We start from the raw sequence: 57,671 nt of genomic DNA, 5'->3' as shown, positions 1-57,671 counted from the left end.
GCGCCGACTTCTGGATGGCCGACAGCGCCCGACGCACGGCCGGCAGCCGCGCGCCCTCGCTCGCCACCACCTCGACGTTGCCGCCGGCGCTGCGGGCGTCCATCGCCTGGATGACGCGCGTCCAGGCCGCGACCTGCTGGGGCTGGCCCTGCAGTCGGACCTCGCCGGTGGCGGCGTTGGCCTGGAGGTTGACGCCGCCGGTGGCGCCCAGGCGGACCGGGAAGCTGAGCCACGTCCGCGACCCGTCCCACGTGGCGGGCAGCGGCTGATTCACGAGCTGCTGGATGCGGCTGTGCAGCTCGCCGGGGGTGAGCCCCGCGAGCTTGAGCGACGACGGAGCGTTCGCCTGGCCCGCTGCAAGCAGCTGCTTGACCTGGGCGTGTGTTTCGGGGCTGCCGAGCACAATCAGCTGCCCGGTGCGGGCGTCCCACGCCGCCCGCTCACCAGGGGCGCCCTGGAAAGCCGACTGCCAGCCGCTGGCCGTGTCGCGGAGGTGGCCCGGCACGTTGTACGTTTGGAGCTGCGGAGGCCCTCCCGCCGGCGCCCGATCGAGCTGCTGCAGCATCTGCTGCGCCAGCTGGAGCGACGCCTCGTCGCCGCGGACGACAATCGCCCGACCCTCGACCGGCGCCACGACCTCAACGCCCTCTCCCAGGATCAGCCTGAGCTGCGGCGCCAGCTCGCCCGCCTCGCGGTGTTGGAGCTGGAACTGGCGCTGCCCCATCGGGGCCGCGTAGGGCGTCTGTGCCGCCAGATCGGCCGGGGCCAACAGGCAAGCAGGGACCGACAGCGCCGACCCCAGCAGGGCACAATTGACGACTCGTCTTAGCGGAGATTTGTGAAGCATTCGTCTGGGCCTGAGCGTTTGGGTTCCGCCGGCGGCGCGCAAGCGCGGCGCCGGCCGTACAACCGTTGCTACCCAGATAATCGGCAGATCTTCACGCGCCGATGAGAAAAAGCCGCATCCCCACCCCCAACAGGGGCGGAAAACGCAAAGTTCCCCCCAGCGGGGGAGCCGTGCGAGGTCGGTTCTGCGGACGCCCGAGCGTGCGACCGACGCTACAGGAGGCTGTCGCCTTCAACCGGGACCCCGTCACGCAAGCTGGCGCCGAACGGCACCCGGTAGACCTGCCCCTCCGACTCGAGGTACAGCCGCCGCTCGTCCGGGTCGATCGACTTCACCCGCCCGTCGAACTGCCCGATCTTGATCGGGTCGCCCACGGCGACAAACAGCGTCTTGCCGGTGGTGCGGACATTGATCCACGCCTGCTGCTTGCCCCCGTTGCCGACGACCCCCGTAAAGTGGGCGTGCTTGGCGTCATCGAACTTGGGCTTGGGTGGCGGTTCGGGGCGCCGATCCACGACCTTGGGCGGGTCCTGGCGGGGTGGCGGGGGGGGAGTGTACTCGACGAACAGGTTCCGCCCGTCGATGCTCTCCAGGTAGTCGGACAGCTCGCCGAGCGCGAGGCGATTCGACTCGCCTTCGGCGAGGCCGTTCTCGCGGGTGGCGCCGTCGACGATCAAGGCTTCTACCGACAGGTCCATTGCGATCTTGCCGCCGTCGGGCAGCGGCGCCAGCTTCAGCCGCGTTAGCGTGTGCAGCTGGGGAGAATCGTAGAACGCGTGGAGGAACTTGGTCACCTCGACCAGTGTGCCTTCGGCGTGCGCGGTGTAGCTGATGCCGATGAAGGCGTCGCCCTCGGGGCGGGCGCCGACGCGGCGGACGTTGTTGAAGCTCAGCCCGGCCTCGTTGAGCCGGTCCATCAGCCAGGCGCGGTACTCGGTCTGCGCCACCTGGACGTCGGCGGGCAGGGAACGCTCCTGCCAGTCTTCCAGTCGTTCGACGTCCTCGGCCGTCTGCAGCATCTCGAGGTCGGCGTCGTTAATCTGGCGCTGCACATCGGAGAGCTCGCCGCGGAGGTCGGTGAACGCCTGCTGGCGCCACTGCAACGCCTTGGCGCCGCCCCACAGGGCGATCACGGCCACAACCCCGATCAGCAGGTATCGTTCACGTTGGGTCATGGCAGCTCCTCCTCGGTAGGCTTCTCGACTCGCAGCGAGGTCTGGGTCTCCCAGTCGTAGGCGCCGCCGCCGGCGGTCAGGGTGCCCTGCGTGGTTTCGACCTGGTGGCGGTCGTCCCGCAGGCGTTGCTCGATCTCGTCGTAGCTGTACCGCGAGCGGGACACGGCCCGCAGGTCGATCGTGCCGCCAGTCTGGTCGCGCTGGGTGGCGCGGGTCGCGGTAAACTGCGTGAGGTGGGCGTCGGTATCGGCCGGGAAATCCTCGGTCTTGAGCGGGGCGGGGCGGATCTGGCGGCCCAGGCGTTCCAACTCGTCGAGCCAGTTCACGTCGGTCTCCAGCCAGTTGTCGATGGCCGCCGCCTTCTCGCGGATCGGCGCCCACTCCTCGATGCCGTTCTTCTTGTCGCGGAGCTCGTCCTGCCTGGCGGAGATCTCCTGCTTCAGCTTCCAGGCCCGCGAGTAGTCGAACCCGAGACCCAGCACCACCACGGACGCGGCCGCGATCGCCAGCAGCACCTGCCGCCGCCGGCCGGAGTTGTCGACGACCGGACGGCGCGGGTGGAGGAAGTCGAACGTCGGCGATGATTCCTGCGCGGCGGAGATCGCCGCGGCCGCGACGCCCACCAGCTTGCTGGCGGCCACGCCTTCTTCGGCAGCCAGGCCGTGGTGCTGCTCGAGGTAGCCCACCGCGTCCAGCTCGGTCAGATCGGGTTTGCCCGGGGGCGCCTGGAAGCCAACGAGGTGGGTCGAGTCGACCCGGCGCCCGGTCTGCTGGGCGGCCATGGCCGCTGTCCGGCGTGCTTCGGAGACCACCGCCTGCGAGGCCGCATCGCCCGGCGCACGAGCCGAACGCAGCAGCGACGGGGCGCCGTTCTCGAGCAGCACCAGGTCGACCGACTCGGGCGCCGCGACCGCGATCAGGTGCGCCCCGCCGGCCAGCGATGGGTCCAGCTTGGTCATCAGCTCGGCCGCCGAGCTGCCGCGGGCAACCGCCCGGGCGAGGTTGGCGTCGAGCGCGCGGGCGGCCGCCTTGCACATCTCGAGGTCGTCCGACTCGACGGTCGCGGCCAGCACGCTGCGGGTCTCGGCCGCGTCGAAGGTGAGCGGCACGTAGTCGACCGCGTCGTGCTCGGTGAGCGCGAACTCGCGGACGGCCTGCATCCGCACCATGTCGGGCAGCTCGCCGTCGGGGCAGGGGGGCAGTTTCAGCAGCCGGCAACGCAGCTGCTCGCCCGCCAGCACCGCGACCAGCGTGGCCCGCTGCCAGCGGACATCGGGCAAAGCCGAGCGGAGCGCGTCGGCCAGCTGCTCGCCGGTCTCGATGTCGGCGCGGTCCACCTGCGCGATGCGCGACACGCGCGCGTCGGCCTCGTCGGCGACGGCGGCGCGGACGCCCTGGCGATCGAATTCAAACGCGACAACTTGCGACATGCGTCGGTGCGGCTCAGAGGGGTTGGGATACTTAGATTGTAAGCAGCCGCCGGGGCTAAGGCGACTCGCCGGTGGCGGATTGGGCCATAGCGCCCAGCTCCGCGGGGGTGTAGCCGGCCCCCAGCGGCGTCAGGTCCAGCCGCTGGAGCACTTTGGGGGTGGCGCCGGTGTCGTCGATGATGGCCTCGATCCGGGTGGCGGGGCCCTCCTCGTCGAAGAAGCCGACCGAGTGCGCCCGGTAGACGTCGCCCCCGCCGGTGAGCAGCGGCGCCAGCTGCCGCATCACCTCGAGGTCGACCAGCCCGTCCATCAGGATCCACTCGGCGTGCCGACGCTCGGGGCGGTCGGGCGTCACCTCAAAGGTGCGCGACGCGATGATCTGCTCCACCACCTCGGGCGGCATGTTGGGCACCGAGCTGAGCAGCGCGCGGGGCGCCTGGTTGACGTTGAGCCGGCCGACCATCGAAGCGGTCGAGCTCGTTGTGAGGTTGTCCAGCATGTCCGGCAGGTAAGACGAGTACGCGCCGGGCGTGTCCGTGAACGGCGTGCGGAGCACGGTGGGGGCGCCGTTGTCGGAGAACTCCACGTTGACCCCCACCAGCGAGAGCAGGCTGGTGATGGTCTCCGAACCCTCTTGGCTAAAGTCGATGGAGATCCCCGCCGCCGACACCGCGTTGCTGTTGGCGTTGTCGTCCGCGGCGCCCCCCTGGCGGTAGGCGACGATGAAGTTGGCCTGCTCGCGGCCGAGGGCGGTCTCGAGCAGCGAGTGCAGCTCCTCGAGGTCTTCCATGTTGACGTCGATCTTCGGCTCGCCGTCGGGGGTGAGCAGCGACTCGGCGCTGTACAGCGTGAAGTACGCCGACCAGCCGCGGTCCATCTGCCCGGTGGAGTTGTCGACCTCCACCGGCAGCGGCCGGGCGCGCTCCGCGGCGGACACGACGCCATTGCGGTCGGTGTCGAGGCCGTACAGCAGCTCCGGGGTGACGCCCTGCACGAGCAGCAGCTGCTCGATCGACTCCAGCGGGCCGTTCTGCGGCTCGTAGGGCGCGTCCAACGCGGTGTAGTACTGCGACTCGGCGCCGAAGTCGCGGATGTCTTCGTCCTCGTCGAGCCAGTCGAGGATCGCGTCGGCGATCGACTCGGTCATGCCGGGCAGGTACAGCAGCTGGTTGCGGGCGCCGTCTTCGGCGTAGTCGTCCGCCAGCAGGAGGGTGTTGAGGTTGAGCCGTGCGGACTCGTTCTCTAAACCGAAGCGGTAGCCGACGTACTCGCCGTAATCCATCAGCGGCGCAACGATGCTGACCCGCGCCCGCAGGGCAGCGGCGTCGGAATCGGAAATCAGCACGCCCTGGAACAACGCGGGGTTGTTGTACAGGCCGCCCTGCTGCTCGAGCACCGTCGGCTCTTCCAGCAGGAGCGTCTGCACCATCACCACCCCCGAGTCCGCCAACGCGCGGGACTGGACCTGCCGGGCGTAGGCCTCGGCGGCGCGGTGCTCGATGAACGACCAGTCGAAGTAGGCCATGCCGCCAACGGTCATCAGCGCGACGACCACCAGCATCACCAGCAGCACGCTGCCGCGGCGCCTCATACCTGGTTGCGTTCGGCTCATGGCATGGCCCCCATCATCGACGAGTCTTCGCCGCCGGCGGCCGCGGCCGCGTCTTCCAACGGCGGGGGCATCGGGATCGTCAGCGAGTAGTACGCGAGCGGCGCGTTGGCGGCCTCGTCCTCGGTGGTCTCGCCCGCGGCAGCCACGCGGAAGCCGAGCGTCACCTGCACGGCGACCGGCAGCGCGCCGGACTGCTCGTCGATGTCCCAGTAGTCGAGGATCTGTTCGCCGTCGTGGTAGCGGAACCGCAGGTCTTCGACCTCGGCCGCCAGCACCCGCCGCGTGGCGAGCCAGGCCTCGTCACGCCCCTGGTTCTCTTCGAAGATCCGTCGGTCACGCGGCAGCTGCTCACGCACCAAACCCTCCGGCTGCAGGTGGTACCGCACCGTGGTCAGGTAGGGCGAGTCGTAGGAGACTGTCAACGGCTGGTCCGGCGTGTCGGCCGAGATGAGGAACGCCGGGCGGATGCGGCGGACGTCGACCTGCAGGCTCTGCGCGTCGCCGCTGACGCCCGCGTACGGCCGGGCCAGCGCGTCGGTGGTCCCCGTATCGCCCATGCCGGAGCCCGAGTCGTCTCCACCGCCACCTCCGCTGCCGCCACCGGGCGGCGCGGCGTCTGCTTCATCGACGTCGAACAACGCTTGCGACTCGGCGGTCGCTTCGGCGCTGGAGATATCTTGCTCGTAGATCACCGCCACGCTGCGGATGTCGTCGGCAATGGCCCGCAGCACGCCGCGGGCGAGTTGGGCCTGCTCCACCGTGCCGCGGCTGCCGTCGACGCGCAGCAGGTACATGCTGATGCCATTGGCCAAGAGCGCGAGCAGCACGGTCGACAAGGCGATCGCTAGCAGCACTTCAAGCAGTGTGAAGCCACGTGGACGGGAAGGTCGCATCACACGGCCTCCTCGCTCTGACTCTCGAGCAGCTCGATATAGTCTGGGTCCTGGAACCAGCGGACCACCTGCAGCGACGTTGGCTGCTCGTCGCCCGGGTCGATCTCGGTCACGAGCACGCGGGCGAGCAGCATCCCCTGGACGTTGGTTTGATCGATCGCCACCTCGTACCGCCACACGGGGGTCGCGAGGTCGGTGGGGTTCCACTCGCTGGAGAACGCCACCAGCTGCGCCGCGCCGGACTCGAGTTCGCCGAGCACCGACTCGGCGACCAGCGCCGCCTCGGACTGCATGGCCGCCCGCCGTGAGTTCATCAGCGACAGCCGCGACACCTCGGACAGCACCCCCAGCGATACCGCCAGGATGGCCAACGCGATGATCACCTCGAGCAGGGTGAACGCCTGGTGACGCGGTGCGGGGGTAGGGCGGGTCATCGCGCGCCCCCGTCTGTGTTGTCGACCTCGACAACCCGGGTTGCGCCGGTCAGGCCGCGCAGCGTCACGCGGAGCTGCTTGCCGTCTTCGTGCTGCAGGGTCGCCTCGGCGTCGCTGGCGGCGCCGTCGGGGCGGAACACCACCACGCACTGGCCCGCCGCCGCGGACGCTTCGTACAGCAGCGGCTCGCTGCCGGGCGGCTCGGCCACCGAAATGCTCTGGATTGTCACGCCGTCGAGCGTGAGCTGCTGCGACGGGCCGGCGGATGCGACCGCCGCGGCCGCCTCGCTGTCGCCGGAGGCGGCGGCCAACAGGGCCTCGATCCCACCGACGCTGGCCTCGCTGCCGCCCGGCTGGCAGCGGAACAGCTGCACCTGGCCGGAGGTGATGGCGTCGAGCCGCGCGCGCGACCACATCACCGACAGCTTCTCCGCCGCGTCCTCCAGGTCGGCGCGGGCGCCGCCCTGCTGCACGGCGGGCGCCACCAGCGCCGCGGCCAGCACCAGCAGCGCCAGGACCAGCAGGGTCTCGACCAGGGTGTAGGCGGACGGGCGGTGGCGCATGCGCAGCAGCGGGCAAGGGAGCTAAGGGGGGCGCGTCCTTGCCGCTAACCCACGGCTCCGCCGCGGGGTCTGGTGTGGCCGGCGGGCCGCCGGCCGCCGGCGCTACTTCTCCGGCCAGTTGCCGATGTCGTCGTCGGTCTGGTCGTCGCCGTCGGGGCCCATCGACCACACGTCGAACTTGTCGGAGTTCTTCTTGCCGTCGGCGCTGTACTTGTAGGGGTTGTCCCACGGGTCGACCGGCAGGGCCGACTTGGTCAGGTACGGGCCCTCCCAGCGGTCGGCGAGGGTCTTGTCGCTCGGCTTCTCGAGCAGGTCCTCGAGCTTCTCCGGGAAGTGTTTGGTGTTGAACTTGTACAGGTTGATCGCGTTCTCAAACATGTCGACCTGCGACTTGGCGGCGTTCTTGTTCGCGCCCTCTTGTGCGCCCATGAAAGACGTCGCGGCGATCGAGCCGATGACCACCAGGATCACCAGCACCAGCAGGACCTCGATCAGGGTGAATGCGCCGGCTCGGCGGCGGCTGCGGGGACTGCGTTGCATCTTGGGAAACTCCTTGGGGTAGGTTTGGATTCTCTGGTTCGGTTGAGGCCGGCCGCCCGCTGGGCTAGACCGACGTGCTCATCTTGATAATTGGCAGCAGCAGCGCGATGACCACCACCAGCACCACGGCCGCCATCACGAGCAGCAGCAGCGGCTCCAGCAGCTTCACGAACAGCTCGATCCGCCGCCAGGTCGATTTCTCGAGCGAGTCGCTGATCTGCTCGAGCACTACTTCGAGGTTGTTGGACTGTTCGGCGACCGCGATCATCTCGCACACGTCGCGCGGGAAGTGGCCGCTCGCGGCCAGCGGCTCTGCCAGCGCCTCGCCCGACGTGATGTTGTCGGCGGCGTCGCGGACGACTTCCGAGAGCACCACGTTGCCGGTCGAGTCGGCGGCGATGTCAAGCGAGCGGACAATCGGCACGCCGCCCTTGAGCAGCGTGCCCAGCACGCGGCAGAACCTCGCCACCGCCAGGCTCAGGTAGATCGAGCCGGCCATCGGCAGCTTGATCCGCCAGCGGTCCAGCATGGCCCGTCCGTTCGGCGTGGCCGACCAACGTGCGAGCGCCACGCCGCCGGCGACCAGCGCCGCCAAGACGAGTAAACCCCAGTAGCTGGTCATCAGACCGCTGATCCACAGCAGCCATTCGGTAATCGCCGGCAGCTGGTTCTTTTCCTTCAGGCGGTCGAACAGCCCCTGCACCGACGGCACGACAAAAATGATCAGGCCGTTCACCACCAGCGTGCCCACCACCGCCAGGATAATCGGGTAGGCCATGGCGCCGACCACCTTGCTGCGGAGCTCGGCCTGCTGGTCGGTAAACACCGCCACGCGGTCCAGCGCGTCTTCGAGGAAGCCGCCCTCGCCGCCGGCCCGCACGATGCTGGTGGCCAGCTCGGGGAACGCGCGGGGGTGGCGGGCCATCGCCTCGGCGAGCGTGGCGCCGTCCTCGACGCGGTCGGTGATGTCGTTGATGACCTGCTTGAACTGCGGGTTGGAAGCCTGGTCGCCGATCACCTGCAGCGACCGCAGCAGCGGCACGCCGCTCCGCAGCAGCGACGCCAGCTGGCTATAGAACGGCGTGACGAACTTCGACTTGACCTTGATGTGCTCGCCAGCCGCCTGCTTGCTGGTCGCCTTGACCGTCAGCGGGAACAGCTCTTTGGACGAGAGGTTCGCCACCGCCTCGCGCTCGCTGCCAGCGGACATCGTCCCCTCGATGAGGGCGCCGGTGAGGTCGCGGGCGGTGTAGGCGAAGTCGGGCATGATAGAAAGGCGAAGGCGTAGGGTGGGAAGGCGGGGAGCGGCTCCTCGACGAGTGGAAACGGGGTCCCCACCATCGCCTTCCTCCTCTTGCTAGGCGACGTCCCCTTTCGTGACCCGCAGCACCTCGTCCACCGTGGTGATCCCCTTGAACACCTTGAGCCAGGCGTCACCACGGAGGGTCCGCATGCCATCGGCCAGGGCCGCCTTGCGGATGTCCCAGGTGCTGGACCGGTCGTGCGCGAGCTGGCGGACCGCGTCGGTGGTGCGGCACAGCTCGAAGATGCCCTGCCGGCCGGCGAAGCCGATCTCGCCGCACTCGCGGCAGCCCTTGGCGCGGTAGATCGGCTGCCCGCCCTCCTTGTAGGCCTCCCACGGGAAGTCCTTGGGCAGGTCGGAGGGGTCGGGCTCGTAGGGCTCGCGGCACGCGGGGCAGAGCCGCCGCACCAGCCGCTGGGCCATGACCGCCTCGATGGTGCTGGCCACCAGGAACGGCTCGACGCCCATGTCGATCAGACGCGTGTAGGCGCTGGGCGCGTCGTTGGTGTGCAGCGTGCTGAACACGAGGTGGCCGGTCAGCGACGCCTGGATGGCGTTTTCGGCGGTCTCGTGGTCGCGGATCTCGCCCACCAGCACCACGTCCGGGTCGTGACGCAGGATGGACCGCAGCGAGGCGGCGAACGTCAGCCCGATCTTGGGGTGCACCTGGATCTGGTTGATGCCCGCCAGCTGGTATTCCACCGGGTCCTCGGTGGTGATGATCTTGATCTCTTCGTCACAGATGTCGGTCAGCGCGCTGTACAGCGTGGTGGTCTTACCCGAGCCGGTGGGGCCGGTCACCAGCACGATGCCGTGCGGCAGGCGGATCAGCTCGTTGATCTGGGCGGCCAGGTCGGGCTCCATGTTGAGCCGTTCGAGCGAGAACTCGGCGCCCCCCTTGTCGAGGATACGCATCACGATGCCCTCGCCGTGCAGCATCGGGATGACCGACACACGCACGTCGACCTCGCGGCCGTGCACGCGGAGCTTGATGCGGCCGTCCTGCGGCAGGCGTTTCTCCGCGATGTTTAGCCGGGCCATGATCTTCAGGCGGCTGATGATGGCGGCCTGGAAGTGGCTGATCTCCTGCGGCACCGGCTGCGAGTGCAGGATGCCGTCGATGCGGTAGCGGATCCGCACGCCGTCGGCCTGGGCCTCGATGTGCACGTCGCTCGCGCGGGCCTCGATCGCCTCGAGCAGGATCTCGTTGACCAGGCGGACGACCGAGGCCTCTTGGGCCTCTTCGTCCAGCTCGGCGTCGTCGTCCAGGTCCTCAAGGAGCTGCACGTCGTCCTGGCGGGCGGCGAGCAGGCCGTCGACGGTCTCGCTGCCGACGCCCAGGTGCGCCTTGATGCGGGCGTTGATCTGCTTGCTGGGGGCGAGCACCGGCTCGACCGCCAACCCGGTCAGGCTGCTGAGCTCGTCGAGGGCGTACAGCTCAAACGGGTTGCTGGTCGCCACGACCAGCGAGCCGTTGTGGCGGGACACCGGGAACAGCGCGTGCCGGTGGATCATCCGCTGCGGGAAGCTGGAGAGCAGCGTCAGGTCGACGTCGGTCTTCTCCAGGTCGACGCACTGGAAGCCAAGGTGGTCGCCCAGGGCGCCAAGCGCCTGCTCCTCCGTCAGCCAGCCCCGCTTTACCGCGGCGGTGTCGAGCCGGTCGTCGTCGGCGCCGGCGCGCAGCTCTCGTAGCTGGTCGCTGGTCAACAGACCGTGGTCGAGAAGTACGTCTCCGGTATCCATAGGAGGGGACTGCCAGGCGGGGTTGGGAGCCAACGGGGGAGGGGCAACACGTCCGGCCGGTCACGAGGACGGCGGCCCGGCCGCTGGGGTAAAGCGGTTTCTATTATCTTCAAGTCGCGGTCCGGCCGCAAACCACGCGGACCGGCCCGCCTAGGCGGGGGGTCACTCCAGCTCTGGCTGGCGACCGTCGGACGTGTCGCCTCCGGGCTGGCCGCCGCCCCGCTGGCCGCGGCGATCACCGCCACGCTGGCCAAAATCGGGCTGGGGCATGTCGAATTTCTCGCCGGTCAGCTTCTTCAGCTGGGCCCGCTGGGCCTCGGTCAGCACCGACAGCACCCGTTCGCGGGATTCCTGCTGAAGCTGCTGGATCTGCTGCTGCAGCTTCACTTGTTCTTCCTGCGCCTTCTCTCGCATCTGCTCCTGCTGCTCGGGCGTGATGCCGAGTTTCTCGGCGATCGAGCCCCGGGTCAGCGCCTGGGCGCCGCCGCGTTGCATCTGCTGCTGCAGCTCAATTTGCTTCAGACGCTCCATCTGGCTGGGTTTGAGCACACCGCGGATCCGGCCCTCGACCTCGGCCTGCACCTCGTTCATTTCGGCCCGCATCTCTGCGATGGCGGCCTGCCGGTCTTCTTCGTTCAGGTCGCGGAAATCTCGGAATCGACCCCGCATCCGGTCCCGCATTTCGTCGCGGATGCTGTCGCCCACCGTCCGCAGCTCCTCCAGCTGCATGGCGTCCAGGCCGACCTCCTGCTGCACGGCTTCGGACATCAGCAGCGTTCCTACGCCGCCCATCCCGCGGTTGAGGCCGCCCGGGCCACCCCGGCCCCCTCGGCCACCCGGCTGGGCAAACGCCTCGCCGGCCAGTTGGCCCACCACCAGGCAGCACGCGACGATTCCGAGACGATTGATCGATAGCATTTTGAAACGCTCCGCCGACTCAGTATGGGGGTGGGGATGGATGGGGTTGGGCCTTCGAGAGATGTAACCCCAGCCCTCATCACGAGTAACGCCAACGCCGGACTACGCTTGCCAGTTTGGTCGCAGCGACCTAACTTATTGTAGCAAAGCAACTTAAGGACAAGTGCCCCGATCGGGAAGTCCCCTCAGGAACCGTTGGATGGTCACGAAACGCGACATCGCTCAAGATTGGCTGAGCCGCTATACGGGCATGCCGCTGGAAATGTTTGGGACGCACATCCTGCTGACCAACTTCGGGAACTATGTCCGCAGGTTCTCCGAGCGGTTCTCCTGCCAGATCTACGGCAACGACCGCCCCATGCAGGCGGCGACCAACACACACGGGCTGACGATCATCAACTTCGGCATCGGCTCGCCCAACGCGGCGACCGTCATGGACCTGCTGACGGCGATCGAGCCAAACGCGGTGCTGTTCTTAGGGAAGTGCGGTGGCCTTAAGGAATCGACCGAGATCGGCCACTTTATTCTGCCGATCGGGGCGATCCGCGGTGAGGGAACGAGCGACGACTACCTGCCGCCGCTGGTGCCGGCGTTGCCGTCGTTCAAGCTGCACAAGTTCGTGTCGGAGAAGCTCGTCACGCGGGGCCTGGAGTACCGGACCGGGGTCATCTACACCACCAACCGACGCGTCTGGGAGCACGACTCCGACTTCCGGGAGAACCTGAAGCAGTACACGCCGATCGCCATCGACATGGAGACAGCCACCATCTTCCTCGTTGGCCACGCCAACCAGATCGCCCGTGGCGCCCTGCTGCTGGTGTCCGACCTGCCGATGACGCCCGAGGGGATCAAATCCTCCGCCAGCGACGCCAAGGTCACCCGCGACTGGTCCGACGTGCACCTGGACGTGGGGATCGAGTCCCTGCACCAGATCGAGGAGCAGGGCGAAGAAATCAAGCACTTCCAGTACTAGGGCTGCCTCCGACCGGCGGGCGGTCCGGGCGCCGGTCGATTTCGGGAATGTGCAAAAAAGTTCTTGAGACCCAACCCGACGCCAACTAGGCTCGGGCCTGTGGCAGCGGTTGGCCGTATCGTGGCCCACCGCCTGCGGGACAGGACTCCCCACCACCCGCGGTTCGGCGTCCGGCCAATTGGTCGGGCGCTCAACGTCTTCTCTGGGGGAGCTGTCCGATGCGCGCCCGCGTCCAAACCGCCGCGCCCGCGGCCTTTACGCTGGTCGAGCTGCTGGTCGTGGTGGCGATCATCGGCATCCTGATCGCGCTGCTGCTGCCGGCCGTGCAAGCGGCCCGCGAGTCGGCCCGCCGGATGAACTGCCAGAGCAACCTTAAGAACCTTGCGCTGGCGGGGCTGAACTACGAGACGAGCTTCCGCACCCTCCCGCCCGCGGCGACCGACCGTGAAGAGAAGTGGACCAGCACCACCCAGCCGCCGCCGCTCGCGCGGCACAACGGGTTCTCGATGATCCTGCCCTACTTCGAGCAGGGGGCGACCTTCGCCAAGATCGACTACGCGTGGGACTGGAACAACACGAACCCCACCAACAACGAGACCCACACCAAGCAGCAGCTCGGCGGGATCCTGATCTGCCCGTCCGGGTCGGCGAGCCGTGAACGCTTCCACATCGCCGACTACCTGGCCATGGACCGCGTGGAGGTGGCGTCCAAGAGCCCCAACACCAAGTACGACCCGGCCGGCGGGTCGATCAAGCAGCTCATCGCCGCCGGGCTGGTCGACGCCCGTGGCGGCGCCGGCAACTACGACCGCCTGTGGGACGGCGCCATGCAGATCGACCTCTACGACCAAACGCCGCCGACCGACATGCAGGCCGCGGGGGTTAACCCGCGCCGCCGCGTGAAGGCCGCGCGGGTTAAGGACGGCATGTCCAAGACCATGATGTACGTGGAGTCGGTCGGCAAGCCGGAGATCCTGACCATCAATGGAAGCCTGGGCGAGAACTCGTCGGCCAACAACGAGTTCCGCTGGGCCAGCCAGTCCACGGTCGCCACGCTGCAGTTCTACTGCGGCGACCGCCAGATCATTAACTGCACCAACCGATACCGCCCGTTCAGCACGCACACGGCTGGGGTGAACATCGCGTTCTTGGACGGCTCGGTGCGGTTCCACACCGAGGGCATTGACCCCGACGCGTTCATCTCGCTGCTGACGATGGCGGGCGGCGAGTTGGCGGTCGGCCTCTAGCGCCGGGCCTGCAGTTGCCCGCAGTTTGCGCGGCGGCCGGGGGCGATGCTCCGCTGCTAGCAGGATTTGGGCTATCATGACGGGCTGTCCGCGACGGACCGCGCCCGCCCGACGTCTCCCGCGAAGCCCGCCTGCCATGACCCGACTTGTGCTGCTTGTCCTGCTATTGATCCCGGGCGTGTGCGCCGCTGATGAGGCAACCCCGCTGCGGATCATGACCTTCAACGTCGAGATCCTGACCGCCCCTGGCGTGCGTGCGGGGCAGCTGCAGAAGTACCGGTTCGACTACGCCCGCGGGCGGCACCTAGACCGCGCGGCGGACATCATCGAGGTGCTCAACCCGGACATCCTGAACCTGGTCGAGGCGACCTCCAAGGAGGTTGTCGACGAGATCGTCGCGCGGCTGCACGCCAAGGGCCTGACCGAGTACACCGGCTACCACATCGAGTCGAACGACACCTTCACCGGGATGGACGTGGCGGTCATCACCAAGTTCCCGCCCGACGAGGTCGACGGCGAGAAGATCCGCACCTACTTCTCCGGGGGCGATGACCCTACCTTCCGGCAGAGCTACCGGGCGCCGGACTACGATGGCAAGGAACGGTCGTTCACGGCCTCTTTGTCACGCAACTCGGGCTACTTCATCGAAGTCAGCGGCTACCGCCTTGGGTTCCTGGGGCTACACCTCAAGTCGAACCCGTCGGACGAGTACTCCAACGCGCAGCGGACCGCGCAGGCGAAGGTCGCACAGCGGGTGCTCAATGGCGAGGTGACCCGCCGCGGCTACCTGCCGGTGGTGCTGGGCGACCTGAACGACTACGACCCCGACGTCCCGGACCGCGACGACACCCGCGACACGGTGACCGAGGTGCTGCCGATGCTCAAGGACTTTGACCCCGACCACGACGGGCCGGAGCTGTTCAACGCGGCCGAGTTCATGCCCAACCAGGCGGACCGCTACACCTCGCACTGGGATTGGAACGAGAACGGCGCCGCCGACCCGCAGGACGTGTTCACGATGATCGACCACATCCTGCTGCCCGTCGAGCTCAAGCCGCACGTGAAGCGGGCGTTTATCGCGCACGTGGTGGGGCTGGAGACCTCCGACCACTACCCGGTGGTGGTTGACCTGCTGCTGCCCGCCAAGGAGTAGATGGCCCGCGGCGCCGGCAGGTTGTGAGGCGGGGCGTCGCCGGGTAGCATCGGTCGCTCGCCGGCGGTTCGTGCCGGCCGCTCGAGGGTCCGCACGGGATGCGCATGATGTCCAAGCCTATCGTTTCGTTGATCGACCACGCGGTGCTGCACCCCACGCAGACCGACGACGACGTGCGGGCCGCGTGCGAGCTGTGCGACCGCGTCGGCGTGGCCAGCATCTGCGTGAAGCCGTCGCACGTGCCGCTGGCCGCCGAGCTGCTCAAGGGCTCGGCCGTGAAGGTCAGCACGGTGATCGGCTTTCCCCACGGCGGGACCACCACCAAGGCCAAGGCGACCGAGACCCTCGAGGCCTGCCAGCAGGGCGCTGTCGAGGTCGACATGGTTGTGAACGTCGGCAAGGCGCTCGCGGGCGACTGGGATTACGTGCTGGCGGACATCAAGGCGGTGGTCGACGTGGCCCGCCAGGCCGGGACCATCACCAAGGTGATCTTCGAGACCGGCCTGCTGCCCGACGACGCCACCAAGCAGAAGCTGTGCGAGCTGTCGGAGCAGGCGGGCGCGGCGTTCGTCAAAACCTCCACCGGTTTCGGCTTCGTCAAGGACGACTCCGGCGCGCTCCAGTCGACCGGCGCCACCGAGTACGACATCCGCCTGATGCGGGCCGCCTGCTCCGACAAGGTGCAGGTCAAGGCCTCCGGCGGCATCCGCAGCTACGAGGACGCCGTCAAGCTGGTCGCGCTGGGCGCGACGCGGCTGGGCACCAGCGGCACCGAGGCGATCGCCGCCGGCGCAGAGAACAAGGCCGACTACTAATGGCACCTTAGCGCGGGGCGTTTGCCCCGACTTCTCCGGGGGCTTACGCCCTCCGGCTCCTAACTTACGAGAGCTTCTACCTAGCCACTTCCAATGCTCGAACTCTACGGACAGATTGAAGAAGCGGTCGCCGCGATCCGCGCCGCGTGGGACGCCACGCCGCACGCCGGCATCATCCTCGGCACCGGGCTGGGCAGCCTGGCCGAGCAGATCGAGGTCGAGGCCTCGATCGACTACCCGGACATCCCGCACTTCCCGACGTCCACCGCCATCAGCCACCGCGGCCGCCTGGTCTGCGGCAAGCTGGACGGCGTCCCGGTCATGGCCATGGAGGGCCGCTTCCACCAGTACGAGGGCTACCCGCTCAAGCAGATCACGCTGCCGGTCCGCGTGATGAAGGCCATGGGCGCCGAGCTGATGGTGGTCTCGCAGGCGGTTGGCGGCATGAACCCCAACTACGCCCTGGGCGACCTGATGATCATCGACGACCACATCAACCTGATGGGCGACAACCCGCTGGTGGGCGTGAACGACGACCGGCTCGGCCCGCGGTTCCCGGACATGTCGCGCCCCTACGACCCGGAGCTGATCGAGGTCGGCCTCGGCATCGCCCGCAGGGAGGACTTCGTCGCGCACAAGGGCGTGGTGGTGGCCGTGACCGGCCCCAACCTGGAGACCCGCGCCGAGTACCGCATGCTCCGCCAGATGGGCGCCGACGTGGTCGGCATGTCGACCGTGCCCGAGGTGATCGTCGCAGTGCACTGCGGGCTGCGGACGTTTGGCGTGTCGGTGATCACCGACCTCTGCCTGCCCGACGCGCTAGAAGAGGCCAACGTCGAGCAGATCATCGCCACCGCCAACGGCGCCGAGCCGAAGCTCCGCTCGCTGGTGCGGGGCATCATCAGCCACGACGCCGCGAAGCAATGACCCTGCCCGCCGACGCCGCCCAGACCGCCGCGGACGCCATCCGCCAGCGGTGCGACCTTGCGCCCGAGTGGGCCATCGTGCTCGGCTCCGGCCTCGGCCCGCTGGCCGACGAGGTGAAGGTCCGCGCGGAGTTCGCCTACGAGGAGCTGCCGCACTTCCCGCGATCGACCGCCGTGGGGCACGCCGGCCGGCTGCTGCTCGGCGAGCTGCAGGGGCGGCGCGTGGCGGTCATGCAGGGCCGCTTCCACCTGTACGAGGGCTGGTCGCCCCAACAGACGGCGCTGCCGATCCGCGTGATGCACGCGCTGGGCGCCCGGTCGCTGGCGGTCACCAACGCGGCGGGCGGGCTGCACCCGCTGATGCGGGTGGGCGACCCGATGGTCATCGAGGACCAGATCAACCTGATGTTCCGCAACCCGCTGGTCGGCCCGAACGACGACACGCTCGGCCCCCGCTTCCCGGACATGTCGCGGCCCTTCGACCCGCACTACGGCGAGACGGCGCTGGAGGCCGCGCGGCTGGGCAATTTCGCCTGCCACGTGGGCGTGTACGCCGGCATGCTCGGCCCCACCTACGAGACCCGCGCCGAGTACCGCATGCTCCGCGGGCTGGGCGCCAGCGCGGCCGGCATGTCGACCGTGCCGGAGGTGATCGCCGCGCGGCACCTAGGCATGCGGGTGCTGGGCATCTCGACGATCACCAACGTCTGCTCGCCCGACGCCCTCGGCGAGACCAGCGGCCAGGAGGTGGTCGACGCGGCGAACAGCGCGTCCGGCAAGCTGCTGGCGATGGTGACTGCGGTCATCCGGTCAGCCGGCTGAACCATTCTTAGCTGCAGTTGTCCGCGGATTGTCGTGGAAAACGGCCGGCCCGCGCGATCCAATAGAGGTGTGTACGTGCGTGCACATTCGGCCTGAGGCGGTGGTGGGAGCAGCACGCTGGCAGCAGGGCGTTCGAGGGAGAAGTCGTCCCCTCCGCGCGGTCAAAAACGGACAAAACCCGCGCGACCTCGTCCGTGGTCGATCGTGGTAACCGATTGTTTTTAAAGCACTTACGAGCAGACTGGGCGGCAGTACGCCCCGAGTTTTGTCCCCTTCGCTCGTGTTTTTGGACAAAACGAATCGGACAAAACCCTGCCGCTCATCGCGTTGGAACGTGGTTCACTGGGCCGCTCTCGCGGGCCCCTGGGCGAGAGCCTGGCCTGGAGAATCCCGCCCCTGACTCAAGATTACCGTGTCGGTCGCGGCGAGGCGCCTTCTTAGCAAACGCCCCCCTGCGGTGGTATACCTGGGAGCGCCTGGGCCGGCGTCGGCGGCTAACCTCGCCGCGTGATCGGGCCGATGGTTAGTTACTCCAGGCGGTAGGTTCCCGCAGCTCGTTTTGAAGGATTCAATGAACGCAGCCCGGCTGATCACCAAGAAACGCGACGGCGGCGAGCTGACCGATACTGAGATCGGCGAGCTGATCGCCGGCTACGTGTCGGGCGACGTGCCCGACTACCAGATGTCCGCCTGGGCGATGGCTGTTTTCCTGCGGGGCATGTCCACCGCGGAGATCGCCGCCCTGACCGAGGCGATGCTCAACTCCGGCGAGGTGCTGGAGCACACGCCCGGCCCGCCCCGGGTCGACAAGCATTCGTCCGGCGGCATCGGCGACAAGGTGTCGCTGCCGCTGGCCGCGGCGCTCGCCTGCTGCGGTGTGCGGGTGCCGATGATCTCTGGCCGCGGGCTGGGCGCCACCGGCGGCACGCTCGACAAGCTCGAGGCGATCCCCGGCTACCGCACCGACCTTTCGATCGAAGAGATGCAGCAGGCAGCCGACGAGGTCGGCTGCGTGATCAGCAGCGCGTCGGCCAAGCTGGTGCCCGCCGACCGCAAGCTGTACGCGCTGCGTGACGTGACCGCCACGGTGCCCTGCATCCCGCTGATCACCGCCAGCATCATGAGCAAGAAGCTGGCCGAGGGGCTGGACGCGCTGGTGCTGGACGTGAAGCACGGCAGCGGGGCGTTCATGAAGTCGCTGCCCGAAGCCCAGGCGTTGGCCCGGTCGCTGGTCGACACGGGCAAGCGGATGGGCGTGGCGACCTCGGCCTTGATTACGGACATGAACCAGCCGCTCGGCCGCCTGGCCGGCAACGCGGTAGAGGTGGACGAATCGGTCGCGTGCCTGGAAGGGGGCGGCCCCGCCGACCTCCGCGAGGTCACACTCGAGCTTGGCGCTCAGGCGCTGGTGCTAGCGGGCGTGGCGGCCGACACCCACGACGGGCTGGCCCAGATGACCAAAGCAATCGACAGCGGCGCTGCCCTGGAGAAGTTCGCCCAGATGGTGCGGGCCCAGGGAGGCGACCTCGACGCGGCGCGGCCGCTGGCGGACGCGTCCGAGGTGCCGGCCGGGCAGGCCGGCGTGGTCGGCGCGATCGACACCGAGCAGCTCGGCTGGGCGGTCATCGAGATGGGCGGGGGCCGCAAGCAGCTGGGCGACCCTATCGACCACGGCGTCGGCATCGGCATGCAGGTCCGCATCGGCGACCAGGTCGAGGTCGGCCAGCCGCTCGCGACGCTCTACGCCCGCGACCAGCACCGCGACGCCGCGGCGGCGATGGTCCGGCAGGCGATCGCCGTTGGCGACCAAACGGTCACGCCGCCGCCGCTGATCGCCGACCGCGTCAGCTAGCGTAGACCTCAGGCAAACTACTGATGGAAGAAGCCCTCGCATGTCCGATAAACCGCTGACCGACGATCTGCAGCTCCTGGTCGAGCAGGCCGCCGCGGCGCGGCAGAACGCCTACGCGCCGCACTCGGGGTACCTGGTCGGCGCCGCGGTGCGGCTGTCGGACGGGCGGGTGTTCACCGGGGTGAACGTCGAGAACGCGTCGTACGGACTCACCCTGTGCGCCGAGCGGACGGCCGTGGCGTCGGCGGTGGCGGCCGGCGCCAAGCCGGGCGACTTTGACGCGATCGCGGTCGCGACGCGCGACGGTGGGACCCCCTGCGGCGCTTGCCGGCAGTTCATGTTCGAGTTCGGGGACTTTCCGGTGGTGGTCGCCGCGACCGACAAGCAGGCCCCGCCACAGCAGCACACGGTCGCCGGCTTGCTGCCGGACGGGTTCCGGCTCGAGCAGTAAGGCACAGTCCTAGAACGCCGCCCGACGCACCGTCGGCCGCCACGACCGGTCGGCCAGCGACGCGAAGGCGTCTTCGGCGGCACGGGCGGCGGTGACAGATTCGGCGAGCGGGGACGCCTCCGGCTTGGCCGCCGGGGCAGGTTCGGCATCGACCAGGAGCAGCAACAGGGCGTCATCGTTGACGGCGGGGGCCGCGAGGGTCGCGGGCAGCAGTGTGCTCGCAGGTTGTGCCGCGAGGCGCTCCGTGTCGGGCCCGGTTAGCCCCTGCATGGGCCGACCGGTTGGGCTTGCGGAGGGCTCCTCGGCGGGCGATTGAGCGGCTACCGGCAGGTCCGCGGGCGCGGGAGCGGCGACGACCGCCGAGGCGCCCAGGTTGTCCCGCCAGAGGGTGTAGTCGGCCGCGTCGACCCGGCCGTCCTGGTTGCCGTCGGCGGGCGAAGCGGACTTGCCGTAGTCGGCGCGCCACACTGCGTAGTCCGCCTGGTCGACGACCGAGTCGTTGTTGTAGTCGCCTGGCAGCGCGATCGCCTCGAACGTGGCCTCGTTGAGGGCCGACCACGCGCCGTTGAGGTACGTCCGGCTCAGCATGGTCGTGCCGGGCGTGACCACCACCGGGCCGCAGTACTGGTTGCCGATTGGTTGGCCGTTCGTGCCACGCGGGTCGGCTCCGTTTAGCGTGTAGTAGATGACGCCCGTGGTGCTCGACATGCCGAGCTGGAAGCCGGTGGTCGGGATGGCGCCGCCGTGCTGGCTGTACACCGGCGCGTCGACCGACGGGTACAGGCCCACGGCCCGCAGCTGGTTGATGAACACGTCGGTGCGGCCGGCGAGGAACGTGTCGATGACAGACTGGCTCTCGGCTACCCAGTCGGCCTTGGTGAGCGGCGTCGAGCGGTGCATGTCGCCCCAGCGGGCGCTCTCGGCGACAATAGCTTGCTGCATCTCGGCGAGCACGCCCTCGTAGCGGGAGATGGCCTCCGCGGGGGTGAGGGCGCCGCCGTTGAACAGGGCCCGGTGGGCGCGGTCGGCGAACTCGAGTCGGAAGTCCTCGTTGTCGCGGAGGTAGTCGTACGCCTGGGCCGCCTCGACATCGGCGCCCAGTCGGTTGGTGTTGACGTTCGACCCGAACAGGTTGAGCGTGGACTCGGCGTCCCACATGTGGAACTTGAAGCCGGTGCTGTCGGGGCCGCGCTCGCGGCCGGCGTACCAGTTGCGGTGCGGCCAGTCGACGTTGCCCATGTAGAAGTTGACCAGGAGGTAGTCGATGTAGTTCTCGACGTCCAGGTAGTCCTCGTAGGACGGGTTGTTGGTCCCGTCCGGGTTGTTGCCCTGCAGCCGCTGGTAGTTGGCGGCCCGCTGCGTGGCGTTGGCGGCGGCGGGGCCCGCGGCGCGGGCCAGGCCGAGCATGGTGTTCCAGGCGTCGAGGTCGCCGTCGACGGGCGAGCCGTCGTTGATGGCGTCCCAGTCGTCCTTGTCGCCGCCGTAGTACATCGCGGCAAACGACGCGTCCGGCCGTTCGTTGGGGTTGTACACGCCCCAGTACACGCCGTTGATGTACAGGTGGACGCGGTTGCCGTGGGGCGCGACCTGCCCCAGGGCCGCCTGCGAGCGGCTGCCGAACGCGTCGCGGGCGTACTGCGGCTGGTCCCCGGCGCCGTCCCACGCGTAGCCGTCGTTGGACTCCATGCGGAGGGTGACGGTGTCGAAGCTGTCGACCGCGTCGGGGCCGAACAGCGGGTAGTCAAGTTTGGTCGGGCCGTATTCGTCCTTGAACAGCAGACGCAGCGAGTGCTTCTTGCTGAGGTCGTGCCGGCGGAAGGCGCCGCCCTGGATGCGGATGCCGGCGTCGACCTGGAAGCCGGTTTCGCCGTCGGGGTGGATCAGCTCGACCGACGTGGCCCGCTCGTAAGCGACGCCGCCGTTGGTGGAATTGGTGTAGATGCCGTTGGGCCCGAAGAGGTCGTCGACGTCCATGACGATCGACATCGTTGGGATGGCGAGCAGGTCGTCCTGGATCGTCGCGGCGTACCGGCCCCGGAACCGGTCGCCGCCGAGCGACTGCCCGCTGCTGTTGAACAACCCGATCACGTCGGGGTCCATGCCGTAGTCGGGCGACACGCCGCCCCAGTTGGTCGGGAAGCCTGCGGCCAGCGTCGACGAGTAGCTCTGGGACACCACGTCCTTCACGAAGATATAGGAGTGCGTCTGGATGCTCGAGTTGTAGTAGCCGTCGCGGAACGCGGCCGCCTTGATCACCGTGGTCCCATCGATGGGGATCGCGCCGACGTAGAGCGGCGCCGACTCGGGCGTGGGCGCGTCGCCGTTGGTGGTGTAGTAGATGGCCGTGTCCGGCCCCGAGTCGAGCTCGAGCGCGAAGGCGTCGGAGTAGAAGCCCCGCGAGGCGCTGAACGTCGGGGCGTCGACGAAGCCGAAGCGGCCCTCGCCATTGGGCGCGCCCGGCGTGGGGGTTTCGAAGTAGTACTCCTCGGCGGGGGCCATGGTCAGCGGCGCCGCGAACAGCCTAGGCGCCGACAGCAGCTCGGTGCTGAAGTCGTCGTTGTTCAGCGCATGGACCGACAGCACGTTCGCGCCCGCATTGAGCAGGTGGTGGAACGCGCTGATGTCGAACCGTTCCGGAGTGAACGCGTCGGCGTCGTCCCGCTCGCCGAGGGCTTGCGACTGCCAGGTGGGATTGGCGGGGCTGTTGGACGAAGCGACCAACACGCCGTTGAGGTACGCGACGAAGCCGTCGTTGTACTGCATCTCGAGAGTCAATGCGCCCAGCGCCGCCGGGTCACCGACATCGAACGCGACCCGCTGGTACAGGCTGCTGCGGTTGGCCTCCCAATCGGCCTGCACGTCGACGTCGATCAGCTGGTCGAAGTTGAACGCCTGGGAGCTGAGCAGCTCGATCTCCGCCATCTGGATCGCGACCGGCTGGTTGGCGCCGGTGACGCCGTACTCGGTCTGGAAGTCAAACCGGTAGTGCGAGTAGGCGGCGGTGTTGACGAACTCGTACTGCCGGGTCTCGAAGCGGTCGGCGAAGTCCTGCGCGTCGCGGCTGTCGATCTGGTGGTAGGTCACGCCGTCGTTCGAGCCGCTGAGCGTCCAGCTGTAGGGGTCGCGGTCGGGGGCGTCGTTGGCGGAGGTGATGGTGTACCCGTCGATGATCCGCGGCAGGCCATCGAGGAAATTGATCTCGTAGTAGGTCCCCTCGGGGGCGAACGCCAGCCACTTGGTCGAGCGGGTGTTGTCGAGCGCCCTGGCCGGTTCCTCGCCGGTCGGGGAGTTGCTCGACGCGCCGCCGATAAACTCCACGGCCAACACGCCGTCGTCCTCTGGGTCGGTGAGGTCCCCGCCCACCAAGTCCGCCAGCTCGACGCCGTTTGCCGGCCCGGCCGTGTGCCCCGAGCCGGAGTCGAACCCGGCGCCGGTTCCGCTAACGCTGTGTGACCAGGCGGAGTCATCGAAGCCAACCTGGGTCCACACCGGCGAGGCGCCCGTGTCGAGCACGCCGGACGAGGGGACCAGCACCGAGGTCGTGCTGCCGGCGGTCAGGTCGACGCGAGGGGTGTCGACCCCGTAGGACACGTCCGGCAGCTGCTGCGGGAAGGTCGGCGCGTAGGACGAGACGATATTCTCGGCCGGGTCGGTGAGACCGAGGAACTCGCCGCCCGCCGAGAGCGCGAAGTCGGTATGGAGGTAGCCGAGCGGGTCGATGTAGGTCTCGGTTTCTTGGCTGGACGCGAACACAATCAGGTACTCGCCCGGCCCTAGCACCGACTGGGGCGCATTGGGAAACGTCCACTTGTCGAGGTTGTCCGCCCGGTCGGTGAGGTGCCAGCCCGCCAGGTCGATCGCCTGGCTGGTGGGGTTGTAGATCTCGATCCAGTCGCTGCTGGCGCCGTCGCCGTCGAGCAGCGAGCCGTCGTTCGACGCGACAAATTCGCTTATCACCGGCGCGCCGGACAGGACCGTGCGGGCCTCGAGCTTTTCGAAACGCAGCTTTGTCGGAACGCGGCGGGGGGCGGAGCGGCGGGGCAGCGGGCGCATATAAACTCCCGCGTTGAGCCGCGAGCGAGCGGCTAACGCAATCGGCTGGGTAGTACTTCACCGGGCGGCGTGGGGGTCCGCCGGAGGCCAGGGAGGAGTCGCGTGCCGGGATTACCGGCCAAACTACTAAGGTAACCGGTACACTCCGCGGGCGCCAACATTTGTGCAGGGAGAAAGGCGCCAGGTGGGACGCTAGAAGTCGATGGAGTCCAGCTCCCACACGGTCCGATACTCGCCCTCCTGCTGGAAGTACTCGAGCAGGAGAGCGTAGAACGGGTTGCCGCCAAGCGTTGCGCTGTCGCCGATCACTCGCAACGCCCGCTTGGCGCGGGTGAGGGCTACGTTGGTGCGGCGTTCGTCGGCCAGGAAGCCAATCTCGCCCGTGCGGTTGCTGCGCACGAGGGTGATGATGACCACTTCCTTCTCGCGGCCTTGGAACCCGTCGACGGTGTCGATCTCCAGTCCGTCGATCGGCAAGCGGTTGCGCAGCAGCCGCACCTGCGCGGCGTAGGGGGCGATCACCGCGATCTGGTCCGGATGGACGCCGGCCGCCAGGAACTGCTCGACCTGGAGCTTGACCCAGTCGGCCTCGCGGGGGTTGCGTTTGCTCTCGCCGTCGGGCTCGAGCTCCTCGTCCCAGCTGGCGCCAGCGGTATCCCAGAATTCGATGATCGGATGCTGGTCGTCCGGCGCATCGACGCCCGGCATATCCGCGAGTCGACGACCGGCGGCTGAGACGTCGGCGGTCAGCTGGCCGTCGTAGAAGTAGTCGCTGGAGAACCGCATGAGCGCGCCGTTCATGCGATACTGCACAGTCAGGCGCCGGAACACGTCTCCGCCCAGGCGATTGACCAGCCGTTCCATCGGGCTGACGCCAAAGCCCTCGCGTTGGGCCTCCTTGGACAGCACGGTGGGGGGGAGCTGGCAGTGGTCGCCCCCCAGCACCACACGGTCGGCACGCAGCGCCGCCTGCCACAGGGCGGGCTCGGTGGACTGGCAGGCCTCGTCGATCACGACCAGGTCGAACCGCCGGTCGCCGAGCAGCTCTTCGTCGATCGTGAGTGTGGTGCAGATCACGTCGGCCGAGTCGAGGATCTGCTGGATGATGTGGCGTTCCATCAGCCGCGCCTGCTGGCGGAGCCGCTTGGCCTCGGCGTACAGGTCGCTGCGGTAGGCGTGGCCGCGGTGCGACCGCGACGGCTTGGAAGCCCCCCGCATCAGCTGCTCCGCCTCGCGGAGGATCTCTTGCACGATGGCGGTCCCCTCGTCGGCCTCAACCAGCTCGTCCAGCGTGTGGCTGCGGAGCTGCTCCAGCACCCGCGCCGGGTGGCCGACCCGCAGCACAGACGGGCTATGCGGGGCGATCCGCTCTAGCAGGTTGTCCACCGCGGTGTTGCTGGGGGCGCACGCCAGCACCTTGGCGCCGTCCTCGACCGCCTGCACGATCAGCTCGGTGAGCGTGGTGGTCTTGCCCGTGCCCGGCGGGCCGTGCACGATTGCCACATCGCGTGCGGAGAGGGCGAAACGCACGGCTTCCTGTTGGGACTCGTTCAGGCGGCTCACGAACTCGACCGGGCGCTCCTCGTGGAACCGCGGCTCGTGCAGGCCGAGCAACGCGTCGCGCAGCCGGGCCTGCGACCCGTTGACCGACCGCGCCCGGGCCATCGCCGCCGCCTGCCGCAGGCGGGTCTTCTCGTCCGGCGACAGGTCCAGCCGCAGGCGTTTGGCGTCGGGCCACTGTTCGACCGCCACCTGGATGTCGGTGGGCGTCCGCTTGCTGACCACGCCCGGCACGCCGGCCGCGTCGAGCCGATCCTCGTCCGAGATGACGATCGGCGAGCCGACCTTCAGGCGGTTCATCGGCAGCCGCTCTCCGGCGGGCTTGCCGAGGCTCAGCAGGTACCGCCCGGCGAGTCCGGTGCGGTGGTCGACCAGCCGCAGGTTGACGATCGTCTCGCCGGTGCGCTCCGGGTTGCCGCCGCGGCGCGTGCGCCGCTCGGCCATCCGCTGGCGTTCGGCCTCGCCCTCCATCTCGAGCCAGCGGTCCATCTGCTCGAAGTAGCTGTCCGGGGTAGCCCAGGCCATCCAGTGCTCGGAGGGTAGCGTCGTGGGAGGGGGAGTGCGGGGGCATGGATTCTAGCAGCTTGGCCGCGTGTGCGCTACCGCCAGGGGCCGCTAGCGAAGGAAGCAAAACGAAAGAGGGCCGGTCGCAGGCGACCGGCCCTCTCGGCACGAAGGGCGTCCTACGAGGACGCCGGAGTCAGTTGGTGGGCTCAGACCTCGCGGCGACGCCGACGCACGGCGCCCGCCGTGGCGAGCGTAGCGAAGCCGAGGGCCGCGGCGGCAGGCTCGGGCACGACGCTCTGGCCGACCGCCTCGATGGCGTTCACGTCCAGCACAAAGCGGCCGTTGGGGGTCTGCGTCCCGAAGGTGGTCAGGGCGTAGGCCTTGTCCCAGGCGTGCCCGCCGTGCTTCAGGAAGCTGACCGAGCCGGCGCCGTCCAGCACGAACAGCTCGCTGCCCGTGGCGTAGTAGCCGGTGGAGCTGGACGGGTCGAGGATCTGCCGGATGCTGAAGATGATCTCGTCGTGGTTGCCGCCGCCGGTCGGGTCGCGGCCGAAGTCGTCCATCTCACCGGCGACTTCACGGACCATCAGGGCGTCCAGGTTGATCGCGTCGATGCCGTCGATGGCGCCATTCACCGATGGCAGGTAGCCGCTGACCGGGCCGAGCAGCGAAACCACCGCGGCCGCGATCGTGGCGTGTGAGGCGTACGGTGTGCCGGAGCCGCCGTTCCAGACCGACACCGCGCCGCCGCCGGGGCCGGCGCCGGTGGTCAGCATGTCGATGTCGAGCGAGTACTTATCGGAGTCCGCCGTGAAGGCGGGCTCAGGGCCCCACAACTCGACGCCGTCGATGTCAACAAACTCGCCGGCGGTCGGCATCGCGTTGATCTCGGCCGCCTTGGCCCACACGCCCTGGGTCTCGGGGGCGTTGGCGCCTCCCCACAGGCCGAGTTCGTAGTTGAGCTCCGCGGCGCCGCCCACGGTGTTTCCGTTCGCCAGTGAGACCGGACCGGTTGGCGGCAGGACGCCGGGGGCGACGCCGCCACCGGGCAGGATGCTGTGGTAGGTGTCGTCGAAGGACCAAACCAGGTGGGCCCGCTCCGACTTGAGCTGGTTGAACAGGTAGTCGCCCCGGTTGGCGATGGCGTCGACTTCGCTCCGCGTCAGGTAGCTGGCGCGTTCACCGACAAAGTTCACACCGTTGGCGACCCCTCCTGACCCGTCCCAAGCGACTACCTGCTCGAAGAACGGAGCGGTCCCGACCGCGGTGATCGTGTGGTCGAGGTTGTGGCTGTACTCCTTGCCCGGCACGATCGACGGCGGGGCCAGTCCTGGGCCTACGCCGGGCAGCCCGCCGGCGAGCGAGCCGTAGGGCACGGTCGCCGACGCGGTCGACGCGATCGCGAGCGCTGCGCCGGCGGCGTACGCGGTGTGCTTGATCTGGGAGAGCAGGCGGGTGGGGCAGTATCGCATGAGTCGCTCCTGAGGTGGGGGCCGGCGGTCGGGCGACCGCTCGCGGGGCCCAGCTAAAGGGTTCTGTAACGCCTGCTGTGGGGGAGGAGGTCGTTCCCCGGCTGTAGGCCGCAGCGCCTTGCGGCCGAGTGGCTTTACCTAGAGCGAATCAACGTGCAGGCCGCCCGCCCGCCACCAAAAACAAAAAAAGCCCCGCGCCGCGTGGATCGCGGGCGGGGCTCTTGGTGGAATCTGCCGAGTCGCGCCGGTCGCTACTGCTGGCGGGCGACCGCCGAGTCGCGGTCCAGGAACTGGTAGTCCGGGTTCTCGCGGTCGAAGTCCTCGTCGGTGAGCCCGACGTTCAGCTTCACGTTGGTGTACATGTACTCCTCGACCAGCACCGGCTCGCCGCCGGCCTTCTCCGGCCACAGGTAGGAGCCGTACGCGAGCGGGAGCTTCCGCTCCTCGTCGATAAACACCATCGCGCGGTGGTAGCGGAAGTAGTCCCGCTGCTGGGGGTGCTCCACCACCACCCGCGTGCAGACGGAGTCGCCGACCTTGGCGTTCTTGTAGAACTGCACGGTGCACTCGTCGTGCTGCATGTCCTCTCGCATCACTTCCACCAGCCGCTCGATCAGGTTGAGGAAGCCCATCTCGGTCACCGGGTAGCGGTTCTCTTCCAGCGCGATCGCGCTGTCGGGGTCGAGGTAGGTCGTGACGTACGCCAGCCGCCGCCCGCCGCGGCGGACCAGCATCTTGCCCGAGTTCCGCCCGGCCAGGTAGAGCACCTCGCGGCCGGCGACATTCGCCGGCTTCTTGAAGTCCAGGTAGACGCTGAACGGCGTCTGGGCCTCGGCGTCCGGGTGCCGGACCTTGGCCTCGATGAACTGGTACGGCTTAAGCTTGCCGTTGCGACGCTCGCGCATCACCATGGTGCAGGTGTAGTCGCGCACCTCGTTCTTGAGTTTGGCCAGGCTCTCTTCCGCCAGCCTGAGCAGTGGCTGCAGCGGGTGGTCGACGCCGGCCGGCGTATCCGCGGCGTAGCATGCTAGCGGTGCAGCGAAGGTCAGCGCGAGAACGCAGGCGGAGATTCGTGTGGCGGTTGTCATCAGCGGTGCGCAGAGGGTGACGGGGATGGTGGCTGCAACCGGAACGAGCGTGGCACGACGCCTGGCGTCGCGTGGTCCTACGGCGCCGCGTGCGGAATGGTTTGTACACAACCCCCTTCGGTCAAGAGAAGACTAGCACCGTCTGCCGGGCGGCGCCCCCGCATAGCAGGGTCGCGGTTGTGACGGTTGCGCAGCCTAGGGCGACGCGCGGCGGTCGCTGGCGTCTATGGGCGTCAGCTCGCCCCACTCCGCGACAAACGCCGCGCTGCACTGCGGACACCTGACCCGCTTGCCGAGGAAGTCGAGCGGGATCCGCTTGGTCAGCCCGCACGGCTCGCACGTGATGCCGATCTGCAGGGCGGATTCATCAAGGTCCGAGAAGGCCGCGGCCGGGATGCTGCTGAACTCAATATCGGCGTCCTGCAGCGTAACCAGCTGCTCCTGGCTGATCGTCGATTCCTCGGCCAGCCGGTTCGCCATCCTGCGCACCGCGTGCTCGAACAGGTTGCGCGACTCACGGCCGTTGCCGAAGTTCCGGTCGCGGGCGTCGTACAGGTGTTTGAGGCCCACCATCACCTTCAGCCGCGCCGCCGGGGTCAGCTCGTAGTGGTTCTTCGCGCACATCAAGCCGAAAATCCGGGCCAGCTCGTAGGGGGTGTAGTCCACAAAGCCCAAGCGGCGGCTAAACCGTGACGAGAGCCCCGGATTGCTCAGCAGCAGATCGTCCATCTCGTCCGGGTAGCCCGCCAGGATAACCACCAGATCCTTCCGGTCGTCCTCGGCGCGTTTCAGCAGCGCCTGCGCGGCCTCGCGGCCGTAGGGGTCTTCCCCGCCGCCGGCGACCAGGCTGTAGGCCTCGTCGATGAACAGCATCCCGCCCAGCGCCTCGTCGATCTTGGAGTTGGTCTTGGGGCCGGTCTGCCCGGCGTACTCGGCCACCAGCCCCGACCGGTCGGTTTCGATCAGGTGGCCCTTCTCCAAGATGCCCAGTGCGCTGAAGATCTTGCCCACAATCCGTGCCACCGTGGTTTTGCCCGTGCCCGGGTTCCCGGTGAACACCATGTGGAGGCTGATCTCGGTGGCCGGCAGCCCGGCCTCTTCGCGGCGGCCCTGCAGCTTGAGGAAGTTGGTCAGCGACCGCACCTCGTGCTTGATGGCGTTGAGCCCAATCAGCCTGTCTAGCTCCGCGAGCGCTTCCTCGACGGTTGCCTGCGGCGTAGGGCGGGGGCGATCTTCTCGGGCGGGTTGCGACCTCTGGGTCGGCCGGCCGGTGGGCGGCGTCTCAAGCTCCTGGTAGAGCGATGCGTCTGGCTGGCGGGGCTCGGGACTGGTTTCCGGCGGGGGCGCCGATGCCGAATCCAGGGGCAGCACGCCACGCAGCTCATTCTCGATCTGCCGGAGCGCGGCCTGCTCGGCCGGGCAGAGGCTGCCGTCGCAGCGGGCGACGAGGTTCGCCAGCCGGGTGACCATGGTCTCGAGCTCGGCGCTCTTCTCCGCGAGTGGCGGCAGCTCACGAAAGGGCCGCACAAGCGTTGACCAGGCCAGCTTGGCCGACTCCGAGGACGCCTTCTTCATGGCGTCCCGCAGCTGGTCCCCCTCGATCCACTGGCCCCACAGGTGGTGGCAAAGCACCTCGGCCAGCAGCCGCTCCTGCTGGCTCCACTTCTGGTCGGCTTCGCAGACGGTGAGGTACACCTTCAGCACCAGCCCGCGGTGCAGGTCGTCCATCAGCCGCGGGTAGTTGGCCGGGTTCTCAACCAAACCGGGGTGCTTGCGCGAGACAACCTCGCCAGAGTTCACGTACAACTGGCGGCACTCTCGCAGCGTGCGGCTGAACAACGACGGCCGCGTTGGGAATCCAAAGCTGGTCATGGGCGGGGGCTAGGCGGGCCGGGCTCGATCGGAGGGCCTCGATTCTAACGTCCGCGGCCCCCGCTGCGGAGGTGTGCCGCAGGGAGCGTCGTGCCTCAGACCAGCCCCTTGCGGACCGCCCACACCGCCGCCTGGGTCCGGTCGTTCACGGCCAGCTTGCGGAGCACGTGCTGCACATGCTCCTTAACGGTGTCGTAGCGGAGCCCGAGCGTGTTGGCGATTTCCTTGTTCGTCAGCCCGAAGGCGAGCTGCTTGAGCACCTCCGACTCGCGCTTGGTGAGCGTAACCTCAAGGTTTTGCCTGAGCAGCTCGGTGGGGATGGGGCCTTTGTGGCGTTTGCGCTCCTGGGCGGTCCAGCATTCATCCCCAGAAGCTGCCGTCTGTATCGACTGGAGGAGTTCCTCGCGGGACGCCGACTTGAGCAGGTACCCGACAGCGCCGGCAGACATAGCACGGGCGACGTAGGTCGGGTTGTCGTGGCCGCTGAAGCAGAGCACGGGCGCCGCGTGGCCGTTCGCCCGCAGGCGAGAGATCAGCTCGATGCCGTCGACGCCGCCCAGCCGCACCGCGGTCAGGACAACGTTGGGGGCGGCGTCCGGGATGGCCGCCAGGGCCTGCTCGGCGGACTCGGCCTCGCCAGCGACCTCAACGCCGGAACCGTCCAGCAGGCTCCTAACCCCGGCGCGTACGACGGGATGATCGTCAACCACCAGCAGCCTTACCGACATAGCGGATTCCCCGGTAGGATTTCGACGCCTTAGCGTTCAATCTACCAGGACTGCGGCTGGTGGCAAGCAAACCAGCCCCGGCCCGACCCCGACCGGCAGGTTCAGGGGCTATCGGGCGGACTCGGCGCGGGGCGGCAGCTTCCCACGCGAAACTGCCGCCGAGCAAGACAGTTCGGGGTTTAGATGAACTCGTTAACGATGTTCTCCAGCAGCTCTTGCCGGCCGCTGGCGTTGGGCGCGGCCTCGCCCCGTTCGAGCATGTGCTGCTCGAGGGAGGCGAGCGTATGCCGGCCTTGCTCGATCTCTGCGCCCAGCCCGGAGTCCCAGCTCGCGTACCGCGACTTGAGCATCTCGTCGAGCCTCCCGTCGGCCCGGATCGCGGCGGCGATCTTCAATCCGCGGGCGAAGGCGTCCATCCCGCCGATGTGCGCGTAGAACAGGTCGATCGGCTCAAAGCTCTCGCGGCGGACCTTGGCGTCGAAATTGACGCCGCCGGTGGTCAGGCCGCCGTACTTGAGGATCGCCAGCATGCACTGCGTCGTGACGTAGATGTCGGTCGGGAACTGGTCGGTGTCCCATCCCAGGAGCAGGTCGCCCGTGTTGGCGTCGATCGAGCCCAGCGCATCGGCGGCGCCGGCCACCTCCAGCTCGTGCTGCATCGTGTGGCCAGCCAGCGTGGCGTGGTTGGTTTCGAGGTTGAGCTTCAGGTGCTTCTTGAGCCCGTGCTCCCGCAGGAAGTTGAGGCAGGCCGCGGCGTCGCTGTCGTACTGGTGCTTGGTCGGCTCCTTCGGCTTCGGCTCGATGTAGAACTGCCCCTGAAAGCCGATCTCCTTGGCGTAGTCGACCGCCATGTGAAGGAACTTGGCGAGGTGCGCCTGCTCGCGACGCATGTCGGTGTTCCACAGCGACTGGTAGCCCTCTCGGCCCCCCCAGAACACATATCCCTCGCCGCCGAGCTCGTGGGTGACCTCGATCGCCTTGCGCACCTGACCGGCGGCCATGGCGAACACTTCGGCGTTGCAGCTCGTGGCCGCGCCGTGCATGTAGCGGGGGTGGCTGAACAGGTTGGCGGTGCCCCACAGCAGCTTGACGCCCGAACGCTGCTGCTCTTCCTTAAGCACTTCGGCCACGGCCTGCAGGTTGTCGTGGCTCTCGGACAGGCTCCCGCCCTCGGGGGCCACGTCGCGGTCGTGGAACGCGTAGTAGGGCGCGCCCAGCTTCTCGATAAACTCGAACGCGACGCGGACGCGGTTCTTGGCGTTCTCTACGGAGTCGGTCCCATCGTCCCACGGGCGCTGCATGGTCCCGGCGCCGAAGGGGTCGGCGCCGGTTCCACGGAAGGTGTGCCAGTACACCACGCTGAAACGCAGGTGGTCCCGCATGCTGCGGCCTTCGACCATCTCGTCGGCGTTGTAGTGCTTGAAAGCGAGCGGGTTACGGCTCTCAGGGCCCTCGTAGTTGATCTTGCTGATTTCAGGGAATGCGGCCATGGAGATCGTGTTGGTATAGGGACGAGTGCGATGCGACGGGACAAGTCGCTCCACTGTAACGGGTGCCGCGCCCCCGAGAAAGCGGGGCAATCGCGCAAAAAAGCACTCCAGACGCGTCATGCTCTTCCCTGCAGCGGGCGCCGGTTGCTGGTACAATCGCCGCTTCCACTCGCCGCTCGGCGTCGTCTTCTCGTTGATTCTCTGCTGGAGATTTATGTATCCAATTGTCGTGCTCGCGATCGGCGTGGCCGTGGTGTTGGGCGGCATCCTCGTGCTCCGGCTCAACGCGTTCCTCGCGCTGATCACCGCGGCGGTGGTGGTCAGCTTCCTCGCGCCCGGTGAACCGGTTGAGAAGGTCTCGCGCGTGGCCGAGGCGTTTGGCGCCGCGGCGGGGAAGGTTGGGATACCAATCGCGATGGCGGCCGTGATCGGCAGTTGCCTCTTGGCGTCGGGCGCGGCCGAGAAGATCGTACGTGTGGTGCTGGGAATCGTGGGTGAGAAGCGGGCCGGCGCCGCGTTGGCTTCCAGCGGGTTCGTTCTCGCCGTGCCGGTGTTCTTCGACACGGTGTTCTTCTTGCTGGTTCCGCTCGCGCGTTCTCTGTACCAGAGCACGCGACGCAACTACCTGTTCTACCTCGTGTCGATCGGCACCGGCGCCGTCATGGCCCACACGCTGGTGCCCCCCACCCCGGGTCCGCTGATTGTGGCCGATCAACTGGGGGTGGACGTTGGTCTGCTGATGCTGATGGGCATCGTTGTTAGTGCGCCAGCCGTGGTAGTTGGGCTGTTCACGGCCCGCCTGATGGACCGGGTGGTGAAACTGGAGTCCCCGCCGGTGCTAGAGGAAACGACGCAAGACGCAGGGGCCGAGGCGAGCCCGCGAGAGCCCGGACTGCTGGCCGCCATCGCGCCGATTGTCGTGCCGGTGGTGCTAGTCGCATCCGGCACCATTGCCGCTCGACTGCTCGACGGGCTTACCCCGGGCACGTTGGAGCAGGGCGTGGCGCTGCTGTCGAGTATCGAGGCCGACCCCGAAGCGGACCGGCGGCTGACGATGATCGGCGGTGCGGCGTGGCTGGCCGAGGTGACCCGCGTGATCGGCGACCCCAATCTGGCTCTGCTGCTGGCCGCCGCCATCTCGATGGCGGTGTTCGCGTGGGTCCGCCGTCCGGGCCGGACGGAGTTCGGTCGCTTGGTCGAGGAGTCGCTGCTGGGCGGCGGGGTGATTATTCTCGTCACGGCCGCTGGTGGCGCCTTCGGCGCCATGCTCAAGGCGGCCGAGATCGGCCCGGCCATCGAGAGCGCGTTCGCCGGGCAGGCGGCCGCGGGGGTTACCCTGCTGTGGCTGGCCTTCGGGGTCACCAGCCTGCTGAAGGTGAGCCAGGGCTCGTCGACGGTCGCCATGATCACGGCCAGCGCGATGATCGGTGCAATGATCGAAGGCGAAGCGATCGGCTACAACCCGGTCTACCTAGCGATTGCGATCGGCTGCGGGTCGTCGCTCGGCGTCTGGATGAACGACAGCGGCTTCTGGATCTTCTGCCGCATGGGCGGGCTGACCGAGTCGGAGGGCCTGAGGACCTGGACCGTGCAGACCGCCCTGACCGGCTTGGTGGCGATGATCGCCGCCTGCGTGCTGGCGGTGATGCTGCCCCTGAGTGGCTAGACGCTGCCAAGCGGTTTGCAGGCGGGCGCCGCGTGGTGTCAACTGGAAGGCCCGCCCGCGCTGGATAATTTTTAGCCCCCAAGGCCCCGCCCGATGAAGGCACTGCTGCTCTCCGCCGAGAAAACACTCGAGCTGACCGATGTCCCGGAGCCGGAGTTGGCGCAGGACGCGGTATTGATACGCGTCGCCGCGTGCGGCATCTGCGGCTCGGACGTGCACGGCTACGACGGCAGCACCGGGCGGCGGATCCCCCCGCTGGTGATGGGGCACGAGGCGGCCGGCGTAGTTGAGCGGGTGGGCTCTGCGGTCGACGGCGTGAGCCCGGGAGACCGGGTCACCTTTGATTCCACGGTCTACTGCGGCGAGTGCGACTACTGCCGGTCCGGCCGGGTCAACCTGTGTGACAACCGCCAGGTGCTGGGCGTATCGTGCGGCGAGTACCGCCGGCACGGCGCGTTCGCGGAGTATGTGTCGGCCCCGGCTCGCATCCTCTACAAGCTGCCCGAGTCGTTTCCGTTTGAGCACGCGGCGCTCATCGAGGCGGTCAGCGTCGCGGTGCACGCGGTCGAGTTGGCGCCGCCGCAACCGGGCCAGACCGCCGTGGTGGTTGGGGCCGGGATGATCGGCTTGCTGATTGTGCAGGCGTTGCGGGCGGAGGGGTGCGACCAGGTCGTCGCGATCGACGTGGACGACGACCGGCTGAAGCTCGCCAAGCGGTTCGGCGCCACGCACGCGTTCAACGCCAAGACCGCCGACGCCGCCGCGGCAGTCCGAGAACTAACCGGCGGCGCCGGGGCAGACCTCGCCCTGGAAGCGGTCGGCATGACCGAGACCGTGCGCTCGGCGGTCGACTGCGTCCGCAAGGGCGCCACCGTTGTGCTGGTGGGGAACCTGTCGCCCGACATTGAGCTGCCGCTGCAGTCGGTCGTGACCCGCGAAATCCGCGTGCAGGGTTCGTGCGCGTCGGCCGGCGAGTACCCCAAGTCGATCGAGCTGATGGCCAGCGGCGCGATCGACGTCGCGCCGCTTATCAGCGCCGTCAGCCCGCTGGAGCGGGGACCGGAGTGGTTCGACCGGTTGTACCGCCGCGAGCCGGGCCTGATGAAGGTGGTGCTCACGCCCTGACCGCGCGGGCCAAACGGAATTGGGTCAAACGGCGCCGGGCCGGTACTCGGACAGGTCCTGCCCGCCGCCGGCCGCGACACGGTTCATCGCGTTGACGAACGCCAGTGTGCTCGCCTCGACCGTGTCCGTCGAGACGCCCCGGCCGCGGTAGATCTTGCCGTTGTGCTCAACCTCGATGGTCGACTCGCCCTGCGCATCTTTGCCTTGGCTGACGCTGTGGACCGCGTAGTCGCGCACCGTGACGGACTGGTCGGTGATCTTCTCGACCACCCGGAACAGCGCGTCGAGCGGCCCGTCGCCGCCGAAGAACGTGTCGGAGAAGGTCTCTTCGCCACGGGTCAGCGTGACGGTCGCCGAGGGGACCTGGTCCTTGGTCATCTTTACCTCGTACGAGGAGAGCGCCCACAGCTCATCGCCTGAAGTCGTGCGTTTCTCGATCAACGCGACGATGTCGGCGTCGTAGACCTCTTTCTTTTTGTCGGCCAGCTTCTTGAACGCGTCGAACACATCGTTCAGCTGATCGCCCTCCAGGTGGAAGCCCAACTCCTTCGCCCGGTCGGCCAGCGCGGCGCGGCCGCTGTGCTTGCCGAGCACGAGATCGGTCTTGGTGAAGCCGACCTCCTCGGGACGCATAATCTCGTAGGTGGTTGGCTCTTTCAGCATGCCGTCTTGGTGGATGCCGGACTCGTGGGCGAACGCGTTGCGCCCCACGATCGCCTTGTTGCGCTGCACCTCCATGCCGGTGATGCCCGAGACCAGGCGGCTGATCGGCACCAAACGGGGCGTGTGGATGCGGGTATTGGCGTCGAAGTAGTCGCTGCGGGTGCGGAGGGCCATGACGATTTCTTCCAGCGAGCAGTTGCCCGCCCGCTCGCCGATGCCGTTGATGGTGCACTCAACCTGGCCGGCGCCGTTCTCAACGGCCGCCAGGCTGTTTGCCACGGCCATGCCGAGGTCGTTGTGGCAGTGCACGCTGATGACCGCGTCGTCGATGTTGGGCACACGTTCGCGGAGCGTGCGGATCACCTGTCCGAACTGGGCCGGCATCGCGTAGCCGACCGTGTCCGGGATGTTGACCGTGGTGGCGCCGGCCGTGATCGCCGCCTCGACCACCTCGCACAGGAAGTCGATTTCCGTGCGGGCGGCGTCCTCGGGCGAGAACTCGATGTTGGAGCAGTAGCCCTTGGCCCGCGTTACTCCTTCTACCGCGCGGGAGATGATCTCCTCCTTGCCCATCTTCAGCTTGAACTCGCGGTGGATGGCGCTGGTAGCGAGGAACACGTGGATCCGCGGGTTCTCGGCGCCCTGCAGCGCCTCCCACGCCCGATCAATGTCCTTCGGGTTGCAGCGGGCCAAGCCGCAGACCTGAGCTCCGCGGACCATCTTGGCGACGGCTTGAACGGCCTCGAAATCGCCCGGCGAGGCGATTGGGAAGCCGGCCTCGATGACATCCACCTTCAGGTCGACCAGCGCCTGGGCGACCTCGAGCTTCTCGGCCAGGTTCATACTGGCACCTGGGGACTGCTCGCCATCGCGGAGGGTGGTGTCGAAGATCGTGATGTTTCGCATCGTTCGGGCTGCGGTAGATAGGAAGGGAGGTCCGGCCCCGGCTTGGTAAACTAGGGCGCCAACAAAAAAACCCCGAGGCCAGGGGCCTCAGGGTTTCGATATTCGTTTCTGGCCTGCGCCGACGCGTACGAACCCTAGGACCCCGAGGGGGCTAGCTCTAGTAGGAGCAGGGTTTGTAGGGTCTGGCTGGACATAGTGTTGCTCGTAGCGGTTGTTGTATCGGACCCACCACGGCCGGTCAAGGTTCACACCTTGCCGCGGGGGGCATACGAACAAACATAGCTCTTAGACTGGGCTTCCCGGGCGGCGGCGAATCCGGGAAAAAGCGACCGTCAGATGCGGATTCGGCCCCGGGGAACGGCGCGATGAACGGCAATCAGATCGATCTCTCCAGCGAGGCCCCCAAACCGCCTGAGCAGTCCGCCAAAGGCAGGTTCCTGGGGATCCAGTTTGACTGCTGCGGTGTCTACGCCAGGGTCTACCCGAACCGCGCCGGCGACGCCTACGAGGGCCGCTGTCCGCGGTGCCTGAAACCGATCCGGCTGGCGATCGGACCTGGCGGGTCCGATTCGAGGTTCTTCACGGCAAGCTGAGCGGCCGCGCACAAGGTCCGTGAGAAGCCCAAGCTGCTCAAGCTCATCGCGCGGGGTGTGTGCGCCGGCGAGCTGCTGGCGCGCGGTTCCGATCCGCCATGGCCAGATGCGTTGCTCGAAGCGCGGCGGCCGATCGGCAAGCTGGCGATGGAACGCTCGTTCGACAAGCGGCCGCAGGCGGCGCTTCTGGAGAGGGGCGATGGCGACCACCTTGAAGGTAAGCCAGGCGTGAGGGTTGGTTCTGCAAGCGAAGGCCAATGGTTTGCGTGGGACCAGACAACACCTCTAGATGATGGCTGCAGCTCGCCGGTCAAGTCCGAGGCCGCCAGTGCAGAGCGGCCGCAGACAGGCGGATGAGTTGTCGCGTTCCTAGACAGAGAAATCGACTCTGCGGAACGGGGAGGGTATCTTAGGTGGATCGCTGGCAGTTGCCGGTGCAGTGCTTGTCCGGTTGGTCCGGCGTCCTCTGTGACGCCTGGCTTTCTCATCTTCTTCGTAGAGTGTAGGCGTCCCGTTGCGAGTGAACGAACTTGACTATCAGAGCAGCGGTCGTCGCGTCAGGCGACTCCGCTGCGAGCAGCTTGAGCCGAGGCTCGCCCTAGCCGGTTTGGTGATCAGCGAGTTCCTGGCCGCGAATACTTCGGGGTTGCAGGACGAGGACGGCGATCGCTCCGACTGGATCGAGCTTCACAACGACACGCCCGACGCCGTGGACCTCGCCAATTGGCGGCTCACAGACGACGAGGCAACGCCCGCCAAGTGGACGCTCCCCTCGATCACCCTGCAGGCGGACGCGCGGCTGCTGGTGTTTGCGTCAGGCAAGGACCGTGCGGTTGCGGGGCAGGAGCTGCACGCCAACTTCGCGCTCGACCGCGACGGGGAGTATCTGGCGCTCGTCGACCCGTTTGGCGCGGTTGTTGACGCGTTCTCTCCCTTCCCAGAGCAAACGGATGACGTTTCGTATGGGCGGGGAGCGGTGGCGACGCTCGAAGAGCCGCTGGTGGATGAAGGCCACCCCGTGCGGGTGATAGTGCCGACCGCCGCGACCGACGTTGTCGGCCTGGAGTGGACACTGCCCGCGTACGACGACGCCGCTTGGACGGCTGGCGTGGCCGGCGTGGGGTATGAACGCTCGCCCTCCGACTCTCTCAACTACAGTCCGTACATTGGCACGGACGTTGACTTGCTGATGCCCGTCGGCCGGAACACGGCCTACGCCCGCTTTGAGTTCAACGTCGCGGCCACTGGCGAGCTGGCCGACCTGGAGTTGAGGCTCCGCTACGACGATGGCTTCGTCGCCTACCTCAACGGCCAGGAGATCGCCCGCACGAACAGCCCCGCCGCTGCTAGCTGGAACTCCACAGCAACCGGCCAGCGGAGCGACTCTCAGGTGGTTAACTACCAGACATTCGACGTGAGCGGCTACCTTGACGCGGTGGTCGAGGGCGCCAACGTGTTGGCGATCCACGGGCTCAACGTGAACGGCAGCTCCGACCTTCTGATCGACCCGCTGCTGCTGGCGAACCGATCGCTCGGCGCGGCGGACGTGTACATGATGACGCCTACACCGGGCGGGGCAAACGCTTCGGGCACGCTCGGGTTCGTCGAAGACACCACTTTCTCGGTCGACCGCGGGTTCTACGACGAACCCTTTGACGTGCTCATCACGACCGACAGCCAGGGCGCCCAGATCCGCTACACGCTGGACGGGAGCGAGCCGACCGCCACCAGCGGCCTGATCTACAACCCCGCTGCGCCGCCGCGGATCGCGTCCACCACCGTGCTCCGAGCCGCCGCGTTCAAGGCCGGCTTCACGCCGACGAACGTGGACACCCAGACCTACCTGTTCCTGGATAACGTTCTGCAGCAGGACGGCGCGGGCCTCCCCCCGCACGCCGACTGGGGCTACCAGGGACCCGATTGGGAGATGGACCCGGAGGTCGTGAACCACCCAGAGTACACCGGCACGCTGCGGGATGACCTGCAGGCCGTACCGACGGTGTCCCTAGTAATGCCGTGGGACGCCTGGTTCGGCGGGGGAGGGGAGGGCATCTACATTTCGGGGACCAATGTCGAGCGTCCCGGGTCCGTGGAGTTCTTCAACGCGCCGGGGGCCGACGAGTTCCAGATCAACGCCGCGCTCGAGACCCAGGGCGGCACGAGCGCGGACCGGTGGAAGCTGGACAAGCTCTCGGTCCGCGCCACCTTCAAGGCGCCCTTCGGCCCGACCGACCTGGACGCCGACCTGTTCACCGAAGGGCTGGTCGATGGCAACGCGGCGGACGAGTTCGACACGCTTATCTTCGACGCGCACAGCAATTACATCTGGGCCTACGGCGGCGGCGCCAACCCGACCGACCAACGCGGCCGCGCGAAGTACGTGCAGGACGCGTTTGTCGCGGACCTGCAGAACCAGCTAGGCGGCGCCGCCCCGCACGGCCGGTTCGTGCACCTGTACATCAACGGTCTGTACTGGGGTATGTACGAGATGCACGAACGCCCCGACGAGAGCTTCGCCGAGGCGTACCTGGGCGGTGACAAGGACGACTACGACGTCATCAAGCACACCGCCACGACCGTCGTCGCGGGCGACGCCACCGCGGCGGCCAATTATGCGTCGATGCTCGGCCTCGTGCGGCAGAACATGACGGTCCCGGCCAACTACCAGGCGGCCGCCGCCGTGGTCGACGTGCCCGACCTGATCCGCTACATGCTGGTGAACTACTACGCCGGCAACACCGACTGGGCCCACCACAACTGGTACGCGTCGTTCAACAGGGAGTCGCCCGACGGCCGCTGGCGGTTCCACAGCTGGGACGCCGAGCACGTCCTCAAGGGGCTGGGCGACAACGTCACGCTGGCGGGCAACTACGTCGGCAGCCCCGAGGAGGTCCACAGCCGGCTCATCGCGAACCCCGAGTACCGCCTGCTGTTCTCCGACATGGTGCAGGAGCACCTGACCAACGGCGGCGCGCTGACCCCCGCCGCAGCGGCCGCTACCTACCAGGCCCGCGTTGACGAGATCGATCGCGCTATCGTCGGCGAGAGCGCCCGCTGGGGCGATAGCCACACCACCGGCCAGGAGGCGCCAGGCGACGGCGGCGCCTACACTCGTGAGCACTGGCTTGCGACCCAGCTGGACCTCGCCGACAACTACTTCCCGAATCGCACCGGGGTGGTGCTGTCGCAGTTCGAGTCTCGTGGTTGGCTGGTCAACACCCAGGCGCCAATCATGAACCAGTACGGCGGCGCGGCGCCGGTTGGGTTTGAGCTGTCGCTCGCCAACCCCAACTCTGGCGGGCAGCTCTACTACACGCTGGACGGCAGCGACCCGCGTCAGCCGGGCGGGGCTGTGAGCCGGGGCGCGATCGCCTACGGCGGCCCCATCGAGTTGACCGCCAGCACGCGGCTGCGGGCGCGGGTGCTCAGTGGCGGCGAATGGAGCGCCGAGGTCGACGAGTCGTTCACGGTGGGCGAACCGCTCCCGCTGCGGATCGTGGAGTTGAATTACCACCCGGCCGAGGCAGAAGACCACGAGTTCATTGAGCTGCTCAACACGGGTAGCGAGCCGATCAGCCTCGATGGCGCCGCCATCGGCGGGTTCTCGGAAACTCCCTATGCGTTTCCTGTCGGCTTGAGTCTGACTGCTGGCGAACGGATCGTCGTCGCGCGAAACCCAGCTGAGTTCACTAGCCGCTATGGCGCCAGTGTAAACCTGGCCGCAACCGGCTACGCCAATGCGAACCTCAGCAACAGCGGCGAACTAGTGACTCTCACCGACCAGTTCGGCCAGGTCTTGCAGGCTTTCACATACAGCGATGACGATCCATGGCCCGCCGCGGCCGATGGTGGCGGCTACACGCTGGTCTACAGCGGTCCGCTCGACGCCGACGCGGCGGACCCGGTAGCTACCGAGGGCGATCCCTACGACGATCCAGCCAACTGGCGCGCCAGCTACGCTCTCGGCGGGACGCCTGGCGCCGCCGAGTCCTCGCTGCCGGGCGACTACAATAGCGACTCGGTGGTCGACGCGCTGGACCACAGCCTGTGGCGGGCGACCTACGGTTCCACCTCCGACCTGCGGGCAGACGGCAACGGCGATGGAACGGTTAACGCGGCGGACTACACTATTTGGCGCGACAACCTAACACCCGCGCCCGTTCCGACGCCGACCAATGAGGGTGACGAGGCCCAAGTGGCCGAGGCAGGCGAGGTGGGGCACACCGAGCCTGTTGCGGCGCACGCCTTGCTGCCCGCGGGCCGGCCGCAACGATCCGCCCCAGCTCGCCCGATTGCGACAAATGGAGGAGGGGTGCAATCGTCTGATGACAGCCTGCTGCTCCTACTTGCATTGGATCGGGCGAACGCCCTTCATCGCGGCACGCCGGTCGAATCGGTGTCAAGCAGCCTCGCAGTCGACCATGGCGAGCCGCAGTCGTCGGACCTGATGGATCCCTTCGCGGGACCTCTATCGCCCGTTGTCGGCAGGCCGTTGAAGCGCTAGAGTAGTCCATGCCCGCGGCGGCGTGGGCGGCGCCCACTCTCCGCACGCTTGAAGGCCAAACGTTGGACGTACCGCAGACCCGGATCAGAGAGCTGACGGAGCGCCCGGCGAACAAGGCTGGCGACTTCGTTCTGTACTGGATGACCGCGTTCCGCCGGGCCCACTACAACTTCAGCCTGCAGCGGGCGATCGAGTGGGCGGCCGAGCTCGACAAGCCGCTGGTGATCCTCGAGGCGCTTCGCTGCGACTACCAGTGGGCCAGCGACCGTCTGCACCGATTCGTCATCGAAGGTATGCGAGATAACGCGGCGGACTTCAGTGGCCAGCGGCTCCTCTACTACCCCTACCTGGAGGAAGAGCAGGAAGGCGGCAAGGGGCTGATCCGGGCGCTGACCGATCGAGCGTGCGTTCTGGTTAGCGACGACTTCCCATGCTTCTTCCTGCCGCGGATGTTCAAGGCGGTCGACAAGCGGATCGACGTCAAGTTCGAGCTGGTCGACTCAAACGGCCTGTACCCGATGCGCGGCGCCGACAAGGTGTTCTCTCGTGCGTTCGATCTGCGGAGGCACCTGCAGAAGGAGCTGCTGCCGCACCTGGCGGAGTGCCCGAAGCGTTCGCCGCTGCAGGGGTACTCGCTGCCGGAGCTGAGTAATCTGCCGCAAGAGATCACAAAGAAATGGTCCCCGGCCGATCTCGATTCCGCACTGGACGGCGGCGAGTTCCTTGAGCAGCTGCCGATCGATCACGACGTGCGACCAGGCCCGATCGTCGGCGGCAGCGTCGCGGGCCGCAAGCGTCTGACCGACTTCATCGACAACAAGCTCGATGAATACGGCGAGCTCCGGAACCAGCCCCAGGAAGACGCCGTAAGCGGCCTGTCCCCCTACCTTCACTTTGGTCACACGTCGGTTCACGAGGTGTTCGAGACGCTCTCCGAGCGGGTCGGCTGGAACCCGAGCAAGGTCTCCGGCAAGGCGAACGGCGCCCGCAACGGGTGGTGGGGCCTGGATGAAAGCGTCGAAGGGTTCCTCGACGAACTGGTGACCTGGCGTGAGCTAGGGCTCAACATGTGCTCCCACCGCGACGACTACGACCAGTACGATTCACTGCCCGATTGGGCGCAGGAGACGCTGGCCGAGCACGCCGACGACAAACGCGAGCACACGTACACGCTGGAGCAGTTCGAGCAGGCCAAGACGCACGACGAGCTGTGGAACGCTGCGCAGCGGCAGCTGGTCCGGGACGGCGCCATCCACAACTACCTGCGGATGCTGTGGGGGAAGAAGATCCTGCACTGGTCGGCTTCGCCCCGCGAGGCGCTCGACATTATGATCGAGCTCAACAACAAGTACGCGATCGACGGCCGCAACCCCAACTCCTACAGCGGCATCTTCTGGGTGCTCGGCCGCTACGACCGGCCTTGGGGTCCCGAACGCGAGATCTTCGGCAAGATCCGCTACATGACCTGCGACAACACCCGCCGCAAGGTGAAGGTCGATGGCTACCTGAAGAAGTATTCCGCCGGCGGACGGCAGACGGAGCTTGGATTCGAGTGAATTGGGGGTAGCGCGGTGGTCCAACCGCTTGCACGGCCCAACTGCAGGGATAATCGCCCCGACTGGCGCCGCGGTGGGTGCAAGGGCTGGGTTCGGAAGAGCCAATCCGGGCAGGCGGCGAGCAGGTGACCTAGTCTTCACATAGCTCGCGCTTCCGCAATTCGGGCGTGTGCAAGTTTGACAGTTGAACGCATCTGGTACAGAATCCGGGCGTTGACCTGGCGACTCATCTCATCGGCGGGTGCCCCACGCGGGGCGGAGTAGACCAAGGCTGGTCTCGGCTGGCGAGTTGCGCTGAGCCCTCCTTGGAGCAATGCAATGAAGGTTTCTTTGTTTATGGCCGTGGCCCTGCTGGCCACCGGCATGGCCGCCACCACCGTAGCCGCCGCCGATGACGAGTCCGCAGCCATCCAGGCTCGGCTCACGGGGTACCTCGAGGCCTTCAACGACGGCGACGCCGGCGCTGTCTCAGGCTTCTGGGCCGAGGACGCGGTGTCGGTCAACGAAGAGACCGGCGAACGCACCATCGGCCGGGACGCGTTGCTAGAGGACTTCAAGACCTTCTTCTCCGACAGCCCGGGCGCGCGGATCACCGGCGACGTCAACCATATCCGGCTTGTGCGGCCGGAGGTCGCTATCGTGGAGGGGCAGGTCACGCTGTTCCTGCCCGACGTCGAGCCGACCCCATCCGCCTACACAGCGGTCATGGTGAAGGAGAGCGGCAAGTGGGTGCTGGAGAGCTCTAGCGAGCGCCCGCTGCCGACGCCCGCCTCCCCCACCGCGGCGCTCGAGGACCTTGGTTGGTTGGTGGGCGAGTGGAGTGAGGAGTCCGATAGCGTGAGCGTGAGCACCACGTTCCGTTGGTCGCCGAGCAACGCATTCCTAATCCGTTCGTACAATGCCGAGTACGCCGACGGCGAAGTATTCGAGGGGACGCAGGTCATCGGCTGGAACCCGCGCGAGAAGCGGTTCCAGACCTGGAATTTCAACTCCGACGGCTCGTTCGGCGAGGGGGTGGTTTCTCGGAGCGGCGACGAGTGGCTTCTCAAGACGACCCAGGTTGAGAGCGACGGCGTGCTGTCGGCCTCGACGCTCGTGGTCAAACGCGTCGACGACGACACCCTCACCGTCCAGAAGATAGGCCAGAGCGAGGACGGGATCATGCTGCCCGCCTCGGACCCGATCACGCTGCGTCGCGCGGCCGACGCCAACGCGGAAGGAGCGGAGCAATGAGCAGGGCCAAGAACCTGGCGGTGCTGCTGGCTGTCGCGCTGATGCTGCTGCCAGACGCCGCCCACGCCGTGGGCCGACGCGGCGGCGGCGGTGGAGGCGGCGCACGTATGGGGGGTGGTGGGGGACGCAGCATGGGCGGCGGCCGCCCGGCGGTCAGCGCCCCGCGGGGCGGTGGTGGGCGGGCGCCCAGCATGAGCCGCCCGGCGCCGCGGCCGAGCGCCAGTCGCCCGACCTCCCGTCCGAACGTGAGCCGACCCACCTCTCGACCAAACGTGAGCCGCCCGGCATCCAGGCCATCCACAGGCCGGCCGGGTACGTCACGCCCAAACATTTCTCGACCCAGCGGAGGTTTAAAGCCTTCGACGCAGCCTGGGCGTCTGCCCGGGGGAAGCGCGTCACGTCCGTCGACGCTTCCGTCTAACCGACCCTCCGCTCGCCCGTCGACCCGGCCATCAACGCGTCCGACCACGCGCCCTGGATCCCGTCCCGGCCTGCCACAGGCGCCCGGCGGCGGCTCTGGGATCGGCGCCCGTCCCGGGCAGCGTCCCAGCACCAGCCTTCCCGGCCGGCCGTCACGGCCTGGCGGCAACCTGCCCGGAGCGGGCCGTCCCGGCGGTGACCGTGGCCCGGTTGCCAACCGACCCGGCGCCAACCGCCCTGGCGGAAACGCAAGGCCTGGAACCCGTCCGACGACCCGCCCTGGCGCCCGGCCTTCGCCGGGCGATCTAGGCGACTTCCTCGGGATGGACAGGCCAGTGCGTCCCGGCACGCGTCCGGCCGATCGCCCCAACCGACCCGGCACGGGCGACCGGCCCGGTCGGCCCGGGGGAGGGTCCGGCATTGTGGACCGACCAAATCGGCCCGGGACGGGTGACCGACCGAACCGACCGGGTACGGGTGATCGGCCAGGAAGGCCGGGGGACGGCTCGGGCATCGTTGACCGGCCCAATCGACCCGGCACGGGAGACCGGCCTGGTAGGCCCGGCGGTGGTTCTGGGATCGTCGATCGGCCCAACCGACCCGGCAATCGGCCGGGGCGCCCAGGTGGCAATCGACCCAACTTCGACAACCGCTGGCCCGGCAACAATGTGATCAACCAACGTCCCGGGTGGGCCAACATCGGCAATCGCAATTACGTCAACATCAACAACCGCTGGAACAACGCCATCGTGCGGCCGGTGAACCCCGGCTGGCGGGTCCCGCCGGCCGGCCGGCTCGGCTACTGGAACGGATGGGGCAGCGGCGTCCGCCACCACTGGGGCTACTACCACCAGTGCGGTAACTGGTTCAACCGTGGATGGTGGGGCTACCACCGCCCGCCCATGTGCGGCTGGCACTACCACTACTGGCGCCACAACCGTGGCTGGAACTACTGGTGGACGGTGCCGACCTTCGCGGCGTGCACCAACTGGTTCACCTGGTCGGCGCCGGCAAACGTGTGGTCGGAGCCCGTGTACTACGACTACGGATCCGAGGGGAATGTGGTGTACCAGGACAACTCGGTCTACATCGGCGGGACCGAGGTCGCGACGGCGGACGAGTTCGCCGCCAGCGCGATGGATCTGGCGACCGTTGAACCGCCCGCGTCCGAGGAGGAGGCCGCCGAGGCCGAGTGGATGCCGTTGGGGACGTTTATCGTTTCCACCAGCGAGCAGGATACCGACCCGGGTCTGACGGTGCAGCTGGCCGTTGACCGTAACGGGATCATCAGCGGCACGCTCTACAACGCCGAGACCGACACGGCCCAGACGCTGCAGGGCCAGGTCGACCGCGAGACGCAACGCGTCGCGATGCGGATCGGCGAGAACGAGGACCTGGTCGCCGAGACCGGCCTTTACAACCTCACTCAGGAAGAGGTTCCCGTGCTCGTGCACTTCGGGACCGAGAGCACCGAGAATTACCTGCTGGTGCGCCTCGAGAACCCAGACGACGGATCGGGCGACGACTATCAGTAACGCGTATCAACCAGTAACGCATAGCAACCGCAGCGGGACCCTGTTCGTCTACCTACTCACTAACATCCGCGAGGAAAGGCCTTCTCATGCCACGCCGCGCAGGTCTTGTGTTTGCGACCCGCCCGTTCATCTGTCTGCTGGTCGCGACGCTGGCCACGCCGCTCCTAGCCGACGAGATGCTCCCCCGCCCCGAGGAGCCGTTTGCTGGCAAGATCGGCCTGACCTACAAGGACTCCGAAGCGGTCAAGCCGAAGCTGAAGATCCCCAAGACCTTCGGCCTTGAGGACCCGCCGAACATCCTGATCGTGCTGATCGACGACTGCGGCTTCGGCCAGATGGGCACGTTCGGTGGCGGGATCCCCACGCCCACGCTCGACCGGGTCGCCAACAACGGCCTGCGGTACACCCGCTTCCACACCACCGCACTCTGCTCGCCGACGCGCGCGGCGCTGCTGACCGGCCGCAACCACCATTCGGTCGCGAGCGGCGTGATCGGCGAGGCCGGCACCGGCTTCCCCGGCTACTCGGGCATCATCCCAAGCAACGCCGGCACCTTCGCCGAGATTCTCCGTGAGTACGGCTACATGAACGCGTGGTTCGGCAAGAACCACAACGTGCCCGACTGGGAAACCAGCCTTGTGGGCCCGTTTGATCGCTGGGCGGAAGGGTTGGGCTTCGACTACTTCTACGGGTTCGTGGGCGGCGACACCGACCAGTGGCACCCGGCGCTGGTGGAGGGAAAGAAGCGGATCGAGCCCCCTGCCAAGAACGAGGACGGCTCGCCCTACCACTTCACCACCGACATCGCCGACAAGGCGATCCGCACGGTACGGGCCAGCAAGGCGGTGGCGCCGCAGCGTCCGTTCTGCGTGTACTTTGCCACCGGCGCCACGCACGCGCCGCACCAGGTGCCCGAAGAGTGGATCGCCAAGTTTAAGGGCAAGTTTGATGGCGGCTGGGACAAGTACCGCGAGGAGACCTTCGCCCGCCAGAAGGAGATGGGCATTGTCCCGCGGGACGCCAAGCTGACGCCGCGGCCCGATTCGCTGCCCGCCTGGGAATCGCTCCCGGCCGATCAGCGGAGGGTCTTCGCCCGCATGATGGAGGTGTTCGCCGCGTTCACCGCCCACACCGACCACGAGGTGGGCCGGCTGATTGACGCGATCGACCAGATGGGCGAGCTGGACAACACGATCGTCCTCTACATGGCCGGCGACAACGGATCCAGCGCCGAGGGCGGCCTGGACGGTCTGCTGAACGAGATGACGTTCTTCAACGCCATCCCCGAGCCGCTGGAGGACAAGCTCAAGGCCTTCGACACCCTGGGCAGCGACAAGCACTACAACCACTTCCCCGCCGCGTGGGCCCACGCCATGGACACGCCGTTCCAGTGGACCAAGCAGATCGCTAGCCACTTCGGCGGCACGCGGAACGGCCTGGCGATCTCGTGGCCCAAGGGGATCAAGGCCCGCGGCGAGTCCCGCGACCAGTTCCACCACGTGATCGACATCGCCCCAACGCTGCTGGAGATTGTCGGCGTCGAGGCGCCCGCCGAGCTGGACGGCGTCGCGCAGAAGCCGATCGAGGGCGTCAGCATGGTCTACACCTTCGACGACCCCGACGCCGACGACCGACGCACCACCCAGTACTTCGAGATGCTCGGCAATCAGGGCATCTACCACAACGGCTGGATGGCCAGCGCCATCCGGGGCGTGCCGTGGCTCAGCGAGAACCCGCCGATGGACCTGCTCGACATGCCGTGGGAGCTGTACCACGTCGAAGAAGACTTCACCCAGGCCAACAACCTGGCGGGCAAGGAGCCCGAGAAGCTCAAGGAACTGGTGCTGCAGTTCTTCGCCGAGGCGGCCAAGTACAACGTGCTGCCGCTGGACGACCGCAAGACCGCCCGGCTGGACGTAGCCAACCGGCCGAGCCTCACCGAAGGCCGCTACAAGTTCATATACCCCAACCTGCTCCGCCTGCCCGAGGGCGCCGCGCCCGACCTGAAACACAAGAGCCACACGATCAGCGCGGAAGTCGAGATCCCCGAAGCGGGCGCCGAGGGGATGCTGTTCACCCAGGGCGGGCGCTTCGCCGGGTACGGGCTGTTCGTGAAGGACGGCAAGCTGGTCTACCACTACAACCTGGCGGGCGTCGAGCGGTTCACCGTCGAGTCGGACGAGCGCGTCCCCAGCGGCAAGGTGACGCTCAAGGCCGTGTACAAGACCGACTCCGACAAGCCGTTCGCCGGCGCCGATGTGACGCTCTTCGTCAACGACAAACAGGTCGGCCAGGGGCGTGTGGAGAAGAGCATCCCGAACCGCGTCACCCTCGACGAGACGCTCGATATCGGATTCGACACCGGCACGCCGGTCATGGACGGCTACGACATGCCGTTCGACTTCAGCGGCAAGCTGAGCACGGTGACGATAGAGCTCAACTGACCCTGGTCAGGCAGTTTCCTTCGATTCGGATCTGGGTTTTCTCCATGCGTTCACTCATCCTGTTTGTGTTTATAGTTGTCGCCGCCCCCGCCCTTGCCGCCGAGCCGGACCGCGGCAAGCTGCCGATGGAGCTCACGCCGTTCGAGGGCAAGATCGGCAAGACCTACCAGGACTCCGAGTCCGACTGGCAGGGCCCCGTGCCCGCGCCGGAGGGGGCGCCCAACATTATCGTGATCCTGCTGGACGACGTCGGCTTCGGCCAGACCTCCACCTTCGGAGGGCTGATCCCCACGCCGGCTCTGGACAAGCTGGCCTCCGAGGGGCTGCGGTACAACCGGTTCCACACTACGGCCATCTGCGGGCCGTCGCGGGCCGCGCTGCTGACCGGCCGCAACCACCACGAGTGCGGCAACGGCTTCCTAATGGAATGGGCGACCGGCTTCCCCAACTACTCCACCATGCTGCCCAAGTCGACCGCCACGATCGGCCAGATCCTCAAGGACAACGGCTACAACACCTGGTGGTTCGGCAAGAACCACAACACGCCCGACTGGGAGACCACGGTCGCCGGCCCATTCGACCGCTGGCCGACCGGGATGGGGTTCGAGTACTTCTACGGCTTCAACGCCGGCGAGACGCACCAGTACTACCCGGTGATCTTCGAGAACACCACGCCAGTCGAGCCGGACAAGACGCCCGAGGAGGGCTACCACTTCATGACCGACATGACCGACAAGGCCATCGCGCGGATGCGGTTCGCCAAGTCGGTCGCGCCCGAGAAGCCGTTCTTCATGTACTTCGCCCCCGGCGCGATGCACGCGCCGCACCACGTGACCGCCGAGTGGCGTGAGCAGTTCAAGGGCAAGTTCGACATGGGCTGGGAGGACTACCGCCAGCAGGTGTTCCAGCGGCAGCTCGAGATGGGCATCGTGCCCGAAGGGACCAAGCTTACCGAGAAGCCCGACTGGGTGCCCGAGTGGGACAGCCTCAGCGACGAGCAGAAGAAGGTGTACGCGGCGTTGTTCGAGAACTTCGCCGGCTACTTCGCGTTCACCGACCACGAGGTGGGGCGTCTGCTCGACGCGGTTAAGGAGCTGCCCGACGCCGAGAACACGATGGTCATCTACATCGTGGGCGACAACGGCGCCAGCGCCGAGGGCGGGCCCGACGGGACGCTCAACGAGATCATGAACCTCAACGGGCTCGAGACCAAGCTCGACGACGTGATCGCCAACCTCGACAAGCTGGGCGGGCCCGAGTCGGAGCCGCACTACCCGGTCGGCTGGGCGTGGGCCGGCAACACGCCGTTCCAGTGGTGCAAGCAGGTCGCCTCGCACCTCGGCGGCACCCGCAACCCGATGGTCATCAGCTGGCCCGCCCGCATCAAGCACGACGATCGGCCGCGCGACGCGTTTGTGCACCTGGTGGACATCGTGCCGACGATCCTCGAAGCGGCCAAAGTCCCCATGCCCACCGAGGTCAACGGCATCGAGCAGAAGCCGCTGGCCGGCGCGTCGATCTACGCGAGCTTTACCGACCCGTCCTTCAAGGGCCGCGACGAGCAGTACTTCGAGATCTTCACCAACCGCTCCATCTACGAAGACGGCTGGAAGGCCAACGCCCAGCACACCCTGCCGTGGCGGCAGGACCTGGCGCCCGGCAACTGGGGCCAGGACCGCTGGGAGCTGTACCACCTGAGCGAGGACTTCTCCGAAGCCAATGACCTGGCGGCCGCGATGCCCGACAAGCTGGAGGCGATGAAGAAGCAGTTCCAGGCGGCCGCCGAGGAGCACGACGTCTACCCGTTCGACGACCGCGGCGCCGGCCGCCTGGCCATCCCGAAGCCGCCCGTGCCCGGATGGGACCCCGACTCGAGCACCTACACCTACTTCGCGGGCGCGACCCGGATCGCCGAGCCCGCGGCGCCGCCGATGAAGAACAACAGCTGGACGCTGACCGCCAAGCTAACCACCGACGGCGCCGACACGGAGGGAGTCGTGATGGGCTTCGGCGGGGTAGCCGCCGGCATGGTGCTGTACGTCGACGCCGGCGTGCCGGTGTTCGACTACAACTACTTCGAGAAGCACACGGTGGTCCGTGGCGACAAGCCGCTGCCCGCCGGCGAGGCGACCGTCGAGCTCGACTTCGACTACGCCGGCGGCGGCGCCGGTAAGGGCGCCGACATCACGCTGAAGGTCAACGGGCAGGAGGTCGGCAGCGGCAGGATGCACGCGACCGTCGCCGGCCGGTTCGGCATCGACACCTTCGGCATCGGCGAGGACACGGGCCAGCCGGTCACCACCGCGTACCAAACCCCCTTCAAGTTCACCGGCCAGATCGAGAAGGTGACCGTCGAGGTGAAAAAGTAGTCAGCGTGCTGCTGGTCCCCTACTTTTGGAACGACCAGTAGTCCAGCTTGCCGAGCTGCTCGCCCTTGCCCACGAACCGCAGCACCAGATCCTGCACGCCGGTGGCGCCGCCGACCTCACACGAGGCGTCGCGCCAGTCGTCCGCGGCGCCCGGCTCGACGGTGAGCGTGCCCAGCAGCTTGCCCTCGGGCCCGCCGGCCCGCAGCTCGACCCGGCAGCCCGCCTTGCTGGCCACCCGGGCGTTGAACCTCGCGGCGCCGGCGCCAAAGTCGACGCCGGCGATCTTTACCCAGTCACCGTTCTGCAGGTCGGTCAGCGCCATGTTGCGTTCGCCGCTGGGCTCGGTTTCGACGCCGTGCTGCGAACGGAAGGTCTCGCCTTCGGTCCGGGCGTAGGGATCGTGCGCGCCGAGCTGCTCGACGCCGTCCTCGGTGTACTCCACCTCCTCGATGGCGCCGTCCGGGCCGAACCGCATTTCCTCGACCGCGATGTTGCGGCGGAACCCGGTGGGGATCTTCGCCTGGGTCGCGACCACGCGGTTGTGGTACACGTGCAGCCATCGGTCCTTCAGCTTGAACTGCGCCGCATGGTTATTGTTGTTGTTCAGCGGCGGCTGCGCGCCGACAACTCCGGCGTACTCGAAGGGGCCGAGCGGGCTGTCGCCGGTTAGGTAGTCGATCCGCATCTGGGCTCTGGGAGTCGTGGAGTAGCTGAAGTAGTACCGCCCGCCGTGCTTGAAGACCCACGCCGCCTCGAAGAAGTTAGGGGCCGACCGCTTCATCACCTCGCCGTCCAGGCTGGTCATGTCAGGGTTGAGCCGCGCCACGCGGACGTTGTCGTCGCCGTTGCCGCCGAAGTAGATGTAGGCCTGGCCGTCGTCGTCGATGAACACGCCGGGGTCGAACAGCCACATGTTCTTCGCCGGGGGGACGCCTGGCGTCTGGTGGGTGATCAGCGGCTTGCCGAGCGGGTCGGTGAACGGGCCGGCCGGGTGGTCGGCTACCGCGACGCCGATGTTGGCGCCGCCGTTGCCAAAGTACAGATAGAACTTGCCGTCGCGCTCGATCGCGGCGGGCGCCCAGGTCTTCTTCGCCCAGGTGGTGCGGTCCTCGGCGCGGAACACCTCGCCGTGGTCGGTCCAGTTCTTTAGGTCGCTGCTGGACACGCACACCACGCTGGGGATGTTGTAGCTCCCTTCGAGCGGGCTCTCGTCGTCGTTGGAGCAGTAGACGTACACGCGGTTGCCGGTCACTAGGGTGCTCGGGTCCGCCAGGTAGCGGTGCGAAGCGATCGGGTAGTCGGCGCGAGAATGAGCCGCAAGGTTCAGCAGACTGCCGGCGGCCAAGAGAAGGGAGAGGACTCTCTGCATGAGGGGATCGCCTGAATTGGGGCTGCGTAGAATGGAGAACCGCGGGGCTTCCGCCCCGCTTGTGCACCGAGTCTACACGCAATCGCCTCCACGGCCGTCCGAGGGACGCCTCGCGGCGCATTCGGCGCATGTAATTGCGCATCCGCGACAGCGCCGTCGCGTGTTCCGGCTCAGTAACCGCGGATCAGATCGCGGTACGGCCGCGCTTCGGGCCAGGCGAGCACCTCGTTCAGCTTGTCGTTGGGGACCTCGATCGCCGTGAAGTCCGCGATCGGCAGCGTGTTGTCGAACTTGCCCTCCAGGTAGCCGAATGGGACGCGAGCGGCTTCTTGTTCGGCGGGAAGGCCGTCCTCGATCGGCGGAATAAACACGGTCCAGAACTCCCGCGCATCGGCCGCCGACAGCAGCCGCGCGAAGCGGCGGCGCACCTGATCGCCGGCCGGCGAGTCGCCCGCGTTGCGGAGCGTCAGCACCGCCTGGAACCCAAGGGCCCGGCTCCAGTCGTTCTCCGTCACCACGTAGTGCGAGAAGTGCAGGCGGTCGTCGAAGCCCAGGCTCAGCGGGTTGGTTGGCGCGGTCGGCAGCGCCCGCCCGGACTGCAGGACCTGCTGCATCCTTCGCGCGTCCTGGTCCCGCACGCTGTGCAGGAAGTGCATGCCGCTGAACGGCGTCGCCCACGCGTGCTCGCGGACCGAGTCACGCAGGCGGATGATGACGTCGCCGTAGCGGGGCGAGCCGTCGGGCGGGCCGACGCTGGCGAACACACAGTCGAACGCGCCGTACAGCTCGTTCTCGACCGCGGGCGTGGTGTGCTTGAGTTGCTGTTCCTGCTGCTCCTGCACCAGGTAGGACGTGAGCCGCCCGTTCTTCAGCACCGCCCGCAGGTCCTCGAAGTGCGTGCGGTTGACGATCGGCGCCGGCATCTGTTCAATCACCTCCAGCAGCCGCTTCTCGTCGGCCGAGAGCGGGCCGAGGAACAGCTCGAACTCGGCGATTGTGCACCGCGAGCTGATCCGCAGCCACCGCCGGACCATTTCCGCGTCGAGCGGGCGCCCGAAGGGCTTGGCCGAGATCGCTGCCCGCCGCGTCGCGGCCAGCCGGGCGCCGCCCAGGTTCTCTGCGTCCGCCGCCGTCCGCTGCCCTGCCGCCGGACTGGCTAGCAAGAGCACGATGAGCGTGAAAGTTGAGAGCGAGTGAGTTCGCATGCTGGGCACTTGAGCAGTATGGATCGGACCAACTAGTGGCGAACAATGCTGATTTTGCAATCCGGCAACGCCTGTTGCAGGCGGCGCACGCCTCACTCAATCTTGTTGTACCAGACGACATGTTACCGATCACCCCAACAACCCAGAATCCGCGGCTGCTGGACCACCATGCGTTCCCAGGGTTGGGAGTCGCTAGATCAACGCCCGGGCCAGATTGAAGTACACCAGCAGGGTCGCCATGTCGGTCATGGCGAGCGCGACCGGGCCGGCCGCGACCTGTGGGTCCCGACGCGAGATGCGGATCAGGTTCGGCATCGCGACGCCGATGACCGCGGCGATCGCGACCCCGCCCGAGATGCCGCCGATCAGGCAGACCACCACGCGCGGGTCCCGCAGCCAGACCGCCGCCACAACCGCGATGATGGCGGCGCAGGCGGCGCCGAGCATGGCGCCGGTCAGGAACTCGCGCCGCAGCTTCGCGATCACGCCGCGGAGCGTCGGCCGCTTGCCGTGCAGGGTCTGCAGCGCCAGGCTGACCGACTGGATGCTCACGCTCTCGGCCAACGCCAGCACCACCGGGATGAACAGCGCGATGGCCACCACCTCCTGCAGCTGCCGCTGGAACATGCCGGACAAGAACGCGGCCATCACGCCGCCGGCGACGTTGGCCAGCAGCCACGGGAACCGGCTCTTGAACGCCGTCCCGGGCGACGCCTGTTGCGACTCGGCGATGTGCACGCCGATCAGCTGAAACAGGTCGTCGCTGTGCTCGCTGCGGTCGAGCTCGCTCAGCTCTTGCGTGTAGAGCTCCACGTCCACCGTGCCAACCACCCGCCGCTGGTCGTCCACGACGGGGAAGGCCAGCAGCCGGTGCATGACGAAGAACTCGCACGCGTCGAGCACCGTGGCGGTGTGCGGGATCGTGACCACCTCGCGGACCATGATCTCCGACAGCGGCGTCTGCAGGTCGCTCAGCAGGAGCCGCCGCGTCGGGATCACGCCCTGCAGCCGGTCGTCGTCATCGATGACGTAGAAGTAGATGATCCGGTTGGGCGGGGGCCGCCGCCGGATCTCCGCGAGCGCTTCGCCTACCGTTCGATCGACGTGCAGCCGGCTGAAGTCGCGGCGGAGCGTGCTGCTGATCGAGCCGTTCAGCTCGACACTCGAGAGGCCAGTCATCCGGGGTCTCCTATTGGGGGCGGCCCCAGACCAGGGTGTAAACGATGCCCACCAACGGGACGCCAATCACGTAGGCCAGCACGATGAGGCCCCCCCACCCATCGCCCTTGGGGTGCTCGGATTGCGTACCGCGACCCTCGTGTTCAGAACTCATGAGAAACCTTTTCCGTGTGCGCACGCTCAACCACTCAACGGGGTTAAGCGGCAAGTGCCTGGGAAGTTTGACCGCAGAAAGCGTCGGAACGCGGGGCGGTCAATCAGATGCGCAGCAGGACGTGCTGCGCCTGCAGGGTTTGGCGCTGGGTCGTCGGACGCTCGAAGCAGATCCGTTCGACCGGGGGCCAGTCCAGGAACAGGCACACGTAGCGGACGCGGGCGAACTCGCCGACCGGCCTTGTGCCGGCCGCCGGCCTCACGCTGTGGGACAGGCCCACCTGGCAGGTGTCGGTGGGGAGCGAGGGGGCGCCCTGGTCGTCGGCCTTTGGCTCAACCGGCGGCGCGGCCCAGAAGGGCCCCAGGCCCACGCCGGGCAGCAGCAAGATGGTGACGGTTACGTTCCGCATGACGGGAATTGTCACACGGCGCCCGACCCGCGTCTAGAGCAGTGATCCGCAGCGCCGCCGGGGTGGCGCAGGGCGCCAACCCGGCGGCGTAGGTTGATCAGCGGTGGCCGACCACATGGGAGTCGGCCTGGGCGGCGGCAAATCTCGCCGAGTTGCTCGGGCCTAGTACTCCGCGCCCAGGCGGAAGGTGAAGCCCCCCCAGCCGGCGTCGGACAGGTAGGCCTCGTCGGACGCGTCGTTCCGGACGGCGGCGTCGCTCCAGTTGTGGAACTCGGCGCCGGCGCCGTACACCAGGGTCACGCCGCGGCCCAGGTTGCTCTTGCCCTCGTACCCGGCGGCCAGCTCCACCTGCAGGCAGGTGTTGTTGACCCCCACGCCCTCCGAGTCATCCAGGTCGCCGCCGTCGTCCAGCCGGATGTCGCCCACCACCACGGCCAGCCGCGTGCCCGCGTACAGGCGGTGGTTGCAGCAGAGGTGCTGGCTGAGCTGGAAGCCGGTCGTGAGGCCGACGCCCTCCACCCGCCAGTCGAGGTCGGTGTCGTCGTTCAGGTTGAACTCGCTCCACCGCGCGCCGCCGAAGCCCTCGAGGGTGGTCGAGCGGCCGAGCTGCACCCGCTTGAAGAGCTCCGCGTCAAACGTGTACGCGTCCACCGCCACGAAGCCCCCGCCGTCGACCGTCGGCGCCGAGTGGTCGAAGAACCAGTAGCGGACGCGGGCGCCCAGGCCTCCGCAGGTCTCGACGCCCACCGTGAAGCGGGGCGCGAGCTCGAAGTCGAACTCGGCGTTCTCGTTGTTGCCGACGATCTCGCCGGCGTCGCTCGACTGCACGCCGCCCGACTGGTAGTACTTCATGAACAGGAAGTCCACGTCGAACGTCAGCGTGCACCCGCCCGAGCTGCAGCAGCAGTCGCAGCCGCTGTTGTACCCGCACAGCTCGATGGCCGAGTCGATGTCGCCGATCGGCGCCAAGTTGGGGTCCAGCCCGGCGCCGCGGGCGCCCCGTTTATCATGCACGCCGCGAGCGCAGCGGTGGCAAGAATGTTCCGCCTCATGGTGAACCCTCCGTGGGTCGTTTAGGTAGCCGTCCTTGGGCGGGCGCCGCGCATCGTGCGTCGGCAATCCGCCTGCAGTCGTCTATCGGGAGGCGTGCGGGCCGGCGTCAGGTTTCCGGGGGCCAGCCACACCCGCTGCCCAGAGCGCGCAACCAGCAGACTCGTTCAGCGGCGTAGCTCGGTCGAAACCGGCGGCAGCCGCACGCACTGGTCAGCCCCGCGCGCGGCCAGCTTGACGGTCCCGTCCGCCCCGGCGCCAATGCCCTGGCGGTGGGCCTTGAGCACGAGCGCGTCGAGCTGCGGCAAGCTGCGGAAGTCCTTGGCGAACCGCTCGCCGTTGCGCTCGACGCCGACAAACGCCTCGGTAGTAAGCGGCTTGCTGCGCACGAAGAACCGTTCGGCGTCCAGCGTTTGGATCAGGCTCTGCACCTCCTGCTGGGGGACATCCAGCACCCGCACGTCTGACGGGGCTGTCGGTGTCGGCGTCTTGGCGAAGCGGCGCTCCCACCAGCCCGCCCTCGGCGTCTGCGGCGCCACCGCCAGCGTGACCCGGGCCAGGCCCGGCCGGCCCGCCGGGTGGGGCGACTCGACCCACAGCAGGCACCGCGACGCGGAGGGCAGGGCGCCCCCGCCGCTGGCGACATTCAGCCGGTCCGCATCGGTAGCGTAGGTAACCTTTACCGCGTCGGCGGGGTTGACCCAGCCCCTTCAAATAAGTCCACGCCGTTTGGGATAATCCCGGGCGTCGAGGACATGACCTTTGAGGAGGTAGAAGGATGCCGAAGGGTAAGAAGCACGGTCCAGAAGAGGTGATCCCGAAGC

General features: G+C 67.8%; 43 protein-coding genes (1 of these 43 running past the window's edge). 17 read left to right on the top strand and 26 right to left on the bottom strand.

Annotation, left to right across the window (positions count from 1 at the left end):
* The 11 genes from KOR34_RS00210 to KOR34_RS00160 form a co-directional block, all read right to left on the bottom strand.
* Positions 1–847, bottom strand: partial view of a secretin N-terminal domain-containing protein gene (locus KOR34_RS00210; RefSeq protein WP_146561112.1) — the 5' end (the start) only. Its footprint begins 2,837 nt before the window's first position; 847 of the gene's 3,684 nt are visible here — the first part of the coding sequence; its start codon is at positions 845–847; its stop codon lies off the left edge, out of view.
* Between the two features lie 212 nt (positions 848–1,059).
* On the bottom strand, positions 1,060–2,022 hold the full coding sequence (locus KOR34_RS00205; RefSeq protein ID WP_146561110.1) for a pilus assembly protein PilP: 963 nt from the start codon (positions 2,020–2,022) through the stop codon (positions 1,060–1,062).
* A complete protein-coding gene (locus KOR34_RS00200; protein ID WP_146561108.1) occupies positions 2,019–3,452 on the bottom strand; it encodes a hypothetical protein in 1,434 nt (477 codons plus the stop codon). Before KOR34_RS00200 ends, KOR34_RS00205 begins: the two co-directional genes overlap by 4 nt.
* A gap of 55 nt (positions 3,453–3,507) precedes the next feature.
* On the bottom strand, positions 3,508–5,064 hold the full coding sequence (locus KOR34_RS00195) for a type II secretion system minor pseudopilin (protein WP_146561106.1): 1,557 nt from the start codon (positions 5,062–5,064) through the stop codon (positions 3,508–3,510).
* On the bottom strand, positions 5,061–5,957 hold the full coding sequence (locus tag KOR34_RS00190; protein ID WP_146565723.1) for a type II secretion system protein GspJ: 897 nt from the start codon (positions 5,955–5,957) through the stop codon (positions 5,061–5,063). The genes KOR34_RS00195 and KOR34_RS00190 overlap by 4 nt, the downstream gene beginning before the upstream one ends.
* Complete coding sequence (locus KOR34_RS00185) at positions 5,957–6,391, bottom strand: type IV pilus modification PilV family protein (protein ID WP_146561104.1); 435 nt, start codon at positions 6,389–6,391, stop codon at positions 5,957–5,959. The genes KOR34_RS00190 and KOR34_RS00185 overlap by 1 nt, the downstream gene beginning before the upstream one ends.
* Entirely contained in the window at positions 6,388–6,954 is a 567-nt protein-coding gene (locus tag KOR34_RS00180) for a hypothetical protein (protein ID WP_146561102.1), read from the bottom strand. The genes KOR34_RS00185 and KOR34_RS00180 overlap by 4 nt, the downstream gene beginning before the upstream one ends.
* Positions 6,955–7,056: 102 nt before the next feature.
* Entirely contained in the window at positions 7,057–7,494 is a 438-nt protein-coding gene (gene gspG / locus KOR34_RS00175; RefSeq protein ID WP_146561100.1) for a type II secretion system major pseudopilin GspG, read from the bottom strand.
* Positions 7,495–7,558: 64 nt separating this feature from the next.
* A complete protein-coding gene (locus tag KOR34_RS00170) occupies positions 7,559–8,761 on the bottom strand; it encodes a type II secretion system F family protein (protein WP_146561099.1) in 1,203 nt (400 codons plus the stop codon).
* A 90-nt stretch (positions 8,762–8,851) separates the two neighbouring features.
* Positions 8,852–10,540, bottom strand: coding sequence for a GspE/PulE family protein (locus KOR34_RS00165; protein ID WP_146561097.1), 1,689 nt, complete (start codon positions 10,538–10,540; stop codon positions 8,852–8,854).
* Positions 10,541–10,702: 162 nt separating this feature from the next.
* Positions 10,703–11,458 (bottom strand): hypothetical protein, encoded by a 756-nt coding sequence (locus KOR34_RS00160; protein ID WP_146561096.1) that lies wholly within the window; start codon positions 11,456–11,458, stop codon positions 10,703–10,705.
* 199 nt (positions 11,459–11,657) lie between these two features.
* Here KOR34_RS00160 and KOR34_RS00155 point away from each other — a divergent pair, with 199 nt between their 5' ends.
* The 8 genes from KOR34_RS00155 (at position 11,658) to cdd (ending at position 19,697) form a co-directional block, all read left to right on the top strand.
* Positions 11,658–12,431, top strand: coding sequence for an AMP nucleosidase (locus KOR34_RS00155; RefSeq protein WP_146561094.1), 774 nt, complete (start codon positions 11,658–11,660; stop codon positions 12,429–12,431).
* A 218-nt stretch (positions 12,432–12,649) separates the two neighbouring features.
* Positions 12,650–13,678 carry a DUF1559 family PulG-like putative transporter gene (locus tag KOR34_RS00150; protein ID WP_146561092.1) on the top strand — a complete coding sequence of 343 codons (1,029 nt, stop codon included), beginning with the start codon at positions 12,650–12,652 and terminating at the stop codon, positions 13,676–13,678.
* Positions 13,679–13,814: 136 nt separating this feature from the next.
* Positions 13,815–14,831, top strand: coding sequence for an endonuclease/exonuclease/phosphatase family protein (locus KOR34_RS00145; RefSeq protein WP_146561091.1), 1,017 nt, complete (start codon positions 13,815–13,817; stop codon positions 14,829–14,831).
* A gap of 107 nt (positions 14,832–14,938) precedes the next feature.
* A complete protein-coding gene (gene deoC, locus KOR34_RS00140; RefSeq protein ID WP_197531002.1) occupies positions 14,939–15,646 on the top strand; it encodes a deoxyribose-phosphate aldolase in 708 nt (235 codons plus the stop codon).
* Positions 15,647–15,739: 93 nt separating this feature from the next.
* Complete coding sequence (locus KOR34_RS00135; protein ID WP_146561086.1) at positions 15,740–16,573, top strand: purine-nucleoside phosphorylase; 834 nt, start codon at positions 15,740–15,742, stop codon at positions 16,571–16,573.
* Positions 16,570–17,394, top strand: a complete 825-nt coding sequence (locus KOR34_RS00130) for a purine-nucleoside phosphorylase (protein WP_146561084.1) — start codon at positions 16,570–16,572, stop codon at positions 17,392–17,394. The genes KOR34_RS00135 and KOR34_RS00130 overlap by 4 nt, the downstream gene beginning before the upstream one ends.
* A gap of 571 nt (positions 17,395–17,965) precedes the next feature.
* Positions 17,966–19,246 (top strand): thymidine phosphorylase, encoded by a 1,281-nt coding sequence (locus tag KOR34_RS00125; protein ID WP_146561082.1) that lies wholly within the window; start codon positions 17,966–17,968, stop codon positions 19,244–19,246.
* 40 nt (positions 19,247–19,286) lie between these two features.
* Positions 19,287–19,697 (top strand): cytidine deaminase, encoded by a 411-nt coding sequence (gene cdd / locus KOR34_RS00120; RefSeq protein ID WP_146561080.1) that lies wholly within the window; start codon positions 19,287–19,289, stop codon positions 19,695–19,697.
* Between the two features lie 9 nt (positions 19,698–19,706).
* Here the strand turns inward: cdd and KOR34_RS00115 are convergent, their stop codons facing one another.
* The 7 genes from KOR34_RS00115 to xylA form a co-directional block, all read right to left on the bottom strand.
* Positions 19,707–23,750, bottom strand: a complete 4,044-nt coding sequence (locus KOR34_RS00115; RefSeq protein ID WP_146561078.1) for a CotH kinase family protein — start codon at positions 23,748–23,750, stop codon at positions 19,707–19,709.
* 192 nt (positions 23,751–23,942) lie between these two features.
* Positions 23,943–25,835 (bottom strand): AAA domain-containing protein, encoded by a 1,893-nt coding sequence (locus KOR34_RS00110; RefSeq protein ID WP_146561076.1) that lies wholly within the window; start codon positions 25,833–25,835, stop codon positions 23,943–23,945.
* Between the two features lie 188 nt (positions 25,836–26,023).
* Positions 26,024–27,289, bottom strand: a complete 1,266-nt coding sequence (locus tag KOR34_RS00105) for a hypothetical protein (protein ID WP_146561073.1) — start codon at positions 27,287–27,289, stop codon at positions 26,024–26,026.
* A 251-nt stretch (positions 27,290–27,540) separates the two neighbouring features.
* On the bottom strand, positions 27,541–28,377 hold the full coding sequence (locus tag KOR34_RS00100; protein ID WP_146561072.1) for a DUF1571 domain-containing protein: 837 nt from the start codon (positions 28,375–28,377) through the stop codon (positions 27,541–27,543).
* A 195-nt stretch (positions 28,378–28,572) separates the two neighbouring features.
* Complete coding sequence (locus KOR34_RS00095) at positions 28,573–30,249, bottom strand: AAA family ATPase (protein ID WP_146561070.1); 1,677 nt, start codon at positions 30,247–30,249, stop codon at positions 28,573–28,575.
* 95 nt (positions 30,250–30,344) lie between these two features.
* Positions 30,345–30,977 (bottom strand): response regulator, encoded by a 633-nt coding sequence (locus tag KOR34_RS00090; protein WP_146561068.1) that lies wholly within the window; start codon positions 30,975–30,977, stop codon positions 30,345–30,347.
* Positions 30,978–31,156: 179 nt separating this feature from the next.
* Positions 31,157–32,467 (bottom strand): xylose isomerase, encoded by a 1,311-nt coding sequence (xylA, locus tag KOR34_RS00085; RefSeq protein ID WP_146561066.1) that lies wholly within the window; start codon positions 32,465–32,467, stop codon positions 31,157–31,159.
* 118 nt (positions 32,468–32,585) lie between these two features.
* On the opposite strand from xylA, the gene KOR34_RS00080 reads away from it, so the two are divergent.
* Entirely contained in the window at positions 32,586–34,133 is a 1,548-nt protein-coding gene (locus KOR34_RS00080; RefSeq protein WP_146561064.1) for a GntP family permease, read from the top strand.
* A gap of 93 nt (positions 34,134–34,226) precedes the next feature.
* Positions 34,227–35,258, top strand: a complete 1,032-nt coding sequence (locus tag KOR34_RS00075) for a galactitol-1-phosphate 5-dehydrogenase (RefSeq protein WP_146561062.1) — start codon at positions 34,227–34,229, stop codon at positions 35,256–35,258.
* A 24-nt stretch (positions 35,259–35,282) separates the two neighbouring features.
* Here KOR34_RS00075 and KOR34_RS00070 read toward each other — a convergent pair whose 3' ends face one another.
* Complete coding sequence (locus tag KOR34_RS00070) at positions 35,283–36,827, bottom strand: 2-isopropylmalate synthase (RefSeq protein ID WP_146561060.1); 1,545 nt, start codon at positions 36,825–36,827, stop codon at positions 35,283–35,285.
* A 365-nt stretch (positions 36,828–37,192) separates the two neighbouring features.
* Here KOR34_RS00070 and KOR34_RS00065 point away from each other — a divergent pair, with 365 nt between their 5' ends.
* From KOR34_RS00065 to KOR34_RS00035, 7 genes are all read left to right on the top strand, one after another.
* On the top strand, positions 37,193–37,420 hold the full coding sequence (locus KOR34_RS00065; protein WP_146561058.1) for a hypothetical protein: 228 nt from the start codon (positions 37,193–37,195) through the stop codon (positions 37,418–37,420).
* A 520-nt stretch (positions 37,421–37,940) separates the two neighbouring features.
* Entirely contained in the window at positions 37,941–41,924 is a 3,984-nt protein-coding gene (locus KOR34_RS00060) for a lamin tail domain-containing protein (protein ID WP_197531001.1), read from the top strand.
* A gap of 62 nt (positions 41,925–41,986) precedes the next feature.
* The gene (locus KOR34_RS00055; RefSeq protein ID WP_146561055.1) at positions 41,987–43,480 is read left to right on the top strand and encodes a deoxyribodipyrimidine photolyase; all 1,494 of its coding nucleotides are present in this window, start codon (positions 41,987–41,989) and stop codon (positions 43,478–43,480) included.
* 318 nt (positions 43,481–43,798) lie between these two features.
* Complete coding sequence (locus KOR34_RS00050) at positions 43,799–44,713, top strand: SgcJ/EcaC family oxidoreductase (RefSeq protein WP_146561053.1); 915 nt, start codon at positions 43,799–43,801, stop codon at positions 44,711–44,713.
* A gap of 1,088 nt (positions 44,714–45,801) precedes the next feature.
* Positions 45,802–46,668: a hypothetical protein gene (locus tag KOR34_RS00045; protein WP_146561051.1), complete on the top strand. Its 867-nt coding sequence runs from the start codon at positions 45,802–45,804 to the stop codon at positions 46,666–46,668.
* 86 nt (positions 46,669–46,754) lie between these two features.
* Positions 46,755–49,112, top strand: a complete 2,358-nt coding sequence (locus KOR34_RS00040) for an arylsulfatase (protein WP_146561049.1) — start codon at positions 46,755–46,757, stop codon at positions 49,110–49,112.
* Between the two features lie 44 nt (positions 49,113–49,156).
* The gene (locus KOR34_RS00035; protein WP_146561048.1) at positions 49,157–51,481 is read left to right on the top strand and encodes an arylsulfatase; all 2,325 of its coding nucleotides are present in this window, start codon (positions 49,157–49,159) and stop codon (positions 51,479–51,481) included.
* 19 nt (positions 51,482–51,500) lie between these two features.
* Here KOR34_RS00035 and KOR34_RS00030 read toward each other — a convergent pair whose 3' ends face one another.
* From KOR34_RS00030 to KOR34_RS00005, 7 genes are all read right to left on the bottom strand, one after another.
* Entirely contained in the window at positions 51,501–52,850 is a 1,350-nt protein-coding gene (locus KOR34_RS00030) for a glycoside hydrolase family 43 protein (RefSeq protein WP_146561046.1), read from the bottom strand.
* A gap of 170 nt (positions 52,851–53,020) precedes the next feature.
* Positions 53,021–54,055, bottom strand: a complete 1,035-nt coding sequence (locus tag KOR34_RS00025; RefSeq protein ID WP_146561044.1) for a hypothetical protein — start codon at positions 54,053–54,055, stop codon at positions 53,021–53,023.
* A 192-nt stretch (positions 54,056–54,247) separates the two neighbouring features.
* Positions 54,248–55,234 (bottom strand): magnesium transporter, encoded by a 987-nt coding sequence (locus tag KOR34_RS00020; RefSeq protein WP_146561042.1) that lies wholly within the window; start codon positions 55,232–55,234, stop codon positions 54,248–54,250.
* Positions 55,235–55,244: 10 nt separating this feature from the next.
* Entirely contained in the window at positions 55,245–55,388 is a 144-nt protein-coding gene (locus tag KOR34_RS26340; protein WP_197531000.1) for a hypothetical protein, read from the bottom strand.
* 103 nt (positions 55,389–55,491) lie between these two features.
* Positions 55,492–55,797: a hypothetical protein gene (locus KOR34_RS00015; RefSeq protein WP_146561040.1), complete on the bottom strand. Its 306-nt coding sequence runs from the start codon at positions 55,795–55,797 to the stop codon at positions 55,492–55,494.
* Between the two features lie 162 nt (positions 55,798–55,959).
* Positions 55,960–56,811, bottom strand: coding sequence for a hypothetical protein (locus KOR34_RS00010; protein ID WP_146561038.1), 852 nt, complete (start codon positions 56,809–56,811; stop codon positions 55,960–55,962).
* Positions 56,812–57,014: 203 nt separating this feature from the next.
* The gene (locus KOR34_RS00005; protein WP_146561036.1) at positions 57,015–57,386 is read right to left on the bottom strand and encodes a hypothetical protein; all 372 of its coding nucleotides are present in this window, start codon (positions 57,384–57,386) and stop codon (positions 57,015–57,017) included.
* Positions 57,387–57,671: the final 285 nt, after the last annotated feature.

The sequence above is a fragment of the Posidoniimonas corsicana genome (assembly GCF_007859765.1).
Taxonomy (GTDB): domain Bacteria; phylum Planctomycetota; class Planctomycetia; order Pirellulales; family Lacipirellulaceae; genus Posidoniimonas; species Posidoniimonas corsicana.
The sequence above is the reverse complement of the archived record's forward strand: the minus strand, read 5'-3'. Positions and strand labels throughout refer to the sequence as shown.

What these genes read in the sequence shown, in the direction of transcription:
- KOR34_RS00205 (WP_146561110.1), bottom strand. Translation starts at nt 2,022, where the DNA reads ATGACCCAACGTGAACGATACCTGCTGATCGGGGTTGTGGCCGTGATC.
- KOR34_RS00200 (WP_146561108.1), bottom strand. Translation starts at nt 3,452, where the DNA reads ATGTCGCAAGTTGTCGCGTTTGAATTCGATCGCCAGGGCGTCCGCGCC.
- KOR34_RS00195 (WP_146561106.1), bottom strand. Translation starts at nt 5,064, where the DNA reads ATGAGCCGAACGCAACCAGGTATGAGGCGCCGCGGCAGCGTGCTGCTG.
- KOR34_RS00190 (WP_146565723.1), bottom strand. Translation starts at nt 5,957, where the DNA reads ATGCGACCTTCCCGTCCACGTGGCTTCACACTGCTTGAAGTGCTGCTA.
- KOR34_RS00185 (WP_146561104.1), bottom strand. Translation starts at nt 6,391, where the DNA reads ATGACCCGCCCTACCCCCGCACCGCGTCACCAGGCGTTCACCCTGCTC.
- KOR34_RS00180 (WP_146561102.1), bottom strand. Translation starts at nt 6,954, where the DNA reads ATGCGCCACCGCCCGTCCGCCTACACCCTGGTCGAGACCCTGCTGGTC.
- gspG (WP_146561100.1), bottom strand. Translation starts at nt 7,494, where the DNA reads ATGCAACGCAGTCCCCGCAGCCGCCGCCGAGCCGGCGCATTCACCCTG.
- KOR34_RS00170 (WP_146561099.1), bottom strand. Translation starts at nt 8,761, where the DNA reads ATGCCCGACTTCGCCTACACCGCCCGCGACCTCACCGGCGCCCTCATC.
- KOR34_RS00165 (WP_146561097.1), bottom strand. Translation starts at nt 10,540, where the DNA reads ATGGATACCGGAGACGTACTTCTCGACCACGGTCTGTTGACCAGCGAC.
- KOR34_RS00160 (WP_146561096.1), bottom strand. Translation starts at nt 11,458, where the DNA reads ATGCTATCGATCAATCGTCTCGGAATCGTCGCGTGCTGCCTGGTGGTG.
- KOR34_RS00155 (WP_146561094.1), top strand. Translation starts at nt 11,658, where the DNA reads ATGGTCACGAAACGCGACATCGCTCAAGATTGGCTGAGCCGCTATACG.
- KOR34_RS00150 (WP_146561092.1), top strand. Translation starts at nt 12,650, where the DNA reads ATGCGCGCCCGCGTCCAAACCGCCGCGCCCGCGGCCTTTACGCTGGTC.
- KOR34_RS00145 (WP_146561091.1), top strand. Translation starts at nt 13,815, where the DNA reads ATGACCCGACTTGTGCTGCTTGTCCTGCTATTGATCCCGGGCGTGTGC.
- deoC (WP_197531002.1), top strand. Translation starts at nt 14,939, where the DNA reads ATGTCCAAGCCTATCGTTTCGTTGATCGACCACGCGGTGCTGCACCCC.
- KOR34_RS00135 (WP_146561086.1), top strand. Translation starts at nt 15,740, where the DNA reads ATGCTCGAACTCTACGGACAGATTGAAGAAGCGGTCGCCGCGATCCGC.
- KOR34_RS00130 (WP_146561084.1), top strand. Translation starts at nt 16,570, where the DNA reads ATGACCCTGCCCGCCGACGCCGCCCAGACCGCCGCGGACGCCATCCGC.
- KOR34_RS00125 (WP_146561082.1), top strand. Translation starts at nt 17,966, where the DNA reads ATGAACGCAGCCCGGCTGATCACCAAGAAACGCGACGGCGGCGAGCTG.
- cdd (WP_146561080.1), top strand. Translation starts at nt 19,287, where the DNA reads ATGTCCGATAAACCGCTGACCGACGATCTGCAGCTCCTGGTCGAGCAG.
- KOR34_RS00115 (WP_146561078.1), bottom strand. Translation starts at nt 23,750, where the DNA reads ATGCGCCCGCTGCCCCGCCGCTCCGCCCCCCGCCGCGTTCCGACAAAG.
- KOR34_RS00110 (WP_146561076.1), bottom strand. Translation starts at nt 25,835, where the DNA reads ATGGCCTGGGCTACCCCGGACAGCTACTTCGAGCAGATGGACCGCTGG.
- KOR34_RS00105 (WP_146561073.1), bottom strand. Translation starts at nt 27,289, where the DNA reads ATGCGATACTGCCCCACCCGCCTGCTCTCCCAGATCAAGCACACCGCG.
- KOR34_RS00100 (WP_146561072.1), bottom strand. Translation starts at nt 28,377, where the DNA reads ATGACAACCGCCACACGAATCTCCGCCTGCGTTCTCGCGCTGACCTTC.
- KOR34_RS00095 (WP_146561070.1), bottom strand. Translation starts at nt 30,249, where the DNA reads ATGACCAGCTTTGGATTCCCAACGCGGCCGTCGTTGTTCAGCCGCACG.
- KOR34_RS00090 (WP_146561068.1), bottom strand. Translation starts at nt 30,977, where the DNA reads ATGTCGGTAAGGCTGCTGGTGGTTGACGATCATCCCGTCGTACGCGCC.
- xylA (WP_146561066.1), bottom strand. Translation starts at nt 32,467, where the DNA reads ATGGCCGCATTCCCTGAAATCAGCAAGATCAACTACGAGGGCCCTGAG.
- KOR34_RS00080 (WP_146561064.1), top strand. Translation starts at nt 32,586, where the DNA reads ATGCTCTTCCCTGCAGCGGGCGCCGGTTGCTGGTACAATCGCCGCTTC.
- KOR34_RS00075 (WP_146561062.1), top strand. Translation starts at nt 34,227, where the DNA reads ATGAAGGCACTGCTGCTCTCCGCCGAGAAAACACTCGAGCTGACCGAT.
- KOR34_RS00070 (WP_146561060.1), bottom strand. Translation starts at nt 36,827, where the DNA reads ATGCGAAACATCACGATCTTCGACACCACCCTCCGCGATGGCGAGCAG.
- KOR34_RS00065 (WP_146561058.1), top strand. Translation starts at nt 37,193, where the DNA reads ATGAACGGCAATCAGATCGATCTCTCCAGCGAGGCCCCCAAACCGCCT.
- KOR34_RS00050 (WP_146561053.1), top strand. Translation starts at nt 43,799, where the DNA reads ATGAAGGTTTCTTTGTTTATGGCCGTGGCCCTGCTGGCCACCGGCATG.
- KOR34_RS00040 (WP_146561049.1), top strand. Translation starts at nt 46,755, where the DNA reads ATGCCACGCCGCGCAGGTCTTGTGTTTGCGACCCGCCCGTTCATCTGT.
- KOR34_RS00035 (WP_146561048.1), top strand. Translation starts at nt 49,157, where the DNA reads ATGCGTTCACTCATCCTGTTTGTGTTTATAGTTGTCGCCGCCCCCGCC.
- KOR34_RS00030 (WP_146561046.1), bottom strand. Translation starts at nt 52,850, where the DNA reads ATGCAGAGAGTCCTCTCCCTTCTCTTGGCCGCCGGCAGTCTGCTGAAC.
- KOR34_RS00025 (WP_146561044.1), bottom strand. Translation starts at nt 54,055, where the DNA reads ATGCGAACTCACTCGCTCTCAACTTTCACGCTCATCGTGCTCTTGCTA.
- KOR34_RS00020 (WP_146561042.1), bottom strand. Translation starts at nt 55,234, where the DNA reads ATGACTGGCCTCTCGAGTGTCGAGCTGAACGGCTCGATCAGCAGCACG.
- KOR34_RS26340 (WP_197531000.1), bottom strand. Translation starts at nt 55,388, where the DNA reads ATGAGTTCTGAACACGAGGGTCGCGGTACGCAATCCGAGCACCCCAAG.
- KOR34_RS00015 (WP_146561040.1), bottom strand. Translation starts at nt 55,797, where the DNA reads ATGCGGAACGTAACCGTCACCATCTTGCTGCTGCCCGGCGTGGGCCTG.